The sequence below is a fragment of the Moritella sp. genome (assembly GCF_013215705.1).
GTDB lineage: Bacteria > Pseudomonadota > Gammaproteobacteria > Enterobacterales > Moritellaceae > Moritella.
On the sequence record NZ_JABSQR010000014.1, the window covers coordinates 1 to 57671 of the forward strand.

The window sequence follows — 57671 nt, forward strand, 5'->3', positions numbered from 1 at the left end:
CGTTACCAAAACCAGCATCGATATCGGCAATGATTGGCACTACGTGTGTTTCGTGGTTGTCGATAGCGGCTTGCGCTGCGACTACGTCACCGCCGTTGTTACGGGCATCATCTAGTTCGTTGAATAAGATATCGAGTTCACGTGCATCTGCTTGACGTAGGAACGTATAAATTTCTTCGATTAGTGCCGGTACAGACGTTTTTTCGTGCATTGATTGGTCAGGTAAAGGACCGAACTCTGAACGCAGTGCCGCAACCATCCAACCAGAAAGGTAAACGTAGCTTTTCTTGGTGGTTTTTTCGTGGCGTTTAACAGCCATCATCATTTGTTGCGCAGTGAAACCATGCCAGCAACCTAAAGACTGCGTATATTGTGACGAATCTTGGTCGTATTCAGCCATATCTGCACGCATGATATCAGCAGTAAACTGTGCCACTTCAAGACCTGTTTTGAAACGGTTTTGAGTACGCATACGCGCTGCATATTCAGGGTTAATAGCAGCCCATTTAGAACCTTGTTCAGCTTTTAGTGTAGCAACTGAATCGATATCATTTTTGTATGTTGACATAGCAAATCCTTTACAGTGATCAAGTGATGATTAATTGAATTGAAACGCAGCGACTAAAGCCTTTTATTCGTTTGCGTTTTGATGAACTAATATTAAACGCTCAATTAATATTTAGTTAGTTTATAATTTTTATAGTCACCATTCACATCGTGAATAATTCAGACTGTTAATTTCACTTATTTATGGTGTATTCTGGTGGCAGCTGTTATTTACGAACAAACTTAATTTAATGTAAGTGGCTAAATCATTGGGTTAATGTTGCTTTATTAATTTTTTATTGTAGGTATTTATTTTATGAATATATCAGGGATTGATCTTAATTTATTGATTTACTTCGATGTTTTATTACGTGAAAAAAACGTAACACGTGCTGCAAGTATGCTTAACATTACTCAACCGGCAATGAGTAATGGTTTGCGTCGATTACGTACCTTGCTTAATGATCCTGTTTTAGTACGTACCTCTAATGGTATGACCCCGACTGAAAAATCACGTAAATTAGCCCCTGTGATCAGAAAGTTACTACTGGAACTCGAAGAAGCGTTACAAGAAGAAAAAGAATTTGATCAAAGTAGCGAACGTGTTTTTCGTATTATGGCCAGTGATTATGCCGAGTCGACATTGATCCCGCGTTTACTGAGTAAGTTACGTAAAGTGGCACCAAACATGACGGTGGATATTATGACGCCTTCTGATGTGACCTTCCACGATGTAGAGGAAGGCAAGATTGATATGGCGATTAATCGGTTTGATGAATTACCACAATCGTTTTATCAAAAAACGCTATGGCATGATTCGTTTACTTGCATGATGAATGCAGATAACCCGATCGTAAATAAGTTTAATTTGAATCATTATTTAGCCTCGAAACATGTGTGGGTATCGAAGACTGGTTTTGGTGTAGGTGTCGGCATGAACCCAAATGATGTACAAAAATTAGGTTGGGTTGATGAAGCACTCAATCGCTTAGGTAAAAAACGTGATATTACGGTATTTACCCGTAATTATAATGTCGCGATGCAACTGGCGCTACAAGATGAGCTAATAGCGACACTACCGACTCAGGCTGCACTCATTCATAAAAACAACAGTCACTATACCTTGCTGGATCCGCCATTCCCGATCCCTAATATTGAATTGAAAATGATCTGGAGTCCGTTGCTGCATCATGACGCTAGCCATATTTGGTTCCGTCAGTTGGTACTTGAAGCTGCCACGGAACTATGGGCTGATAATAAATAGGTGCAAAAATAATTAGTTGTATGTTGTTTGATAAATTAGGAGCTAGTACTCTTGGATCTCCAAGCTACTGATCACGTGATGGCCACTTGTTATTTGCTGGCTCAGTTGATACATAGCATTAGCAAGTTGCTCGATGGCTATCGGTTTTTGCTGCTTTAATAGCGTAAAAGGTAACAGAGATATTATCGCCAGAGGGTAATAAGCTACGGCTTCTATTAATCTAAACTCATCACGTTTTCCGTGTAATAGGGTTGGTTGATAAAGGTATAGTGCGGATAGCGGTAACTGGCGTAATAATTGCTCTGTTTCGCCTTTAGTTTGTAAGTAACTACTTGCAGACTTAGCGTTGGCGCCAACAGCGCTAATGACATGTAATTGTGCTGTAGTATGGTTTACTACCCAAGTGCCAAAGTTAACAATGTAGTCTTTATCCACTTGTCTAAATGCCGCTAATGATCCTGCTTTTTTACGTGTTGTACCAAGGCAGCAATAAGCGCAGTCAATATCAGCGTCACTATCTACGGATTTTTCCAAATCATTAAAATTGGCTAAATCGATAATGATCTCCGTTACTTTATCTTGATGCTCAAACGGTGTAGGTCGATAATGGACGACATAGATATTCTCAATAGTCACATCATTGAGTAACTGCTGCATGAGTTGCTTACCTGTTGCCCCTGTAGCGCCGACGATAATGACGTTTTTCATAGTGATCCCTTATTTATCATTCCATTATTTTGTTAAATAGATTTTTTAGTTTGGGTATGTTTGTGGTAAAAAATCAGTGAGAGTAGTTTTAAACTGAATAGCCAAAGTAGATTTAAGGTTATGCCGCCAGTTAATCCCGTCACTATTGCAGCTTGGCTTAATGGTATGCCAGGTGTGAACAGTGATAAGGTCTTTTCAGCTAATGTAGTGTTTATGCGAGTAACCAAATAAGTGAGCTTATTGATATAATTACCTTCTGTTAGGATCGCCAAATCATTCGCTAATACAGGCAGTGCTTGCTGTAATGTGAGTACCTGCTTACCCACTTGCTGCACGGCGGGAGCTGGACTGGCATTAAAATCGGCAATGAGAGTGTCGAGCTGACCATTAAAGTTGGTATCGGCAATTAATTGGAATTGTTGTAGCTGGTTTTGTTGGGCGAGGTAATAACCGGAAAGTTGCTGGCTGTAATGATCAATAAATTGCGGTAGTTGCATAAATAGCATGACGCCAAAAGTAAATAATAAGCGTTGTAGTAATCCATTAATAAACGTCATGCTGTGCGCGTCCTGCTATAGCTCTGCACCGTATTGTGCTTCCATCCAACTTTCTAAGATCACCATTGCGGAAGCACTATCAATTGCGCCTTTTTGCAGGGCTTTAAAACCACCTTCTTCAAACAAACGTGCTTTGGCATCTTTGGTTGTTAAGCGTTCGTCATGCATTTCGGTTTTGACATTAAAGCGACCCGTTAAACGATTAGCAAACTTAGTCGCACGTTTGGTGATCTCTTGCTCGGTACCGTCCATGTTTAATGGTTTACCGACGATAACAAGATCCGGTTGCCATTCTTTAATTTGTTTTTCGATTAAATCCCAATCTGGAATACCATCATTGGCTTTAAAAGCCACAAGCGGGCGTGCTGTACCTGTGATCTCTTGACCAACTGCGATACCAATACTTTTTGTTCCGAAATCAAAACCAAGTAGTGTTCTTTGTCCGTTTTCTGCATTACTCATATTTCTCTCCGTAGGACTCTATATACCCAAGTTACTTTAAGATGCTTGGGTATATATTAAGAGTGACCTACCTGACTCGATAATTGGCTGACGTCGATACCTATTTTCTGCACGGCCTGTTCCCAGCGCTGGTGTACGGGCACGTTAAATAAAATATTTTCGTCTGCATTAATGGTTAGCCAACTGTTGTCAGCTATTTCTTGTTCTAACTGGCCTTTCGTCCAACCGGAATAACCTAACGCGACAATATAATTGTCAGGTTGTTTGTTGGTGCCGAGTGTTGCTAATACATCAAGTGATGAGGTGATCATCAATTCATTATTGATTTGTAAACTCGAGCTAAACCCTGGATAGGCAGTATGCAATACAAAGCCACGATCTTCAGATACAGGACCACCTTTAAATACCGGTTCATCGATGGTTATTTTCGGTTCTGCTGGTGCCGCGGTCTCATCGTCGAGGTCTGCTATGACTGTTTGTGATAATAACTCGTCGATAGAGATGTTGACGGGAAGGTTGATGATAATACCCATTGCACCGTCGGCGTTATGCTCACAAATATAGATAACAGCGCGTTCGAAAATGCCATCTTTCATGCTCGGCATTGCGATAAGGAAGTGATCTTGTAAAGAGTCCATAGGCCTATCCTCTGTTGTTAGCTGTGAGTTTTATTATGGCAGAAAATCATAGCTTAAGCGGTGAAATTTGCTATAAGCTATGATTTATTTAAGAGCGGCGGGTAAATTAATCTTTGTTTAAACGCGCTTCGATCGCATCCATCAACATACCTGTGATGCTTACATCATAGGCCGCTTCGATTTCGCGGATACACGTTGGGCTCGTTACATTAATTTCAGTAAGTTTGTCACCAATCACGTCTAGACCAACAAAAATTAAGCCCTTTTCTTTTAATTTAGGCCCTAATGCTTTGGCAATCTTCCAATCACTTTCTGATAATGGGCGTGCGACACCACGACCGCCAGCCGCGATATTACCGCGCGTTTCACCACTTGCTGGGATACGTGCTAGGCAATATGGTACTGGTTCGCCATCAATCACTAAGATACGTTTGTCGCCATCTTTAATTTCTGGAATGAATTTTTGTGCCATGCAGTATCGCGTTCCGTGTTCTGTCAGTGTTTCGATTATCACGCTGACGTTTTTATCTTGCTCGTTAAGACGGAAAATTGATGCGCCGCCCATACCATCAAGAGGTTTTAAGATCACATCTTTGTGCTCTTTGTGGAATGCGCGTAATTTGTCTTTACGACGTGTTACTAGTGTTGTTGGCGTGAATTCATTAAACCATGCTGTGTATAGCTTTTCATTGGCATCACGTAGACTTTGCGGCTTGTTCACGATTAATGTGCCTTCGTCTTCAGCACGCTCAAGCATGTAAGTTGCGTAAATAAACTCAGTATCGAACGGTGGATCTTTACGCATTAATATCACGTCAAGATCGGATAGAAGATGGTTAGTTTCTTCACCTAGTTCGTACCAGCTTGCTGGATCTTGTTGTACTGTTAATGAACGAGACGAAGCATATGCACGGCCTTCAAGCATAGATAGATCTTGCATTTCCATGTAGAAAAGTTCGTAACCACGGTTTTGCGCTTCCATTAACATTGCAAAGCTAGAATCTTTTTTAATGTTGATGTCTGCAATGGGATCCATCACGATGCCAAGTTTAATTGTCATATTCTTTATCCTATCCTAAATCGCCAAAGCGGCATTGTAGTGCGGTGATCGCTGTTAATGCTGCTGTTTCTGTTCGTAATACTCGAGGGCCTAATAACGTTTCTTCAAAGTTAAATTGCTCTGTCATGTTGATTTCATCCGCAGATAAACCGCCTTCAGGACCAATTAATAAACGCACGCCATGTTTAGGCTCGGGTAAGGTATTAATGCTGTATTTTGCGCGTGGGTGCAGGTTAAGTTTTAATTCAGTCGTTTCTTCTGCGGCCCAGTCTTTTAACTGTTTTGGTGCTAATACTTGTGGCACGAAATTACGACCACTTTGTTCACACGCAGCAATGACAATTTTTTGCCATTGCTGTATTTTTTTCTCTAAACGTTCACCAGAGAGTTTAACACCACAACGTTCACTAAACAGTGGGGTGATGGCTGTTACACCCAGCTCGACCGATTTTTGGATAGTGAAATCCATTTTATCACCGCGCGAGATCGCTTGACCAAGGTGGATTTTGAGTGGTGATTCACTGTTAATATCTTGGAATTCGTCAATGTGAACGGTCACTGATTTCTTCGTGGTTTGTTCAATTGTGGCTTGGTATTGGCCACCTTTACCGTTAAATAAAGTTAGCGTATCACCTGTAGTCATACGTAAAACACGACCAACGTGGCCTGCGCCGTCTGGTGATAATTCAAAGCTAGAACCCACGATTAGTTCGCCGGATTCGAAGATGCGAGGATGACGCATGCTATTTACCTTTATTTAAATATGTAGTTAATAAAATGATTATACCCACTTTTTTAATTTGCTGATGAAATTTATCTGTTAACAAATAAAAAAATTGTTTGGGGCCGTAATAAGCCAGGGTGATGTTAGTCTCATTACTGGCATCGTCAGATTCATCCTAAGGTTAAAAATTGATCCTTTGTTCGTTTAAGCGGGGTCGATGCATACTCGTTATATTGAAAAGAATAAGTTATTGAAGCGTGCAAGTGACAACCTTAAGTGTCCTATATTGGCACTGTGATGGACGGTGTTTACTGTCTATTTTATTGTTTATTTACTGTTTATTTTTAATCGTTTAGTTAAGGCATATGATGAATCAGACTCGGAACATACAATTAATAAATGAATTTCCATTGTTGGAATCACTGATAGATCTTAAACCTCTGAGTTGGTTTAATCCTAAAGTGACGAGTTATGCCGAAGCCTTACCGTATGTTGGTTTAACTGCCCTTGATGTGCAGGAGGCGAGTGAACGTTTGCTGCGTTTCGCCCCTTTTTTTTGTCAGGCATTTCCTGAAACACAGCAAAGTCACGGTATTATTGAATCACCGCTACAGACGATCCCGGCTATGCAAGCGGCACTGAGTGATTACTATCAGACGTCATTACCAGGTCGCATGATGATCAAGTTAGACTCTCAATTACCGATATCGGGGTCAATTAAAGCGCGGGGTGGCATTTATGAAGTTCTGCAGCATGCCGAAAAACTGGCAATTTCAGCCGGTCTACTTAGTTTAGATGATGATTATAGTAAGATTAATTCAGCACAATTCAGGGCATTTTTCAGCCAGTATAAAATTGCAGTTGGCTCAACCGGAAACTTAGGTTTATCTATTGGAATTATAGGGGCCAGTTTAGGGTTTCAGGTTAGTGTGCATATGTCTGCGGATGCGCGCCAATGGAAAAAAGATCGCCTGCGAAGTCATGGCGTAAATGTGATTGAATATGAATCTGACTATAGTATTGCGGTCGAACACGGTCGTGAAGAAGCCCTGCAAGATCCATTCTGTCATTTTGTGGATGATGAAAACTCGACATCGTTGTTCTTGGGTTATGCGGTTGCTGGAGAGCGATTAAAGCAGCAGTTTATTGAGCAAGATATCATTGTTGATGCCGAGCATCCGCTCTTTGTTTATCTGCCTTGTGGTGTGGGCGGTGGTCCGGGCGGCGTTGCTTTTGGCCTTAAGTTGGCTTTTGGCGACAATGTGCATTGCATCTTTGCCGAACCGACGCATTCGCCGTGTATGTTATTAGGCGTTTATACTGGCCTGCATGATCAGATCTCGGTTCAGGATCTCGGTATTGATAATATCACGGCAGCTGACGGCCTTGCTGTTGGCCGAGCTTCGGGTTTTATCGGTAAAGCAATGGAGCGGATGCTGGATGGCTATATTACGTTAACGGATGCTGACATGTATCAGTTATTAGGGATGATTCATGATACTGAGCAACTTAAGCTCGAACCTTCTGCACTGGCTGGCATGCCGGGTATTATGCATGTGGTCACCAATTCAGAGTACCTTGAGCGGATGCAACTTAGTGATAGTTTGGCGGATGCAACGCATTTGGTGTGGGCTACTGGCGGCGGAATGGTGCCAGAACGAGAAATGACTGAATATTTACAGCAAGCTAAAAATTGAGCCTTCCTTCGCTTACCCTATGGGAGGCTCGCTCGAATAACAGTACTGCGTTACAATATTTGAAAATGATATTTTAAAATGGAATACCATTATCTGCATATTGTGCCTTGTTCTGATATCCCAGCGAGTCTCTGATATAGCATCTTGAAGGAGTTTGGGTATTAAGTTATGGAATTAACATTCGGCAGTCATAAAAAATTTAACGGTAGCCAATTAGCGAACCTGGATACCTTTGTCAAAGCGGCGCAGTACGGTTCATTCACGCAAGCGGCAGAGGTGCTTTTTCTCACCCCTAGCGCAGTCAGTCATCGTATTGCTAAATTAGAACAAGAGTTAGGTTTTAAGCTGTTTCATCGTTTGCATAAACAGCTGAAATTGACGGGTGAGGGCGCGAGGTTATGTCGTAGTTGTGAGCGGTTGTTTAACTCACTGGATGAAGAGTTAAATGATATTCGCAGTAATGAATTATCAGGTCGTCTGACAATTTATGCCCGACCTTCTATTTCACTGTGTTGGCTGGTGCCTCGAATACATGATTTTCATCGTCAATATCCGGCTATTCAGTTGGATATTCTTACCGGTAATGACGATATTAATTTTCATACCCAGTTTATTGATGTCGCACTCTATTATACATCAGGTCCCTTTCCTGGATTATCGAACATCGAATTGATGTCAGAGGAGGTTACACCTGTCTGCTCTCCTGCTTATGCTGAGCTACATGACCTTGTTGATAACCCCGAAAATATTCGCAACTGCAGCTTATTGCATGATTGTAAGGCGTGGCCACAAGCTGCTTATAATGCGGAATGGTTAGAATGGACAGAGCGTCATCAGATACCTGAGGTGAATTATAATCGAGGTTTGAGTTTTGACCGTTCTGATCTGGCGATGGTCGCCGCGATTAATCATGCTGGATTGGCAATAGGACGTAAACGACTGGTCGATAAACATTTACGCAGTGGTGAGTTAATTGCGCCCTTTCCGGCACTCATTAGCCCTGCATCATATCAATATCATGCTGTGTATAGCGCAGACATTACACCCAATCCAAGAGTGAAGGTGTTATTAGATTGGTTACAGCAGCAAGCTGAACAATAGTCGCGTTCTTAGCTATGACAAATAGGCAGACGTGGTATCACCTTTATTAACAGGTGATACCAGTATCTAGGTTGGCGTATCAGTGCTGTTGTTAGCGCAGAATAACCCTTTTATTTAAGTCGATAAGTTTACTCAATACCTTATCGCCGTCCATGCGAATACCGTTGTGTTCGAACTCTGAGGTTAACCAATATTTAATGTTGTTCACACGTGCGACTGTTTCCAGACTGTATTGCATGTCGACATACATATCTTCGCTATAGATAGCTGCAGCCACGGGTACTTGGTTGTTTTTAAGTACATCAAGATCGTAAAGATCTGACCAATCCTTTTTTTCAGCTAACTGTTGCGCCGCTGCTTGCAATGGTTTCAAGTTATTAAATTGCTCGAACATCCACGGATAAATCATTTCACCAGTGAATAAAAAGGGCTGGCCTGCTTGATAATTAAATTCAGCATAGTCTGCACGAACGCGATGTGCAGCCCAGTTTGATGCTTGCTGCTGGCAGTAGATAGATTCGTGCAGCAGGGCAAAAATTGGGTTGGTATTGTAATCAAGGAACTGACAGAACAGCGCTAAAAACAAAGGATTAACTTGGGTGCCTTTTTGCGTAGTGATAAGCGCTTGTTCAAGTAGGTAATAAACCGCTTCAGGGCCTTCTTCCATGCCTAAGTTAACGCCAAGCAGTTGTAGCATTTCAACCGTTAGTTTTTCACCTGTAGCCAGGTAAGTATCGTGTTCGGTAATGTGTGTTGCTAATGCAGTGACAAGATATTGAGCATCGCTAAAACGAGTAAAGAAGTCGTTATTCTTTGTTTGAACGCGTTTATAGGTTGCTTGATACACCTCATCGGCAGGGCGTGTCAGTGATGGTAATCCACCAGTGATGAAAGCTTGTGTTAAGCCTTCTGGCGCCGCGGTTAAATAACGTAAGACACAGAAACCACCAAAACTTTGCCCGATGATGCTCCAGGTATTAAACGGTGATAGCTGTGCGCGGATCGCTTCGGCATCACGGACAATATTATCCGCGCGGAAATGGGTGAGGTAGTCAGCTTGTTCACTGGCTGTTAAGTGGGCCAGACTCACCGCGCTGATTGGTGAAGATAAACCGGTGCCGCGCTGATCGAGCAGCAATACCCGATATTCTTGTAATGCGCGTTTGATCCAACCGCCATTCGCCATCGGACGCACCGCGCCAAACCCTGGACCACCTTGAAAATAAACCAAATACGGCAGGTCTTGATCTTGTTTATCTGCGGCAACAAGCTCACGTACAAATACGTCAATCGTGTCACCGTCAGGTTTGTTGTAATCAAGTGGCAAGGTAAATGTGTGCTTCTGTGCAACTAAGCCGCTTAATGTGAGATCAATTTTCATGGCAATCCTTTGTTAGCAATGAGGTAATGATGTAGGGTATTGTAACCTTAAATGAGTGCTAAGTATTAATGCCTGTTATCAATTTAACAAATAAGGGAAGGTTAGAAGCATGGATGAAGCTTATAAAATCAGTGCTAATTTTGAAGATATGGATTTAGCAGTAATACACGAATTTATTTCGGGTACATATTGGGCAAAAGGAATTCCGATGAGTACTTTAAAGCGGTCGCTTGAAAACTCGTTATGTTTTGGTGTGTTTACCCAAGCGGGTGAGCAAGTGGGTTTTGCGCGAATGATCACAGATAAAGCCACCTTTGCTTATTTAGCTGATGTGTTTGTACTCGAACCACATCAAGGCAAAGGATTAAGTAAATTACTCATGGCAGCTATATTAGATCATCCTGATTTACAGGGACTTAGACGCATGATGTTAGCCACCCGTGATGCCCATGGATTGTATCAAAAATTTGGTTTCACAGCGCTGGCAGCGCCAGAGGTTTATATGGAACTGCATACGCCGTATTTGTATGAATAAAAATTGTTAGCTCTGAAATAAAATAGCCTCAGTCCTGTCGTCGAGGCTAATATCTATTTGCTATGATTTCAGTGCGAGCAATGCGCCAAAACTCACCAGCCCAACGCCACATACTTGATTCAAGCGTTTTCTAATACGTAATAATCGCGTTTGTAATGTCGCAGAGGTAAATAATATCGCGACGATCGCAAACCATATGCCATGTAGGGCAATCATATAAGCACCGTAGATGAAGGCCTGCGTATTGTCATTTGAGTCTGGTGAGATAACTTGGCTGAATATGCTCAAGAAAAACAGCATTGTTTTAGGGTTTAATACATTACACAGAAAACCTTGTGCCAGATATTGCCAGTTTTTATTTTTACGTTGTGCTGTCGATGTGGTATTTAATTGGCTATCAGCAGAGTAGATACCTTTAATACCAAGGTAGATCAAATAGCCTGCCCCAGCGTAGCGGATCATGTTATACAGAAATTCATTCTGTGAGATTAAATAACTGATGCCGAACATTGAATAACTGATGTGCACGCAGATTGCGAGGCTCAGACCTAGCGCGGTAAAAATCCCCGCTTTACGTCCATCGTTAATACTGGTTTTTAACACGAGAACAAAGTCAGCACCCGGACTGATAACGATTAAAAGGCCTAATATAGCCAGACTAAACACTTCCATAACGACTTCCATAACGACTTCCTATATGATTCATAATTATTGATAGGCGTTCATTGTAGGTTAATTGTGAGTTAGCTATAATCGAATAGATTTCAATTAATATGTGAGAAAAAGTCACCAATGAGGCATTTAAAAGCATTCCATGTTTTTCATGTAGCAGCGGCGCTAGAAAGCTATAGCAAAGCAGCAAACAAGCTGTGTATTACCCATGGTGCGGTGAGTAAGCAGATTAAAACATTAGAAACCCATTTAGCGGTGAACCTGTTTTATCGTGAAGGGCGACATGTGAAATTAACGCCTGCTGGTAAATTGCTATCTGGTTATACCGAACAAGCATTTAATGCCTTGGAAGCGGGTGTTCAGCATGTTACTCAGGTTACACATACACACTTAGAAGTATCGTGTGAGCCAACATTAACAATGCGTTGGTTAATGCCAAGATTGAGTGATTTTTATCAAGATAATGTCGATGCGGATGTGCGATTATCAACGGCAGGTGGCCCTGTGATACTCGGTAGTAATGGTTTGTCGTTGGCGATACGACGAGATGACTTTCCGCTATTACATGATTACCAACAGACTCCCTTAGTTGAAGAGTGGGTTGGGCCGGTATTTTCGCCTGAGTATTGGCAGCAGGTGCAAAATGACGCGGGTAAGATTAAGCTATTACACAGTCAAACACGCCCACAGGCTTGGGATAATTGGTTACAAGGTAACGCTGTATCATGCCTTAAAGTACAAAGTCTGAAGGTGCAAAGCGAACAGACATTTGCACATTTTTATTTTTGCTTACAAGCGGTGGTTGATGACTTAGGGGCGGCGATAGGCTCATACCCCTTAGTCATGGATGACTTGCAACGTGGTAATTTAGTTGCCCCGTTTGGCTTTAAACGCTCAGGGCACAACTATATGTTATTAAGCCAAGATGACGTTTTATTAGCGCAAGGCAATACTTTGTTAGGTAAAGACTGTGAATCTGATACTTTACAGCGAAACTTCATTAATTGGCTGCAACTGAATCTCGCTATGTGTGTACCGAGTCAGTAACAATGACCATATTTTAAGTTTTGGCTGGCTAAGTTAGCTATTTACCATAATGAAATCGAGTGCTAACGATCGTAACAACATCATCGCCCGCTTTATATACCAGGCGATGTTCATCATTAATACGTCGAGACCAATAGCCTGTTAAATTCTCTTTCAGGGGTTCAGGCTTACCAATCCCTTCAAATGGCATACGTTGTACCGCTTCTATGAGTTTATTAATGCGTTTCAGCGTTCGCTTATCTTGCGTCTGCCAATATGTATAATCTTCCCAAGCATGTGGGGTAAAAAGTATATTCCGCATTAATCTAACAATTCTTTATGCAGTACTTCTCCGCGCTCTGCTTGGGCAATTGATTCAAGTAGACGTTTTGAATTATTAGGATTCGCCATCAAGTACATTGTTTCTTTCCAGGCGTTGAATTCAGATGCAGATAATAAGACTACATCTTCGCCACCACGCCTGTGTATATGCACTGGTTCACAATCATCAACGGCTGAATCACAGATTGATTTAAAGTTATTGCGAGCTTCTGAAAATGTTACGACGCTCATAATTAAATACCTTATTTACAACTATCAGTTAATAAAACAATATTAGCTCATACATATAACATGTACAAGCTATGGTACAACTTTGGTTTGTTATTTACCAAAACCCACGATCTAAACAGGCAGACTTAACCACGTTATTTTCATTGCCTTGCAAGTTCTCAATAAGTTGCGTGCGTCGACATTCAGTGCGGGTTACTGGATATTGTTTATTCCACGCTTGCAGTTCACGTTTTTGTCTACCTATCTTGTACATAGGGTAGGCGGATTCCATATATAGATAAGCACGGGCAATTTGGCCTTTGGCATAATTTGGTGGTTGCACCGTTTTATTTTTTATTTTTATTGGGCAGCTGCCGAATTGATTTTTTACAGCCGTTACTTTTGAAGCAAAATTATAGTTACTGCGTAGCGCATTTACAGCGCCAATGGAAGGATAGAGATTGTACATATCCGCTTGCATGTAACGATAAGGAATATTGATTTTTTCCGCGCAGCGACGACCTTTAAAGTGTTTGCCTTTGCTGTTCACACAAGCACTATTACCTTCACGCCATTCACTGAAATTACGGCCAAAGTTTTCGGCTGGCACAACGTGTTCCCATTCAACTTTGGCTTGGCGCTTAACATGTTTGGTTGAGGTAAAACCATTGCGATCGGTGATCTTCTTTTTACTATTGAAACCGGCTAGGCAATAGATTGTCAGCTTCGGCACATTATTGTATACCTTTCTCTCTAGCATCTTTTTAGCTTTACTAAAGGATTGATTAGTTTGATTGCCATTGTTAGAAGCATTAGAAAAAGAAGGGAATAATATTGTGGTTGATATAACTATAATACAAAGTTGTTTTAACATTACAGGCTGCTCAAGTGTAATAATGCAGCATTGTAGCACAGCTAAAAAGAGACGGTAGAATAGTGAAAGTAGGCTTAACTAGCGATGTGTCGGTGTGGGGTTATCAATTGAGTCGTTCAAAGTGAATGCTATAACATGAAGGTAGCTAATATAGGTGAAGCTGAAATCAGGCATAAAAAAAGAGCAGATGATAGACAACTGCTCTCAAGATATCGGAGTGATTAGTTTGCGCGAGAAGCGGCGTAACGCACTGCGATATCTGAATCTAATAACATTGTTTCTTTTAACACACCTGATTTAGCCATGAAAATACGTTGAGAGATAGATAAAGCACTAAGATCAAGAGTACGAGCAATTTGCTCAGCTTGATTGGTGTTACGCTTTAAAACTGCAGTTATCAGTTTTTCCATTTCATAATCGGTTGATCTTGCAGTATCTAACGTTTGAGTCATAACCTAGTTCCCTATCATAATGGTATGTATCAAGTCATTTTATCGTATGAATTTAGATAAATACACCTATATACGCTAATTTTTCAGATAATTATCTAACAAGTCGTCACCTTTTTGTTTTAAGTTAATTGATTGTTATTAAATACAATTTAATATTTTATGGTTAAACTATGTTTGCATAAACGACAGATATATTTGATATTGTCCCGTACAATTTTATTGTGACGACGAATAGTTAGTTGATGTTCTGCGCACTGACAAGCATAGGTAAACGTTTTACCTTTTACATTCGAGACATCGTATTGATGTGTTGTTTTGGCTGTGAGGTCAAATATTTGATTCATGATTTGTTGCCACTCTTTACCGTGCGGCTTAGTACGACCATAAAGTTGATAAACTAATAAATGTGCAACTTCATGAGGGACAGTATGCGTTATAAAATGCTGCTGGTTTTCTTGCAATAAAACAGGGTTAAAGCGTAATTCATTGATTTGTAATCGCGCACTGCCAGCTGCTCTACCACGTTGCTTGAAATTAATATGAGGACGAGGAAAGGTTCTATTTAAGCGACATTCAGCGTGTTGATAGCAGGTTTCTATCTTAATTAAAACTAACTGTTCAATGGTTTGTGAACTGTCATTTTGTTGCAGGGATACATCATCAAGCATAGTTTTGTCTAATGGCAGGCTAAAGGTTATCTAAACATTATTTATAAAAAAGGCGCTTTGGTTATATCACCAAAAGCGCCTCTACTACTAACTAACAACTCTTAACTAGCAATAGCTAACTAAAAAGCTAATGTTAATTAAATACCTGCTGCATCACGTAGGATTTCAGCTTTGTCAGTCGCTTCCCAAGGGAATTCGCTACGACCAAAGTGACCATAAGCCGCTGTACTTAGGTAAATAGGGCGCATAAGATCGAGCATTTCGATTAGACCGTGTGGACGTAATTCGAAATGTTCACGTACCAATTTAATCAGTAGTTCTTCGCTTACTTTACCCGTACCGAACGTTTCAATACTGATCGACGTTGGCTCGGCAACACCAATTGCGTAAGACAGCTGTAATTCACAACGGTCAGCTAGGCCAGCTGCAACGATGTTTTTAGCAACATAACGTGCTGCGTATGCTGCACTGCGATCCACTTTTGATGGATCTTTACCAGAGAACGCACCGCCACCGTGACGTGCCATGCCGCCATAAGTATCGACGATGATTTTACGACCCGTTAGACCACAATCACCCATTGGGCCACCGATAACGAAACGACCCGTTGGGTTAATGAAGAATTTAGTGTCTTTCGTTAACCATTGCTCAGGTAATACCGGCTTGATGATTGTTTCCATCACCGCTTCGACTAGATCTGCTTGTTTGATATCTTCAGAGTGTTGAGTTGAAAGTACTACTGCATCGATACCCACAATTTTGCCGTCATCATAAGCAAAGGTGATTTGGCTTTTTGCATCTGGGCGTAACCAAGGAAGCGTACCGTTTTTACGTACTTCAGCTTGGCGTTTAACCAATCTGTGTGAGTAAGTAATCGGAGCAGGCATTAACTCTTCAGTTTCATTGTTTGCATAACCGAACATTAAACCTTGGTCACCCGCGCCTTGCTCTAGTGGATCGTCACGGTCAACACCTTGGTTGATGTCTGGAGATTGCTTACCTATGGTATTTAATACTGCACAAGAGTCAGCGTCAAAACCCATTTCTGAGTTGATGTAACCGATTTCACGTATTGTTTTACGAGTGATTTCTTCGATATCAACCCAAGCGTCAGTCGTTACTTCACCGCCAACCATAACCATACCGGTTTTAACATAAGTCTCACAGGCTACGCGTGCTTTTGGGTCTTGAGCGATGATTGCATCAAGTACAGCATCGGAGATTTGGTCTGCAATTTTATCAGGATGACCTTCTGATACTGACTCAGAGGTAAACAAGTGTTTAGCCATGGTTTTAATTCTCTCTTAATTTAAACACAATAGACGTGATATACGTTCACATGTGCAGAAGTTTTAACATCTAGACGGCTATTCTAAACTATTTTGTCAGTATTAAGATAGACCTTAAGTCATATTAATTTTGTATATGGTTTAAAAGCATTCTTTTTAACGGATATTATTTATGTATATATGTTATAAACGGGCAATATGCAGTAGCATAGTAAGAAAGTATTAAAAGTATTAGGTGACGAGTTTTTTTTAGCTGAAAAGCAATAACCGTACACTATCATTAAATATATACCCAAGCTACTTCAAGATGCACAATCAGCAAACCGAATGAAGAGTATATTCAAGGCATGAAGTCGAGGATTTAGTTATTCTAAATCAAGACGTCATAACGCCGAAGATGCCTTCGTTCGGCTTGCCCTGCGGGAGGCGAGCAGGAATAGCAGCACTGCGTTGCAATATTTGAAAATGGAATAACCATTAGCTACATATTGCGCCTTGTTCTGATATCCCTGCTCGTCTCTGATATAGCATCTTGAAGTAACTTGGGTATGACAACACTCATTTGCCATTGGGAATTATAAAGTGTCATTGAAAAAATCATTAGTTATCACTGCCGCATTACTTGCTAGCTTTAGCAGTGCTGCATCAAATCTCTCACTCGCTTTCAATAACGACAATATTATTTTGGGTTATGATATTGAAATGCAAGAAGCACTTAAGCTAAAAGGTGACTACCTACAGACTATCGACAATGGTTATACCTTAGATACCGGTCTTTATGCGTTTCAAGATGCGGGTGCTACATTCTTTGAACTTGGCGCTAAAGCAATGAGAATGGATAACGACAATGGTGATGGCTATGCATTGGCATTTGGTGGCTTAGGTGGTTTACGCTTAACTGAAGAATTTAGCTTGGAGGCTGAATTCCATTTTAGCCCTGAAATCTTGGCATTTGGTGATACAGAGAACTACACGCAATGGATCGTTCGTGCTGAGTATGCTGTTATGCCTACGGCACATTTCTTTGTTGAATATAATCACACCACCGTTGAATATAAAAAGATGCCAGATGAACGTTTATCAAGCGACATATTATTTGGCTTGAAATGGGTTTTCTAGTTATCATTTGAAACAGTAAGAATATAAAAAAAGCATCGATATCGATGCTTTTTTTTATCTGTAAATGAGCCCACTGTTAGTGGGCTATAGTTTATCTATTGCTTTATTATCGCGTAAGGATAATTTCAGTAATTCAGAATATAGTGGTTTTCCCCCCAACGCTTGAGCGATAAATGTTGCACCTAAGCAAGTCATCAGTAAAGGTAAAATAAGTGCATAGTTATCGGTCATTTCCACCACTAAAATAATACCGGTTACAGGAGCTCGCACCGTAGCAGCGAATAATGCTCCCATACCGGCAACAGCATAAACTGCGGGTTCGGCAACAAATCCGGGAAATAAATCAGCAGCTATCACACCGTATGCCAAACCAAACAAAGTGCCTAATGTCAGCATTGGGGTGAATACGCCGCCTGGGGCTCCGGAAGCAAAACAAGCGACTGTTCCCAGTAACCGCACCATGAACAACCCAACCAAGAGCAGCCAGGTCAAGGGATCCTGAATTATGCTGGTAATTAGTTCGATACCACTGCCCGCTGCATCAGGCAGCAAGATTTGTAATAAAGTAAAGACACTGCCAAACAAGACCCCTGTCATGACAATGCGGCTGAGTTTATTATCTTGGTGATGTTTTAAGTGTTTCGTTGCACTTAATATCCAATGGTTAAAACCCACGCCAATAAAGCCAAAAAGAGTACCCAGAAGCAGAAATAACCACAGAGAGGTTAAAGGCGGCACGGTAAAATGGGGAATGTGCATCACGGCTTGTTGGCCATGAAATGAGCGCATTACAATAGTACCAATCGCTGCAGCAAGGGTAACGCATTTTATTGACGTGATGTTGTAACGAAACTGCGGACGCATCTCTTCAATGACAAAAAGGATGCCTGCTAAAGGTGCGTTAAAGGCTGCTGCAAGGCCGGCCGCAGCACCTGCTGCGGTGAGAATATGAGTCGCATGTGCATAGCGTTTGGCTGTATCTGACAACATGCGGCCAATTGCCCCACCAATCTGAATTGAAGGTCCCTCTCGACCCAATACCATTCCAGACCCTATCGCCAGAGTACCAGCAATAAACTTCACTGGCAGCACGCGGCGCCAGCGAATATCGTAAATACCATCAAGCGCCCCTTCAATATGAGGGATGCCACTGCCTGACGCTTCGGGTGCAAAACGCCGTGTTAACCAAAATGCAAAGCCAGTCATGATCCCTCCGAGCAGCATCAGCAGTAATACCTTCACAAGCAGCGGCCCTGATAACTGATCAAATAAAAGCATTCGATGCTCATTGACCCATAATATTGCAGCCTCAAAGAGGGCGATAATCAACCCTGTTAAAGCGCCGACACCAGCAGAAAGTGCCAGTAATACGATGTAGTCATGTTTTGTCGAAAGTAGTTTCGGGGTCGTACGATGTTTAAGAAGACCACCTTGAAAAAATCTGAAATTGGGGGATTTAGGCATGTGTGTGTAGAACCTGAGCGAATCAAATGGTAGAAAAATAAATAACAAATTATTATAGTCAATAATGAGTAGGTTGCATAGCAGATACTGGCCTGTTGCTAGCTAATGATGGTAAAAAAGCTAATTATGGACTAAAAAGTGTTAATACGTGTCATGCTCACATAATTACCAATAAAATAATGAGTTTTATTCATTTGAGCGTTAATATGATTTCATTTGAAACCATCATTGGTTGGTTTGAAGTCTGTATGTATAATACAGGCTTGGTTTAATTTAAATTAATTAATCGAAAATTCAAGAAACATAAATAAACTAAAGAAACTTGTTATACATAAGATAATTTTATGACAATATAACAGCTTAAAAGTATTTTAAATTAATCTCTGCAGGAGCAAACTATGCCATCTCGTCAAGAGCTAGCGAACGCGATCCGTGCCCTAAGTATGGACGCGGTTCAACAAGCAAATTCAGGCCATCCCGGCGCACCAATGGGCATGGCAGATATTGCCGAAGTATTATGGCGTAAGAACCTAAACCATAATCCAGCAAATCCAAACTGGGTTGATCGTGACCGCTTTATTCTGTCTAACGGTCATGGTTCAATGCTTATTTACTCACTGCTACACCTAACCGGTTACGCACTACCAATTGAAGAATTGAAGAACTTCCGTCAATTGCATTCAAAAACCCCTGGTCACCCAGAGTACGGTTATGCACCTGGTATTGAAACCACGACTGGTCCACTCGGTCAAGGTATCACTAATGCTATCGGCATGGCGATTGCTGAAAAAACATTAGCAGCACAGTTCAATAAACCAGAACATGAAGTTGTTGATCATTTTACTTACTCTTTCTTAGGCGATGGCTGTCTAATGGAAGGTATTTCTCACGAAGCATGTTCACTTGCTGGCACATTAGGCTTAGGTAAACTAGTTGCATTCTGGGATGACAACGGCATTTCAATTGATGGCGAAGTTGATGGTTGGTTCACTGACGATACAGTAAAACGTTTTGAAGCTTACGGCTGGCATGTAATCTCTGTAGATGGTCATAACCCGGCAGAAATCCAAGCGGCAATCGACGCATCTAAAGCTGAAACATCACGTCCAAGTCTTATCTGTTGTAAAACAGTGATCGGTTTTGGTTCACCAAACAAAGAAGGTACACATGGCTGTCATGGTGCTCCTCTGGGTGAATCTGAAATCATAGCTACACGTGAAAAACTTGGTTGGAAACACGCTGCATTTGAAATTCCTGCAGATATCTATGCTGAGTGGGATGCCAATGAAGCTGGCGCACAAGCGGAAGCGGCATGGAATGAAAAATTTGCGGCTTATCAAGCGGCATATCCAGAACTAGCTGCAGAATACGTACGTCGTACTTCTGGTGAACTACCTGCAGATTGGGAAACAAAAACAACTGATTACATCAAACAGTTACAAGTTGATTCTGCAAAAATAGCGACACGTAAAGCATCGCAAAACTGTATCGAAGAGTTTGGTGCAATGTTACCAGAACTACTTGGTGGCTCAGCTGATTTAGCACCATCTAACTTAACTATGTGGTCTGGTACTAAAGCGATTACTGCTGATGACGCATCAGGTAACTACTTGCATTATGGTGTACGTGAGTTTGCTATGACGGCAATCATCAATGGTATGTCTTTACACGGTGGTTTAATGCCTTACGGTGCGACATTCCTGATGTTCATGGAGTATGCGCGTAATGCAATGCGTATGGCTGCATTAATGAAAATTCAGAACATCCAAGTCTATACTCATGACTCAATCGGTCTAGGTGAAGATGGTCCAACTCACCAGCCAGTAGAGCAAGTTGCAAGTCTACGTCTAACACCAAACATGAGCGCATGGCGTCCATGTGATTCTGTTGAATCTGCGGTAGCATGGAAATATGCAATCGAACGTAAAGACGGTCCAACGGCACTAATCTTCAGTCGTCAAGGTCTAGCACCTATGCCGCGTACTGATGCACAGTTAGCTAACGTTGCTAAAGGTGGTTACACGCTCGTTGATTGTGATGGCAAACCAGAGCTTATCCTTATATCTACCGGTTCTGAAGTTGAACTTTGTACGAAAGCAGCGACAGAACTAACAGCGAAAGGCCGTAAGGTTCGTGTTGTATCTATGCCTGCTACAGACGTATTTGACAAGCAAGACGCTGCATACCGTGAATCAGTTCTACCGTCTGACGTTGTTAAACGTGTTGCGGTGGAAGCGGGTATCGCGGACTTCTGGCACAAATACACTGGCTTTAACGGTAAGATCATCGGCATGACCACATTCGGCGAATCAGCACCTGCTGACCAGCTGTTTGAAATGTTCGGTTTCACTGTTGCCAATGTTGTTGCAACGGCTGAATCACTGTAATTTAAGTACTGTGTGTTGATAACATAGCACACAGATTTAATGTGTTACGGTAACGAAAAAAGAGCGCATCGCGCTCTTTTTTATTGTCTGTCATTTAGTAATGACAGACACAAAAAAAACCAGCATGACGCTGGTTTTTCATTATTCCGTATCAGTTTGCTAACTAGGCAACTTGCACAGGAATATCGTTACTTGTACGAACGATGTCATTAACTTGATTAAGATAAACAAGCGAAGGTTTGTGTTGCTTCGCTTCTTCATTGTCCATACGTACGTAAGCACAGATAATGATACGATCGCCGACTGCTGCTTTACGCGCTGCAGCGCCGTTCACTGAAATGATTTTTGAACCGCGTTCGCCAGCGATAGCATAAGTTGAAAAGCGCTCCCCATTATCAATGTTATAGATATCGATTGCTTCATACTCTAGGATCCCTGACGCATCAAGCATATCTTGATCGATTGCGCATGAACCTTCATAGTTTAATTCTGCATGTGTTACACGCGCTTGGTGTAATTTACCTTTTAGCATTGTGGTTTGCATTGTTCTAAAACCCATTTCATTAATAGTTTATGAATATACCCAAGTTGCTGATTGTTCATCTTAGAGTCACTTGGGGATATATATATACCGTACAAAATCTGTACCGGCGTCCATAGTAGCGTATTTGTTTAATTAGCGCAATTGTACTATTTGCTCAGGTAAATAGTCATAGTTATCAGTACTATTGCGTTTATGATTAACTTAATTTAACCACTTTATTATCGATTAAACGTGCTTTCCCTAAAAATGCAGCCATTAAAACAACGGCTGTTGTAGTGTTTTTAGTGATAAGCGCTAAAGTATCGGCATCGACGATATCAATCGCGTCGGTATTAAAACCGGCGGCATTGAGTTGTGCTGTGGCTTGCGTGACTAATGCTGTATTTGCTTGCTCATCAACAGAAACTTGATCTGCAATGGTCTGCATTACATCGGCTAATAGAGGCGCTAGAGTACGTTCTTCAGCGGTTAACAGACCATTACGAGAGCTCATTGCTAGGCCTGATTCTTCACGTACAGTCGGTACACCAACAATTTGAATTGGCATTGCTAGGTCGTCGACCATGTGACGAATTAACGCTAATTGTTGGAAATCTTTTTCACCAAATAAAGCCACGTCAGGCTGCACTAAGTTAAATAACTTGGCCACGATCGTCGATACACCGTTAAAGTGACCCGGGCGATGCGCGCCTTCTAGCACCTCTGAAATACCAGGTACTTGAATGAACGTTTGTGATGCTAGACCGTGTGGATAAATCAGTTCTGGTGCTGGGGTAAAGACTAAATCGGTATCAACACTTTGTAATGCACGGCAATCTGCGTCTAAGGTACGCGGGTACGCGGCTAAATCAGCAGCTTGATTAAACTGCATCGGATTAACAAAGATACTGACGACAACACGATCTGCGTATTTTTGCGCTTCTTTTACCAGTGCCAAATGACCATCATGTAAATTACCCATGGTCGGCACAAATGCGGTAGATAGACCAAGACGACGCCAAGCTATCACTTGCTCTCTAAGCACATCAATATTTGCAATAATATCCATATATGAATTACCTAATAAAATTGGTCGGGTATGTTATGAGAACATGTGCTCATCGGCTGGGAAGGTGAGTGCAGCAACTTCATCGATATAAGCGTTAATTGCTTTGCGCATATCACCGGTTTCGGCTAAGAAATTCTTTGAAAATTTCGGTACAAAGCCTTTTGAAATACCAAACGCATCATGCATCACTAAGATTTGACCATCAGTATCACGGCCAGCACCAATACCAATCACTGGGATCGTTAAGGCTTCGGTGATACGTTTTGCCAGTGGTGCTGGGATACATTCTACCACTAACAGTTGGATACCAGCGGCCTGTAATAACAGCGCATGCTCGACCATTTCATCGGCTTTATCTTGTGCGCGGCCTTGTATTTTAAAACCGCCAAAGACGTGTACCGACTGCGGTGTTAAACCAAGGTGACCACATACTGGAATGCCACGTTCAGTTAATGCTGCCACACTTTCTACTAACCATTCGCCACCTTCAACTTTAACCATATTGGCACCGGCTTGCATCAGGGTTGTCGCATTAGTTAAGGTCTGCTCTTTAGTGGCATAACTCATGAAGGGCATATCCGCGATAACCAGTGAATTTGTCGCCCCTGCACGCACACAACGGGTATGATAAGCAATATCTGTTACTGTGACAGGTAACGTATCATTATGGCCTTGTAATACCATGCCCATCGAGTCGCCGACTAATAATACAGGCATGCCAACTTCATCAAATAATGCGGCAAAACTCGCATCATACGCGGTAATACTGGCAAATTTTTGTCCTGCTTCTTTCATCTTAAGCAGTTTAGATACGGTAACTTTGCTCATTGGAAATCCTTCTTCACATTACTCTGTGTTTTGATAAATAGCTAAGTCATTACGAGGACAGTCCTTAAGTAATGCTGACAATGCTTGACCACAAGGTAACTGCAATTGTGGTGCTATTTCTGCTAATGGATAAAGTACAAATTCACGCTCTTTCATGCCGTAATGTGGCACGGTTAAGCGTGGTGTACTCATTATTTCATTACCGACCAGTAAGATATCTAAATCGAGGGTTCTTGCCCCCCAATGTTCTTTACGCACACGGCCTTGTTCATTTTCAATCTGCTGTAGCGCATCGAGTAATTCAATGGGTGCTAAACGGGTATCGACACAGGCAACCGCATTAATATAATCAGGTTGCTCTTGTGGCCCCATTGGCTTACTTGCATACAGGGATGAAACGCCAATAAAACGACTTGCCGTTAATGTCTCTAGCGCTGTAATGGCTGCTTTGGCTTGCGCTACCGGATCGGTAAGATTACTGCCGATCGCGATATAACAACGGGTATAACCTTGTTCGTTAATAGCATGTTCTTTTAGAGATGACATACTATTAAGCATCGCTGTCGCTTGCTGGCTTTTTCTTTTTAGCGCGGCGTGGACGTGTTTTTTTACCCGCTGGTGCATTCAATTCTTTAATTAAATTCTGACGGCCAGTCGCATTTTCAGTTTGGTAATCGCGCCACCATTGCGTTACTTCGACTAAGTCACCACCTTGGATCTCTGCGCGCATTTCTAAGAAATCAAAACCGGCACGGAATTTTAAGTGTTCGAAGGCTTTTTCTGCGCGTTTACCTTGGCGACGTGGTAAGCGGCCTTGTAAATGCCAGATATCACGGATTGTTGAGGTAAAGCGGCGTGGGATCGCAATGCTCTTAGTTTGTGAGTCTAGCGCGTCATTCATTGCTAATAACAAGGCATCACTGTAGTTAAGACCGCTGTCTATTACACGTTCTTCAGCGAGCGCTTCTAGTGGATACCATAACATTGCAGCATACAAATAAGCGGGCGTCACACGCTTACCGGCATTAATACGGCTGTCGGTATTCTCTAGTGCAATTTCGATGAATTTATCACAGTTACTTGAACCGTCTTCATTTTGATATTTGCTAACTAGTGGGAACAATGGCTGGAATAAACCATGCTCTTTCATCAGTTTGTATGTCGCTAAACCGTGACCATTTAAGAATAGTTTTAATGTTTCTTCAAATAAGCGGGCGGCAGGAATACTTTGGAGCAAGCTGGCTAACTGTTTGATGGGTGCTTTTGCATCGGGGCTGATTTGCATGTCTAATTTAGCGGAAAAACGCACTGCACGTAACATACGTACCGGATCTTCACGGTAACGTGTCTCTGGATCACCAATTAAACGTAGTTGTTTACTTTGTAAATCGGCAAGGCCGCCAGCAAAGTCATAAACAGCACGGTCGGCAATGTTGTAGTAAAGTGCATTAACGGTAAAGTCACGACGTTCTGCATCTTCACTGATGGTGCCGTAGACGTTATCACGTAACAACATGCCACCATCAGACTGCTTTGATGTTTGTTGATTTTGTTCTTTTTCTTCAACGTGATGACCACGGAAGGTGGCAACTTCGATCATGTCACGGCCAAATAGGATGTGAGCAAGACGGAAACGGCGGCCAACTAAGCGACAGTTGTGGAATAGTTTTTTGATTTGCTCTGGTTCAGCATTGGTCGCAATATCAAAATCTTTTGGCTCTTGACCAATAAAGATATCACGTACACCACCACCAACAAGATAAGCCTGATAGCCTGATTTATGTAAACGGTAGAGTACTTTTAGGGCGTTTTCACTAATTAGATTATGGTTGACCGGGTGTTGACCCTTTTCCAATTTCAGTTCATTTAATCCTAAATTCTGTGTGTTTTGTAGCTCAACTGACGCAGGTACTGCAACCGAAGTTTTATTCGAACCGGTCTCGTGTAGTGCTTTTTTACTCGCAGCATCACGATCTTTGCGTGTCTTTGACGCTGTCTCAGAAGTAGTTTCTTGCCCATCTGGTGCTTGATCTATCTGCTTTCTGCTCAGTATATTTTTACAGAATCTAGTGATTTGAGTGAAAATGGTACACCTCGAATTAATATTAAAATAGGTTGAATTATTTATGCCGCCATATAATAGCGCTGCGTTGATAAAATGACAAAGATTGTTGACGAAATTTAGTATTAATCTTGCCTTATTGGCCTAATACGATTGATTTCTGTCTGGGTAGGTTTTTGACGGACCAATGTTCTGTTCCCCATTCTACTAGCTGAGGGATAGAGAGATCTTGAAGTTCGTTATCAGCTGGTAAGGCTAAAAATCTAAACGCATCAATTAATCCCATCTTAGCCTGACTTCGATTTAAAGCGGGTGCGTGATTCTGTTTACTTAATTTTGAGCCATCGGCATTGCAGGCCAAAGGTAAATGCAAATATGACGGTGCGGACTGTGCAAATTGAGTAAACAAGTATAATTGTCTACCCGTCGGTTCAATGAGGTCTGCGCCTCTCACAACCTGGGTGATCCCTTGGTAAATATCATCAACCACGACGGCAAGATTATAAGCAAATAGGCCATCTTTACGATGAATGATAAAGTCTTCGGCGGCCAGTTCTTTATTAATATCAATTTTACCGTGCAGTTCGTCGATAAAATAATTAACCGGTGCTGTTGTCGTTACCCGTAACGCGGCGTTATCAGCGGTTAGATGTTTGTGCTTACATTGGCCTTGATAAAAAGCGCCCTGAGCGTGGATCTGTTTACGGGTGCAGTTGCAGAAATAGGTAAGATGTTGTTGGCTAAGTTGAGCAATGGCGTCGTTATAAGCGGCGCTGCGTTGGCTTTGATAGATAACCTCACCATCCCAATGTAAGCCAAAGGCTTCGAGAGTGGTTAAAATATTGGCTGCCGCACCAGCGACTTCGCGTGGAGGGTCAAGATCTTCAATACGCACTAACCAAGTACCTTGGTTGGCTTTTGCTTGTAAGTAGCTGCCAACAGCAGCAATCAGGGAGCCAAAATGTAATGGTCCTGAAGGTGAGGGCGCAAAGCGTCCTACATAGCTATTGGACATAATATAGAGTTCTTTAAATAAAAAAAGGCTACAAATAGAAAGAGGGCTAATAAGCCCTCAATAAAATCATGTCAGTAGAAACTGATTAGCCAACCATTTGCTTTTCTTTAATTTCAGAAAGCGTTTTACAGTCAATACATTGTTCTGCAGTCGGTCGTGCTTCTAGACGGCGGATACCTATTTCGATACCGCATGTGTTGCAAAAACCGAAGTCATCATTTTCAATTGCTTGAAGTGTTTTTTCGATTTTCTTGATCAGTTTTCTTTCACGATCACGAGCGCGAAGTTCTAAGCTAAATTCTTCTTCCTGGGCTGCTCGATCCACTGGATCTGGGAAGTTTGACGCTTCATCCTTCATATGAACCACTGTGCGATCAACTTCTTCACGTAGTTCATTACGCCAAGCACTTAAAATCTTTTTGAAGTGATTGCGTTGCTTCTCGCCCATGTATTCTTCACCAGATTGTTCTTGGTAAGCTTCTACACCTGCGATGGCTAAAACACCGAGTAATTTTTTCGCTTCAGGCATGCTATCTCTCCTAGTCCGCATTACGCCACAATATTACTGAGCACTGCTAAGCAATATTTATGGGCGGTATAAATACCAGAAACACACAAACTGCGCAAACTAAACTGGTAAATTGTTCAATTACACCCTCTTTCGGGTTACTTTTGATGTGACTTTAGTCACAATTGAATGAAATTTGTTCTACCAGTGAAATTTTGTCTGTTTCTATTGTACTCGCGTATGCGAATACTTCAACTCCTTGGTTAATGGCCTGCTTAACAAGATCACTATAGTCTCTATCTAAGTGTTTCGCAGGTTTTAGGGTCTTAATTCCGGTGTGTTGAACGACAAATAATAATACCGCTCGGTGTCCGCTTTTCTTTACAGCCATCAGCTCTCTAAGATGCTTTTGCCCGCGAACACTGACAGTATCAGGAAAATAACCACAGTCATTTTCTAATAAACTGGCACTCTTTACTTCGATATAACATTTACCGAGTTTTGGATCATCGAGCAAAATATCAATCCGGCTATTTTCATCGCCGTACTTTACTTCGGTGGTTAGATGTTCATAACCAGTGAGTTGTGCTATTGCCGCTGATGTTATGGCTTCTTTAGCCAGTTGATTGGCCCTCATGGTATTAATACAGATCATATCACCATTGGCTTTTTCGGTGAGTTCCCAAGAGCGTGAATATTTCCGCTTGGGGTTATCCGATGTCGAGTACCAAATGGTATCACCAGGATCGCCACAGCCGGTCATTGCCCCGGTATTGGCACAATGGATTGTTACTTTTTCACCATTCTCAAGAATGACATCGGTTAAAAATCGTTTGTAGCGTTTTATTAACGTGGCGGGCTGTAATGGACTCGGATACTGCATAATAATGCTCAATAATAGAAAACCAGCGTAGAGCATAATAATTTTTTGCAGATAAAGCTATACGCAAGCACGATGTTACAACACCATAATTACGTTTGTAGTAGTAAGGAAATTAATTGAATTGAGACAGATCCCGTCGCCATTGTTTATCTTCTTCAACATCCGCTTTTTGCCATATTTGTTTTACGTTAACGCTAAGCTGACCATCAATCTCATTAGCATTAAGGGTGAACGTGAGTGGGTTGGCGATATTGGGTTGCGACAAAATCTGTTGGTCGTTAAATACTTGCTCGACGATACATACTGAGGTTTTATCTGGGCTGGCGGCATCCCGCGCCAGTGGGTTATTACAATTATTCATTATATCGCCACCGTTTGGATATAACACGCCTAATTGTTGATGTTGGCTACCGATAGAAATATCGAAGTATATTTTTTGGCTAGCAAGGTAATGATAGATATTGGCAGATAATGCCGATGGGGCGCGTTCTTTCTCGTTATAAAAACGCGATAGTTTTAAGTAGGTAGAACTGCCCCCAGGTGCGGTTACATCTGCTGAACGGGTATATTTATGTAATATCTGCATATGATGTAGTGGCAGTTTCCAGCCCACTTGTACTTGCACTTTGACATTACCATTACTGAGTTCTTCAACCGCGGTAATACGGGTTTGTACTTTGGTATTGAGGATGGGTTCGATGACTTCGGTATCAATGCTGTCGCGTACTTTTAATAACTGCGCTAGGTTGAACTTCGGACTGCGGGCATGCGCTGAAAATAACCGTTTTACATCATCCAGCACCGACGTCAGCCGCATAACTTCATGATCTTGTTGGCGTATTAATCTGGCGCTTTGCTGAGTTGTGATCTGTTGTTCGGCAATGGCTAATTTTATCTCGCCTAAATTTTTTAAATGATTATCGAATTCGTTATCCAGTGTGATCAGACTTTTTTCTATGCTGACGTTGTTACGTAATATCGCCATACTCCTGCCAATGTAATGTTCATCAAATGTTGCCCGTATTTGCTGCACCACAAATACCTGACCTTTATATACGTCCTTATCTTTGACTATCTGTGGTTTGTTTTGTGGGGTGATATTAATGTAAGCGGCTTGAATAATCGGCACATAGTGTTTGTAGTTGGTGAGATCAACTGGTTTGTTCATTAATTTATAATTACGCACATCAAAGCTGGCTTTGATATGGGCTTTTTCTTGCATAATTTGTTTGGCACTAACAATGCTTTCACCATTAGTAAGTTGGTGGGTAATCGTGTAGGTTTTTGACCAAAAGCCCACGTGAGCAATAGCACTACCGCTATAACTGAGTATCACTAATAAAGGTAAAAAAATAGACAGAGATAAACGCATAGTAAGTTCCTTTTGCTATTCCTTATAAATAATAGACTTAAATTTAATGATTGGTGTTTTTAGGGTAAAATCATCCTATTACTGATTAATTCATTCTATCCTGAGAGGCCTTTGTGGCAGCGTTACCGATCACTTCCGTATTACCAACTCTATTTACGGCCTTAAAATCATCGAATCAAGTTATTCTGCAAGCGCCTCCGGGTGCCGGTAAGTCAACGTTATTACCGTTAAAACTACTGCAAGAGAAGATCTTTAGTGGCCGTATTCTGATGTTAGAACCGCGCCGTCTTGCCGCGCGGAATATTGCCACGTTTATGGCGTCGCAGTTACAACAAAAGGTCGGGGAGGACGTGGGTTATCGTATGCGTGGCGATACCAAAGTATCGACATCTACGCGATTGGAAGTGGTAACGGAAGGGATCTTAACGCGGATGATCCAGCAAGATCCGGAACTAAGCGATTATGATTTGATTATCTTTGATGAGTTTCATGAACGTTCATTAAATGCGGATATCGGCTTGGCGTTTGCGTTGGAAGTGCAACAAGGCTTACGTGATGATTTAAAATTATTAGTGATGTCAGCAACACTCGACAGCGAAGGGCTACAGAAAATGTTGCCTGATGCACAATTAATTACCGCGGAAGGACGCTGTTTCCCTGTTTCTTATAGTTACCACCCGATGAATTTACAGCGCAGTACCATCAAGCAAGCGTTATCCGGATCAATCGTCGCAACGGTTAAATTAGCATTGCAGCAGCAGGGCGGTAATATTCTGGTATTTTTGCCAGGGGTGAGTGAAATTAAACGTTGTCAGCAACAGTTGCAGGAATTGGTGAATGAGCGTCTGCATGTTTTACCTTTATATGGGCAACTGACTCAGCAGCAACAACAGGCGGCGATTAACCCTATCGCCGCAGGGCAACGCAAGATTGTATTGGCGACCAATATAGCCGAAACCTCATTAACCATTGAAGGTATTTCGGTGGTGATTGATTCTGGTCTTGAGCGCAAAGTCAGCTTCTCGCCACGTTCTGGTGTCAGCCGCTTACAAACAAAGCGTATTAGCCAAGCATCGGCAACACAGAGAGCCGGACGAGCAGGGCGATTACAAATCGGGCATTGTTATCGTTTATGGCGCGAAGAAGATCACAGCCGCTTAGAGCCACAAATAGAACCAGAAATTCTCGCCGCGGATTTAACTTCAACTTGTTTGGAGCTAAAGGTGTGGGGGGTTAACAGCTTTGCTGAATTGGCGTTATTGGATCAACCTTCAGTGGCAAATGTTGATTACGCCGAAGGCTTGTTAACTGATTTAGGGGCGTTAGAGTCAGGGAATTGCAGTAAGCATGGCCAAGCATTGGCTGCATTTGGTATGTCCCCACGGTTAGCGCATATGTTATTAACGGCGCAAGCATGGGAAGATGAATTGCCGGGTATTAGTTGGTTAGCCTGTCGATTAATCGCATTGCTTGAAGGTAGTGAACGCTTACCGCTTGATTTGGACTTTGCATTGCAACAAATGGCATCGGGGCAATTTAATCAAGCCAAACGTCAAGCACAGCAATGGGCGCAGCGCTTTAGCTTCGTTAAAAAAAGCAGCCACCACAGAGATACTAACGCCTATACCGGGTTGTTATTAGCGTTAGCGTATCCAGACCGCATCGCCCAACGTCGAGACAATACTGGGCGGGGGCAAGCTGGCCACGGCCAAGATGTGTTGTATATGTTAAGCAATGGACTTGGGGTTAAATTGATGAACGACGCCAGTTTAACCAGTGCCGAGTTATTGGTTGTTGCTGATTTATCCTTAACCGAACAAGGTGCCGATGCCATGGTGTATAACGCCTGTGCCCTCGATCTCGTGGAATTACAAACTTGGTTACCGCAACTGTTTAGCCAGCAGGCATTTGTACAATGGGATTTAAAAGCCCAGAAATTGATTGCTGAGCAGCGCCAATGTTTAGGCAAGTTAGTATTATCACGTAAAGTATTAACCGATATCACGCCTGCGCAAAAGCAAACTGCTGTACTGGCCGGTATTCGCAAAGCGGGTTTGTCGGTATTGCCGTGGAATGAGCAAAATAAAGCCTTACTCACACGTTTACGTTGCGCGCATCAATGGCTACCTGAATTGGGCTTTGTTGATTATAGTGATGATGCTTTGATTGGTGATTTAGAAAATTGGCTATTACCCTACTTAACGGGGGTAACAGGGCCTGTACAGATGAAAAAGATCCCGTTAACAGAGGCGTTATTATCGCGATTAGCGTGGTCGCTGCAGCAACGTTTGGATAAAGAATTACCCACCCATTTTACCGTGCCAACAGGCTCAAAAATTAAATTACGCTATAACGATAACAGCGCGCCAAGTTTACCTGTGCGTATTCAAGAGATGTTTGGTCAAGCCAATAAACCCGCGGTTGCCAATGGTCGCGTGCCGATTGTGATTGAACTACTGTCGCCGGCTCAACGTCCGCTACAGATAACCCAAGATTTATTGGGTTTTTGGAATGGCAGTTATGCCGAGGTTAAAAAAGAAATGAAAGGTCGCTATCCAAAGCATTATTGGCCAGATAATCCACTTGAGGCGATGCCCACTCGACGGGTTAAAAAACATATGTAGGAAAGCAGCCATAATTAATCGGAATCTGCTATTATCCCGCAGAGTTCGTTTCAGACACATAAAAGAAGATTTATCATGACTAAAAAAATCGCTACATTGCATCCCCGTAATCCACATCAGGGACGTTATGATTTAACTGCCTTAGTTAAAACATACCCAGCGTTAAAAGCGTTTATAACGCAAAATCCTAGTGGAGAAGAAACGGTCGATTTTAGTGATGATAAAGCCGTCATTTGCTTGAATAGTGCATTATTAGCCCATTTTTACCAAGTACCAAATTGGCAGATCCCGACCGGTTATTTATGTCCACCAATCCCAGGACGTGCTGATTACATTCATTATATTGCCGACTTATTGGCAGAAATGAATAATGGCGAAGTACCAACTGGTAAGCGTGTTAAAGCGTTAGACATTGGTACCGGTGCCAACTGTATTTATCCTATTCTTGGTCATCGCAGCTATGGCTGGGGTTTTGTGGGTACCGATGTAGATAAAGTTGCTGCAAAAACAGCGAATGTGATCGTGCAAGCAAACCCGAGCTTAAGCAAAGCGATTAAGATTGTATTGAAAAAAACGCCAGGCAGTACCTTTAAAGGTGTAATTAAATATAACGACAAATATGCGGTGACGATTTGTAATCCTCCGTTCCATGCATCGATGGCGGATGCCGCAGCAGGCACTGAGCGTAAGATTAAAAATTTACACAAAGGTAAAGCAGCGCCAACCGATACCACTAAGTTGAACTTTGGTGGACAGCATTCTGAACTTTGGTGTGAAGGTGGCGAACTACGCTTTGTCAAAGACATGGCGAAAGAAAGTAAAGATTTCACTGCGCAAGTATGTTGGTTCACTAGTCTTATCTCAAAGGGTGAGCATATCGAAGAGCTTGAACAGTATTTACAAGGACTTGGCGTAAAACAAATCCGTGTGATCCCGATGTCACAAGGTCAGAAAGTCAGTCGTATATTAGCGTGGAGCTTTATGGATACTGACGAGCAACAACAATGGGCTGTCGATAATTGGTCGAAACATGGGTAAGGGTACTGGTAAAACAGACTGGTAGTCGGCGTTATATTTAGGTAAATTAAAACGGCAAGCATCGCGCTTGCCATTTTTATATCTGGGATGCTTTAAATTCAGAGGAAGATCGTATGTTGGTATGGTTAGGTTACAGTTATTTAGTATTGAGCATTATTACATTGCTGGTATATGGAAAAGATAAATGGGCGGCTAAACGACAGGCATGGCGTACACCAGAGCGTACATTGCACTTGTTGGCGCTGTTAGGTGGTTGGCCTGGTGCGCTCATCGGACAAAAACTCTTTTCTCATAAAAAAAGTAAAATCAGCTTCAAACGTATTTTTTGGTTAACGGTTGTTGGTAATGTATTAATTGTATTCGGAATTTTTCAAATTGATCCGAGTTATGTGGTTGTTGGCTAGTTTTAGATATTAAAATTTTCGCCTGATTTACACATATTTACGTTATCTATACTATGCCTTTGTTTTGTTGTGTTATACCATTTCGGCCTTATTATGCTAATTACTGCTATTTTAAACGAAGACTGGGTATTCATTAAATGTCGTCAATTAAGAACAATAAATTACAATTAGTGCTGGTGTGGGTGCTATTAACCAGCGTATTGCTTGGTATTGTCGCGCTATTACCGCTGAGCGATAAAGTCGAGACCAGTTCTGTGATAAAGGCTGCGCCGATTACGACAATAGCGCTTATCGATGAACCAGTATCGCCTGATGAAGCAAGTGCGACGAACTCGATGGTTACCGAATCAGCAGTGGCATCAATCGCTGTCGAATTGGCCAAGTCTTATCCCAAAATAATTAACTATGTGATCCAAAAGGGTGACACCTTAGGGGCTATTTTTGAGCAATTGGATCTAAGCCAAAAGAGTCTATATCAAATTTTGGAAGTGGATTTAAACGTGCTGGCATTAGACAGTATTAAACCGGGACAAATGTTAATCTTCACTGAGTTTGAAGGAGAATTAACGCGTTTGGAATTACAAATAAGCTTAGCGCAGCAAGTAATTTATAAACGCCAAGGTGATAGTGGTTTTGAATTTGAACAGGTAAATGTTGATGGTGAATGGCGCGAGCACAGCTACATTGGCCAGATTGAGTACAGTTTTTCAGGGTCTGCAAAAAAAGCGGGATTATCGTTATTTGAAGCGCAATTTATTGCCAGTTTATTAAAAGATAAAATTAATTTTAGCCGTGATTTCCGTATTGGTGATACGTTTAAAGTATTGGTATCTCGTCAATATATAGGTGACCAACTGACGGGCGAAAACCGTATTGATGCGGTGAGTATTAATAATCGTAGCCGTAATATTAGTGCCTATTTGTATGAAGGTGCTTATTATGACGAAGCTGGTTTAAGCATTGAACGTGCTTTTGTGCGTCGTCCAGTTAGCAGTAAATACCGTATATCATCAAGCTTCAATCCAAAGCGTTTACACCCAGTTACCGGGTTGTTACGCCCGCATAATGGCACCGATTTTGCGACGCCGATTGGTACACCTGTTTTCGCTACCGGCGATGGTGTGGTATCTCGTGTGCTTAATCATAAGTATGCTGGTTTATATATCGAGATCTCAAACGGTCAAACCTACCGTACTCGTTTCTTGCACCTGAGCAAGGCGTTAGTGAGAAAAGGCCAGCGGGTTAAACGCGGACAAAAAATTGCATTATCGGGAAATAGTGGTCGTATTACCGGACCACATCTGCATTACGAACTACATATGCGCGGTCGTGCGGTGAATGCCATGACGGCAGATATTCCTATTGCGTCAGCAATTGATAAGCGCCAGCAAGCGGCATTTAAACTGGCGTTAAATAATTACCATGCGGCTTGGGAACAAGTTAAAAGCTAACTTTACCACGCATATTTTTGGTTTTACCACGCTGAGTTTTGGTGTCCATACGTTTCTTTTTGGCATTACGACTCGGCTTGGTAGCACGACGTGCCTTTTGGATCACTGTCGCCTGCTTAATCAGTTCAATTAAGCGTTCAAACGCCACCTGCTTGTTAAAATCTTGACTACGCGACTCCTGACTTTTAATGATAATGACGCCATCTTTGGTGATGCGATGATCATTTAACGCCAACAACCTTTCTTTATAAAACTCAGGTAATGACGAGGCTTTTATATCAAAACGCAGATGGATCGCGGTTGATACTTTATTGACGTTTTGACCACCGGCACCTTGTGCGCGGATAGCCTGGATATCAATTTCTGAATCGGGAATTGATACATTGCTAGAGATGAAAACCATTATGAACCTTGGTGTTATATTACTGTGCGATATTAAGCAGACCGACGTTGTGTTAGTTGTGCGTAACCTAGCGTCTGGTTTGCGATGCGCCTATGGTACTCTTGTTTGATGCGATTGTTAATTTTCAATTGTCAGGGGGTGTTATCTTTTATGCGATTAGAGAATATTGATAGTGATAATTAGGCCAGTCAAAGAAGCGGATGCTAAAGCCTTATCTGCGTTACTTTCCCAACTCGATAACGAAACGCCGTTTATGGCCATGGGGGATAACAACAGTGCGACTGAACTCAGTGAGCATCTGGCCTTATTTATCAATTCAGCAACCCAGGTGCTGTATGTGATAGAGCAGGACGGCCATAAGCTGCTTGGTTTTGCGATTGGTATAGCAGGTTATATCAGTGGTGATAGTCATACTGCGTCTTTGGTTATTGGTATTGTGCAAGCGAGTATCGGTAAGGGGCTTGGTCAGCAATTATTGTTACACGTTGAAGCGTGGGCTCGGCTGCATAAATTACAACAGCTAGAATTAACCGTCATGATAGACAATGAAAACGCGATAGTCTTTTATAAACACGCTGGATTTAAGCAACAAATTGCAAAGCCAGCAGGGATGATTGGCGAGCTGACGGAAAATGAATTATATATGGTAAAGGTCGTTTAAATCACCTTGCACTAGTTGAGTTGTGGGGTGTGAACAGGGTAAACTAGGCATTCTTTATTACGTCGTTTTATGAGATCGTACTTGATCATATTTGACCGTATTTGCTGCAATTTCTAGGACCCTTTCCTTTGGCTAAACGTCCCGTAAGTGATGACACAAAAAAGACTGTCACGAAACGAAAATCCGCTGCAAGAACAGCAGCAAAGAAAACCACAACAAAATCCCCAGTCAGAAAAACAGCCAAGAAAAAGACTAAAAAAGCAAAAGATCGTACTTGGACTCGCAGTATCATCATTTTCCTCCTTAAATTTAGTCTGGCTTTTTCGGCTATCTTTATTCTTTACGGCATGTATTTAGACAGTAAAATTCAAGCACGATTCTCTGGTCCTATTTGGAAAACACCAGCGCAGATTTATGCGCGTAGTTTAGCGTTAACACCTGGTATGTTTTTACCCCATGAAAAGTTGGTCGAAGAGCTGGTATTACTCAATTATTTAAAAGTAGCAAAACCGCGTAGCGCCGGGCAATTTTCTGTCTCTAAGACCAAAGTGGAATTATTTCGCCGCAGCTTTACCTATCTTGATGGCACCGAGCCTAATCAAGCGCTATTTTTAACCTTCGCCGATAACCGCTTAGTCAGCATTCGTGATCAGCAAACCGGTAAATACCTTCATTCTGTTAACCTCGATCCTATGCTAATTGATACCTTACAAGCACCCAATCAAGAAGACCGTATCTTGGTTGAATTACAAAATTACCCACAACTGTTAATTGATACCTTATTGCTGGTGGAAGATCGTAATTTCTATCATCATAGCGGGGTATCACCGGTTGCTATTATTCGCGCTGCATTCGCTAATATGAATGCCGGGCGTACTGTACAAGGTGGTAGTACCTTAACCCAGCAATTAGTGAAAAACTTCTTCTTAACCCGTCAGCGCAGTTATTGGCGTAAGTTTAACGAAGCCTACATGGCGATATTGATTAACTACCGTTTAAGTAAAGACGCGGTTTTAAGTGGTTATCTTAATGAAGTGTATTTAGGTCAAAATTACAGTGACGGTGTTTATGGTTTTGGGCTCGCGAGTTACTTTTATTTTGGTCGCCCAGTACCAGAGGTAACCATAGATCAGATGGCCTTTTTGGTTGCTGTAGTCAAAGGACCGTCGTTTTATGATCCTTGGCGTTATCCTGAACGTGCGCTTGAACGTCGTGATATGATCATTCGTTTATTGTCTAAAAATGGCAAGATCAGCACCCCTGAATATCGCGCGGCTATCTCGAGACCGTTAGGTATTATTCCACGTGGACACATGAGTATCTCTAAAGTACCCGCGTTTTTATCCTTGTTACGTCGTGAGTTAAAAACCACGTTTGGTGATGTCTTGTATGATCAATCGGGATTAAAAATATTTACCAGTTTAGATCCGCTTGCCCAGCGTGCCGCTGAAACTGCCATTACACAAAGTCTGCCACGGTTAGAGAAAGCCCGTAACATCTCGGGATTAGAAACTGCAATGGTGGTAACCGACCGCCATTATGGTCGTGTGATTGCGATTGTGGGTGGACGTAATACCCAGTATGCCGGCTTTAACCGGGCGCTTGATGCTTCACGTCCGATTGGCTCTGTGGTGAAACCAGCGATTTATTTAACGGCGTTTGAACAAGGTTATGACCTTAACTCACCATTAGAAGATAAACCGCTACGGTTAAATAATCAGTACGGTAATAATTGGCAACCGAAAAATTATGATCGTAAATACCGTGGTGAGGTGCCGTTATATCAAGCCTTGATGCAGTCGCTCAACGTGCCAACGGTTAATTTAGGCATGGCACTTGGCATTGATAATGTCATTGATAGTTTAAAACGACTGGGCGTTGAAAAGGTCGATAATCACTATCCATCGATGTTATTGGGGGCACTAAATATGTCACCATTTCAAGTTTCACAAATGTATCAAACGATTGCGACAGCAGGGGAGTACCATAAGTTAACGGCGTTGGTGGCCGTGGTTGATGCAGAAGGTGATCTGGTTTATCAACAAAATTTAAAAGGTAGTCGCCGATTCTCGCGTGAAGATACTGATTTGACGATTTATAATATGACATTGGTGGCCAAGCAAGGCACTGCGCGGCGTTTAAGTTGGCAATTTCCGGGTATTAACTTTGCCGGTAAAACCGGTTCGACCGATAACCTACGCGACAGTTGGTTTGTTGGCTTAGATAATCGTGATGTAGTGACCGTCTGGGTGGGACGTGATGATAATAAAACCTCGACATTAACCGGTTCGAGCGGGGCATTGACGGTATTTGGTGATTACATGAAATTGCGTAGTGCCGATAGTTTGGCGATAAATTAGCTGAACTGAATTCCGTCGGTGACATCAACAACTAAAAACGGCGAGCTTGAGAGCTCGCCGTTTATCTATCGATTTAATTCATCAGACAATAAATACCGTCATGTAATGATATTTTCTATTTAGAAGTGACCTTCTAAACCAACGAATACACCGTCAATGGTTGCATCTGCTTTCACGTCATCAACTTTAAAATCAAGTTGTTGAATACGGTAACCTGCGCGGAGAGACCAATCTAGTACATAACCAGGGTTGAGCATGAACGCAAGGCCGATTTCAGCATCGCCGTATACATCACCTGTAATACCTATGGCATTGACCATCGCAAAGGCTTTAAGTGGGAACATAGGTAAGCCAACTTCACCATAAGCATAACCCATAGGTAGCGGGCCTTTGAATGACACATCAGTACTGCCGTCTTGGAAGGTACCGTTTAGCTGACTCCACGTTATACCTGCATCTAGTGATACCAGGTCATTGTCTAAGAATTCATAATACAGCGTGAAATCGACTGTTTTCAGACTAATGTTTTGGTTCGTGCCTTTGCCTTCCACATCTATATTTGAAAAGCTAAGTGCAGCATTGGGAATTAGTGGAATTGGGTGTTCAAATTTAGCGTAGATACGGTAGTTATAAGTATCTTCGTAGCTAGTAACAGCAGAGTGGCTATCGATTTGCATCGAGCCATCAACACCTGATTGCCATACATCAGCACCAAAGTAGGTGCCAAGCATATCAGCCGTTACGTTGTTTGAAAGACCAGTCAGAAGAGTTAGTGCAAGTAGTTGTTTTTTCATAATGAGTCCATGTTCATTTATATAATTTAATCGCGCAACAGTAACAGCAAGCGTCCTTAGTTAATAAGTATTAGACATTTATCCATCAAATCCTAATGCTATTAACTCACGGTTAATGCTTTCGGCCGGAGTGGAAAAAAGTTTAGCGCTAATGTTAACTTTTATAAAACCGTTCGCATACGGTTAATTTTGCTGGTCATTATACATTTTGCAGTTAAATAATCATGCTAAATGGGTTATTTATGTCATTTTAACTAAAGTAGTTAAGCTTATTTTAGACTGGTACTTTTACGAGGTAAAAAAAAGACCCAAAAAAGCCCTAATAATAGGGCTTAACAAAATGATAAAAATGGTACTTCTATCATACTTTTAGGGTTTAAATTGTTACGCTAATTTAGCAAAGCAACGTTCAGCGGCTGCAATTGTCGCTTCAATATCGGCACTGGTATGTGCAGTTGATAAGAAACCGGCTTCAAATGCAGACGGTGCAAGATAAACACCTTCAGCTAACATAAGGTGGAAGAATTTCTTGAAACGTTCGGTATCACACTTACAGACATCAGCAAAACCAGTTACTTCAGCTTGGTCGGTAAAGAAGAAACCAAACATTCCGCCGACATAGTTTACTGCTAGTGCAATATTTTGGCGTGCAGCAGCTGCTTTAAGGCCTTCTGCTAATTGCTTGGTGCTGGCACTTAATTGTGCAGCCACTTCTGGTTTGTCAATTTCGGTTAATGCCGCTAGGCCTGCCGCCATGGCAATTGGGTTACCTGACAATGTACCTGCTTGGTATACCGGACCTGTTGGGGCAATGTGTTGCATGATCTCTAGTTTACCGCCAAACGCGCCAACTGGCATACCGCCACCGATCACTTTACCTAATGTTGTTAGGTCTGGTTTTACTTGATAGAGCGCTTGTGCACAACCCGTTGCCACACGGAAACCTGTCATTACTTCATCAAAGATAAGTACCGCATTGTATTTATCACAGATGCTACGTAAACCTTGTAGGAAACCGTCTTGTGGTGGAATGCAGTTCATGTTGCCAGCCACTGGTTCGACAATGATACAAGAGATATCTTCTGGGTATTCAGCAAATAGTGTTTCAACTGATGCTAAATCATTGAACGTCGCTGTCAGTGTAAGCTTAGCAAAATCAGCCGGGATACCGGGAGAGCTTGGCTGACCTAATGTTAATGCACCAGAACCCGCTTTAACCAGTAGTGAGTCAGCATGGCCGTGGTAGCAACCTTCAAATTTTAAGATCTTGTCACGATTGGTGTAACCACGCGCCAGACGGATCGCACTCATGGTTGCTTCTGTACCAGAGCTAACCATGCGGATCTGGTCCATTGATGGCACCATGGCTTGTACTTTTTGCGCCATGATCACTTCGATTTCAGTCGGTGCACCAAAACTTAAACCATTTTCAACGGCAGCAAGTACTGCAGATTTGATTGCGGGGTGGTTATGACCCAAGATCATTGGCCCCCATGAACCAACATAATCAATATAGGCATTGTCATCTACATCATAGATACGCGCGCCTTCGGCACGTTGAATAAAGAGTGGGCTACCACCCACGCCATTGAATGCGCGCACTGGTGAGTTAACGCCACCAGGAATAATTGCTTGAGCTTGCGTGAAAAGTTGGCTTGATTTAGACATCTGCAATCCTTTTATCTACTGTCAGAGACGACATATATAAGAAATAGTAAAAAATAGTAAGAAATATTTTAGGGCGTTATTATACCTGTTAAGTGGTGTAAACGTAGTTTTTTTACATTTTTAGCGGCTCGCAGCTAACTTGTCTTTGTTTTCATCGGCAGAATCGTTAAAATAGCGCTTTATTTTTATGCTTCTTCACGACACAAGGCCGACATGTTTAAGATTATTAAACCACGTTACATCGTATTATTAGCGCTCGCTATATTATTGGGTTATGGTTTTTATTACCTGAAAAGCATGGAGTCAGTAGCAAAAATAGTCATGAAAGATGATGAAATTGCACGGTTAAATACTGGTTTAGCAGAAACGACTAAAATGAAAGCCCAGATCGAAGCTGAACTGCAAACCAGCGAAATAGTGGTGGAACAGTTAACTGAGCAGCAGCGTATTTTATTTAATGAAAATGCCGAACTAAAACGCCAGTTGGTTTTTTATCAACGTATCATTGCGCCAGAAGACGTCATTAATGGTGTTAAATTAGAAAGCCTGACATTCATTCCGGAAGTGAGTGAAAACTATTATTTTATGCAGTTAGTATTAATGCAGGTGCAAAAGAACAAACGTCATATTAAAGCCACTGCGGATTTAGTTTTCTATGGTAGCCTAGCAGGAGAACCTGCAGAGTATACTTGGAATGAGTTAGTTGATGACACACAGCAACAACTCAAGTTTTCATTCCGCTATTTCCAAACGATAGAAGCATCGATAAAATTCCCACTGGGTTTTGTGCCGGAACGGGTGCTCTTCATTGGTAAGATAAAGGGTAATCGTTGGAATTCGGGCATCAACTTAAAACAGAATTTTGACTGGAGTGCAGTATTGCAAAACAGTGACTCGATCTTTGGGTAATTTCCTGCCCTTAGTGCTACTAACGTTGAATGCTGATAAACGATAGTTGACTGAATTAGTCAGGTATTAGATAATTGAATGTATAAAACGAGATTAAGTGAGATCAGATATGGAACTATTTACAGACGTTGGTGCAACTCAGACTAACAATAACGAAGTTGTTGAACAAGCTGTTACATCTGTTGCTGTGGAAGCAAGTGCAGATGATATGGTATTACCCATTCATTTTAGTGATGCGGCGGCAGCAAGAGTGAAAGAATTGATCACTGAAGAAGAAAACCTGGCGCTGAAATTACGCGTGTATGTGACTGGTGGCGGTTGTTCTGGTTTCTCTTATGGTTTTACTTTTGATGAAAAAATTAATTTTGGTGATACTGTTATCGAAAAAAACGGCGTGACTATGGTTGTTGATTCAATGAGTTTACAATATTTAGTTGATGGCACGGTTGATTACATTGATGGCTTAGAAGGTTCACGCTTCTTGGTAAACAACCCGAACGCAACAACAACATGTGGTTGTGGTTCAAGCTTCTCAATCTAAGCGCTGGCTTAGTTAAACATTACGATGATCCGTACTTAACCGTCGTTAAGTACGGCATTTTATATTATTTTTGTAAACAGCCGTTATTCCCCTCATATTTTGTTATCCCGCCTTAGATTATAAAACTCAGATTATAAAAAAGTTAGTGCTTATAGCTTATTTTTCAATGTTTGTGACTGGTCGTCTTATTTTTTTATTGTGAGCATTTATCTCTGGTTAAATATATTGCATTATAGATATTCAATTGTGTTCAAAGGAATGATAATGAATAACTTTACAGCGCAGGTTATTGTTAAGAAGCCATTATTTCAAGCATCAGTGCTCGCCGCCGCATTTGTATTATGGATGGCAAGTGGCACCGGTGGCGAGCGTGCTGAACAGGCTGATGGCACGACCAGCAATACAGCCAATGTCATTGTCGAAAAACCCATTCCACAAGTGCGAACCGAACTATTTGAGGCGCAGTTAGTTGCTCGTTCAATTTCTCTTTATGGCCGCACGGCAGCCGATCGTGAAACCAACCTCGGTGCTGAGATAGCAGGCCGAGTTTCGGAAGTGCTCGCCAAGCGCGGCAGTTTTGTTAATAAAGGTGACATCATAGTGCGCATGGAAAAAAACGACCTGCCGCAGTTATTGTTACGTGCTAAGACCTTATATAAACAACGTGAAATTGAATATGAAGGCGCGAAAAAGCTAGCTGCACAAGGTTTTCAAGGTAAAGCCCGGTTAGCTGAAGCGGCAACCGCATTAACGGATGCATCAACTAATGTCTTCACCATTAAACTACAGTTAGACAAAACCGTCATCATTGCGCCTATTTCCGGTATTTTGAATGAACGCCATGTGGAAGTTGGCGACTATTTAGCGAAAGGTAATCCGATTGCCACGATCGCGGATATTAATCCATTGATCATCAAAGCGGATGTGACTGAGCGGGATGTTAGTAAAGTGAAATTGCAACAAGTCGCCAAAGTACGCTTAGTCAGTGGCGAAGAAATTGAAGGTAAAGTACGCTATATTTCTCGGGTCGCTAACGCGGCAACCAATACTTTCCGTATTGAAGTTGCGATTGATAATGCCGATTTAAGTTTGTCGGCTGGTGGCAGTGCCGAGCTGTCATTACCATTACGTCAAGAGTGGGCGGTGAAGTTATCACCATCAACACTCGCCTTGGATGAAAAGGGCGTTATTGGAGTGAAAACTGTCGTTGATAAACATGTGGTATTTATTCCCATTGATATTCTTAAAGCGGATGCCCAGGGTTCTTGGTTAACGGGGTTAGGTAAGCATCCTGAAGTGATCACTGTCGGCCAAGGTTTTGTTCGCGCGGGTGACAGAGTCGATACCGTATTAACGAGGACGAAATAATGAACGGTATTATTTCTGCTGCGTTAAGTCATCGCCGCACCGTTATCATGCTGCTTCTGCTTATTTTAATTTCGGGCAGTGTGACTTATCTTAATATTCCCAAAGAAGCGGAACCGGATGTGCCGATCCCGTTTATTTATGTGTCGGTTAATCACCATGGAATTTCCCCAGAAGATGGTGAACGGGCGTTATTACGGCCGTTAGAGCAAGAGCTTCGCGGTATTGATGGTCTCAAAGAAATGGTCTCGACAGCCAGTGAAGGTCATGCGTCAATCCAGCTGGAATTTCATGCCGGTATTGACAGTAATATTGCCTTAGCCAGTGTCCGCGAAAAAGTCAGCCTAGCTAAAGCCCAATTACCGGATGATTCGGAAGAGCCGGTGGTCAAAGAGATCAGCATGGCAACGCAGAAACCCGCGCTGACGGTTATTTTGTCGGGTGATGTTTCAGAACGCGCATTAATCACGGTATCACGCGACTTAAAACAAAAAATCGAAGCACTGACTGAAGTACTGGAAGTCAGCGTGGGTGGCGATCGTGAAGACATGATTGAGATCTTAGTCGACCCATTATTAATGGAAAGCTATAACCTCGATCAGAGTGATATTTATAATCTTATTTCGCGTAATAACTTGTTGGTTGCAGCGGGTACGCTAGACAGTGGTCAAGGCCGTTTTCCAGTGAAAGTACCGTCGGTATTTGAATCGTTAAAAGACGTACTTGATTTACCGGTCAAAGTCGACGGCACGCGTGTTATTACCTTTGGTGATGTGGCTGAAGTACGTCGCTCCTACAAAGATCCCGTGTCGTTTGCCCGTATTGATGGTCAAGCCGCGGTATCACTGGAAGTGAAAAAACGACCGGGTGAAAACATCATCGAAACGGTTGATAAGGTTAAAGCCTTAGTCAATCAAGAAAGTGCCTATTGGCAGGGGGTGATTAAAGTTGATTTTACTGCCGATAGTTCTGAAGATGTGAAAGATATGCTCAACGATCTGCAAAACAACGTCATGTCAGCGGTAATACTGGTGGTTATCGTGATTATCGGTAGTCTCGGCGCTCGTAGCGCATTTCTGGTGGGTATTGCTATCCCAGGTTCATTCTTAGCCGGTATTTTGATGCTGGCTTTATGGGGTTATACTATTAACACGGTTGTGCTATTTGCTTTGATTATGGCGGTTGGCATGCTGGTGGATGGTGCGATTGTGGTGACCGAGTTTGCTGATCGTGAAATGAACGAAGGCCGCAGTAATAAAGAAGCTTATGAACGTGCGGCGAAACGTATGGCTTGGCCGATTATTGCCTCTACGGCCACCACATTAGCGGCGTTTGCACCGTTATTGTTCTGGCCAGGCATGATGGGTGAGTTCATGAAATTCTTACCGTTAACCTTAATTACTACACTGAGCGCCTCTTTGGTCATGGCATTAATTTTCGTGCCAACCTTAGGTGGACTTATCGGGCGTCGCCGTAACCTATCCGCATTAGAGCAGAAACAAACAGAACTGGCAGAAAATGGCGATGTCACTCAAATGCCGGGCCTGACGGGTTGGTATATTAAAGTGCTTAACGGCGCGATTAAAAAACCCTGGTGGTGTTTAGGGGCTGCGCTGTTATTTTCTTTTGCCGTGATCAAAGCATACGGCGTTTATGGCCAAGGTTCGGAGTTTTTTCCTAATGTAGAACCGCCCGGTTTTAATATTATTGTGCGCTCGCAAGGTGATTTATCTATCTACGAGCAAGACACGTTAATGCAGCAAGTCGAAGCCAAATTACTGGGCATGCCAGAGATTGAAACCTTGTATGCACGGACTGGTAAGAATAATAAAAATGGCGAACAGATAGGTACATTGCGAGTTAACTTAGTGGATTGGCAGCAACGCCGTAAAGCCGACGAGATCATTACTGATATTTTAGTGAGAACATCGACATTAGCTGGCATCGAAATCGAAGCCCGGAAAGATGAGAGTGGTCCACCGCAAGGCAAAGATTTACAGCTGGAATTAAGCTCGCGATATCCGGAGTTATTAGAGCCAGCACTGGCCACTATTCGAGACTTTGTGGCGACGCAGGGCATCTTTACCAATGTCAGTGATAATGGCGCAAAACCGGGTATTGAATGGCAGATTAAAGTTGATCGCGGTATTGCCGCTCGTTACGGTGCTGATGCCTTGTTAGTGGGTAATAATGTCCAGTTTGTGACTACCGGTTTACGTCTTGGTGGTTATCGCGCTGATGATGTTGATGACGAGATGGATATTCGCGTACGTTTCTCTGAGCAATACCGTCATATCAGCCGGCTAGAAGACTTGCGTTTAAAAACGACAGCAGGGCAAGTTCCATTAAGTGTTTTTTCAACCCTGACCGCAGAGCATAAAAAAGACTCGGTGCGTAAAGTTGATGGTCGCCAAGCGTTAAAAATTGAAGCAGATCTATTACCGGGTTATAACTTAAATGAACAACTGCCTAAGTTAATGGCATTAATGAAAGGTTTAGAGCTGGATCCGCGTGTGACAATACGCTTACGTGGTCAAGATGAAAACCAGAAAGAATCGGCTGAGTTTTTGAAAAATGCGCTATTAATTGCATTAGCGGTAATGGCGATCATTTTGGTGACGCAGTTTAACTCTTTCTATCAAGCATTTTTGATTTTAACGGCGGTGATCTTCTCTACGGTCGGGGTATTCCTCGGTTTGATGATAGTACAAGAACCGTTTGGTATCGTCATGTCAGGCATTGGCGTGATCTCGTTAGCCGGTATTGTGGTGAATAATAATATCGTGTTAATTGATACTTACAATGTCCTTAAGCAAGAAGGACTGACTGCGGTGGAAGCGGTATTACGCACCGGGGCGCAACGTTTACGGCCGGTGATGCTGACGACTGTGACGACCATCTTAGGCTTGATGCCAATGGTATTGCAGATGAATATCGATATTGTTGAGCGCACCACCACATTTGGCGCACCATCAACACAGTGGTGGTCACAATTGGCCACCGCGGTGGCGGGTGGATTAACCTTTGCGACGGTACTGACCTTAGTATTAACGCCCTGTATGTTGGTATTGGGCGATCGAATCAGTCAACGTTGGAATAAAGGCAAAGCCGTGGTAAAGGTGAACGCTGTTGACTGTGATGCAATGATGTACTTTGATGATGAGCAGCATGTCGCTTATTCTTCAGAAAAACAGCGTTCTGAAACTATTAGCTTGGGTATAGACCTCGATTAACGACTGAATTCCCAGTTCAGTCTGGTTATTCGCAAATGATAAAACACCGGTACTCAGTGAGTACCGGTGTTTTTTATAACATCGAAAAGTGTAATTTAAACGCTAGTATTATTTAATCTTGCAAGCACGCCAAACTAATAATAACCACGACAACATCAGACCGCTGCCACCGAAGGGCGTGATGTTGCTTAACCATTTTTCACCAGTTAATGCATAAAGTATCAAAGAGCCACTGAAAGTAATAATACTCACCAATTGTAGACCTGCGACCCAGTTAAAACGTCCTTCAGCAAATTTATTATCTAATAAAGCCAAAAACAACACACTTAACGTATGAATAAATAAGTAGTCTCGCGCCGTCGCAAAGTTAGCAACCCCGTTATGTAATACCAGCTGGGAATGCCATAAATGTGCACCTAACGTGCCCACGAGAATATTGGTAAACATTAAAATGGAACAGATGATCAGGAAATACTTGAGTTTGTTGTGCTGCATGGTGTGGTTACCTTACCTTTAATAACTAGAAATAAATCAGTCGAAAGACTTAGTTTGTTGTAATACTTCATAAAGTTGTCATTTATCTTACATTTTTTGTTCATATTTATCACACATCTTTGTCATATTTCACCTTTAGTATTGATTCCAATTAAAGCAACTACTCAACTACTTAACTACTTATTTTTTATATTTGTTAACACAATGGAATCTAAAATGAAAAAATCACTACTTGCACTGGTATTACCAAGTCTATTCGCCTCAACGGTTGGCGCGGTTGAAGTTTATAATGATGATAACCAATCTGTTAACGTATATGGCCGTGCTTATGCAGGACATGACTTTAGCGGTGAAGATAAAAATGCTAACTATGGTAATGATACTTACATTCGTATTGGCGCCAAATTAAAATCAGACATCTCTGAGTCACTATCGGTATTTGCTCGTTATGAACTACAGTGGGATCTCGCTGACGGTGAGAAACAAGACAAAACCAAAACCCGTTTAGCGTATGTTGGTCTTGACAGTGATGTTGGCGCATTCAGCTTTGGCCGTCAATATGGTGCGGTTTCTTTAGTGTCAGACATTACTGATACAGCTTATACCAATGCATACGGTGGCAATCTTGGGGTAGGTAAAGACCACGATGGCACTGGTCGTGATAACAGCTTATTAAAATACAGCAACAAATTTGGCGCTTTGCAGCTCGATGCTTCATACCGTCTTGACGATGCCCAAAGTGATGCAGAAAGTGATGCAGCTTATGGTTTAGCAGCGGCATATGAGCTTGATTTTTGTTTAACACTAGCGGCTGGTTTTAATGGCAGTTCACCGACTGATGACTATGATGCATCAATTTTCTTACTTGGTGCGAGTTACAAAACAGGTCCGGTGAAAGTGGCGGCAACATTTGCACAAGGTTCAGAGTTTGCAGCTCAAAATACCGACCACACGGCCTATGAATTAACAGTAGAATACAAGATCAGCAAGCAACTACGTGCACAAGTATTGTATAGCGCCCAAGAACTTGAAGACAACACAACATCAGTAACAACAGACAAAGTTGATGAGTTAGTATTTGGTGTGCGTTATGACTTTAACAAGAGCCTACGGTCGGTTGCAGAATACCGCATCAACGGTGTTGACGGTATGGATGACGATTTCCACCTCGCGGCACGTTACAGCTTTTAATTGTTAGATTAGTTATCGCGGCGTTAAATTAGCGTCGAAAAATGAATATAATTGAATGTGTAAAAGTGGTTAATCTTCGGGTTAACCGCTTTTTTGTATGCAGTTATCTATCTACTTCATATTCAAACCGTAACCTAGTTGTGTATCGCTTGAAAACAGTTGATAATGACTCGAAATTTCTCGTCGGGCATTTGATTTAGCCTCTTAGCTTAACAAGTCGGATAAATACAATGCAGCAATTAGACCTTAGAACCTTCATTTGTCCTTTACCATTGATAAAAGTAAAACTATGGTTAAAGCAAGTTGAGCTCGGCACCGACACTATCGTATTACTGACCGATCCTGGTTCTCGTCAAGATATACCTAAATTTTTAATCAGTCTTGGTCAAGCAGTTGTTGAATTAGAAAATAGTCCATTAATGTTACGTATTAAGGTCACTAAGCTAACGCAGCACTTATCTCTCACCCAGCTAAAAACTCAATCTTAAGGCAATCACAATTTATGATCTCTGTCGTATCTCGTTGGTATCAGGAACGTTTTTCTGACCCACATGCAGTCACTTTATTCTTACTATTAGTATTCGGCTTTTCGGTTATTTATTTCGCTGGTAGCCTAATTACACCGTTCTTAGTGGCTATCGTATTGGCTTATTTACTGGATTGGCCATTAATACGACTAATGCGTTTAGGGTTGTCTAGAACCTGGGCAACAGTGATTATTTTACTGCTGTTTGTCACCATGATGGTGATGCTGACGTTAGGGTTAATACCGACCGTCTGGCATCAAGGGGTAACACTGGTTAAAGCAATGCCTACTATGCTTAAGCAAGGTCAAGAATTCTTGCTGATGTTACCACAAGAAAACCCGGATATTTTTAATGCCGAGTTGATTAAAACAGCCTCGCTGGCAGTGCAAGATCATGTGGTTAAGTCTGGTGAGATGATATTAAGTGCTTCTTTTTCGTCTTTATTTGATATTGCTGCGATCCTGATTTATTCAATTTTAGTGCCGTTATTAGTGTTTTTTATGCTGAAAGACAAGACTATTCTGGTCAAAGCCTTAGTGAGTATTTTGCCGCAGAATCGTCGTCTGGCGATGGAAGTATGGACCGAAATGAATGGTCAAATTGCCAATTATATTCGCGGTAAAGTATTTGAAATTATCATTGTTGGTTTTTGTACTTGGTTAGTGTTCTTCTTTACTGATTTACAATATGCAGCACTGCTGGCGGTATTGGTGGGTTTCTCGGTATTAATTCCTTACATTGGCGCGGCGGCAGTGACTGTCCCTGTGATGGTTGTAGGTTTATTCCAGTGGGGACTAACGCCAGAATTCACTTATATGATGGTGGCTTACGGTATCGTACAAGCACTCGATGGTAATTTATTAGTACCGCTATTATTCTCGGAAGCGGTAAACTTACACCCCGTTGCGATCATTATGTCGGTATTAGTGTTTGGTGGCCTGTGGGGTTTCTGGGGCGTGTTCTTCGCTATCCCATTAGCAACTTTAGTGAAAGCTGTATTGAATGCTTGGCCTAAACGCGGAGATACACCAGTTGACGTTTAATTAAACTGTAATTTCTGTGTTGATTTTTGATTTCATAAAACAGCCTGTGTTTCCTCGTTATTAACGTTCGGTAACTGGGCTGTTTTTTAATTTTTTGCCACTAGCACTCACACCTTAATATATTCTACTCTTAGTATTTACCTCACAATATCGTGGCTTAATACGCGCGTAATCCCACAGATTCCCAACGATTACCTTGCTGGATTGTAACCTAAGTTTGCGCGGCTTCACAAATGAGTGACGTTTGCGTAATTAATGTTTTTGTATTACTGTAACAACGTGTCACATACTTGAGATTTTCTTAAGTAGAAAACTAATAGAAAGGAATTTAACAGTATGCGTTTGTCCATTATAGCAACGGCTATTACTATTTCTACCGCCCTCACCTTAGTGGGCTGTGATAGTGATTCTGATTTTAATAAGATCGAAGCAAGAACGGCCAAAATTAGCTATAACCCACTAGTGGGTAATGTTTCAACGCCGAATAATTTATTGTTTAGTGGCAGCCTTGATGGCACGATTAACTTACCTGACGAAGCCGGTATTACTGAAGTTAAAGACTATCAAAATATTAGCTTAGTGCAGGGCGCATTGGACGGCTGGCAGTTATCTGTACCGTTTAGTATTCCACTTGTATATGGCGACAAAAATGCCAGTTATCATGCGATTAATGATATTAAATTAGACGTGAACAGCATGGCTGAAGGCGTGCTGATATATAAAGTTAACGCGAGTGGATTCGCCGGTAATTGTGGTGGTGTTCCCGCTGGAGTAACCTGCAATATTGAAGGGAAATTACTCTTTGATACCGACTATACCGCGACATTTTCAAACGGAGCTATCGTAGTCACACCACTAAAACCGTTCTCGCCAGCAACATCTTATATGGTAGTGGTTACCGATCAACTTAAAGATGTGCAAGGGCGCACAGTAGCGACCAGTGCTGGCTATCAGCTATTAAGTTCTCCAATCACTGTTGATGATAGTGCTACAGTGATTGGCTTAAAAACACTGACTAAAATTAATCATGACTTGCTTGTTGGCGAAGGCATGACTGATACGCCGATTTACTCTGCGGTGTTTACCACGCAATCGGTTGGTAACGTGTTGACTAAGTTGAAGGAAATTTATGATGAATTGGCGACTGTCGATGGCACACTAAAAATGGAAGCATTGTTCGATACTGGCGCTACCGCGGAAAATATTGCTGACGTTTACTTAGGTGACAGTACCGACAGTTTTAAAGCTGCGAAGTATTATAAGACAACCATCAATGCACCTTATTATCTGTCTGATCTTGCTCCCTTAGTCCAGACTGCGGCAGATATGAATCGCTGGGCACAAGCGAAATCCGATAGTCCAATTGCAATATTACAGTTACTCAAATCAAACGCAGACTTTGCTAGTCAAGTTAGTCCAACCAGCTTCTGGGCTCAAGCGGGACAAGCGATAGCAACGGACCCTGATATAAATCCAGACTTTGATTTAGTCGATTTTGTTGCTGCTCTTGCTGCTGCTGCAGCTCCTGGTGGCGATCCTGATTTGGCCCTTGGAATGCTAGAAAAGTCCGGTTTAACGGGTTTAACTTATCAGGATGGTGGTGAAAAAAAGGTGGATCTAGCGCGACATCTCACGGCGTATAACGCGATTCCCGCAGCCTTAAGTACAGCAACCTTAGAGGTAGATGTGTATTTACCTGATGAAGGCTTAACAGGCTTAACTATGCCTGCAGATGGCTGGCCTGTGGTAATTTTCCAACATGGTATTACGACATTAAAAGAAACTGCAGCTGCAATAGCGCCGAGTTACGCTGCGGCAGGTTTTGCAGTAGTGGCGATTGATTTACCTTATCATGGCAGTCGTGGTTTATTAAAGAATGGTGATGGTGTCTATGGACTGAGTGCCAGTGACAGCTTTAAATCCGCAGCACCTTATGCAAATGCGGACGCACAAGTGTTTGCTAACTTGGGCAGCTTCTTGAGTATCCGTGAAAACTTACGTCAAGCCACTGCAGATTTATTTGCTTTACGGGCAACGTTACAAGCAGCTACTGCACCTAGCCAGCTTGATGGTTCTAAGGTTCACTTTGCTGGTCAGTCGTTAGGTTCGATTGTGGGTGTTCCGTTCACTGCATTAGCAGGTGTTAATGGTACTTATGCCTTAAAAAGTTCAGCGTTAAACGTACCAGGTGCGGGTTTAGCGGGAATATTCCAATATTCACCAAGCTTTGGTCCTTTGGTAGAAGCAGGGTTGAAAACTAATGCAGGTTATGTTGGACTCATCGCTGCAGGGTTAGGTTTTAAAGATACAGACAGTAGTACAGCATTAGAAAAATTTGCCGCTTATGAAATTGCTGAGCCAGTGGCTGCAAAGCAGGCGATCGATGTGAACTACCCGGCTTTTGCTGAGGTTTTTGGTTCGATAGCACAGACTGTTGTTGATGGTACTGACCCGTTAAGTTATGCCACACTTGGTGCTTTTACTGTTCCAACCATATTACATGAAGTAGTGGGTGACGGCAGTGAAGGTTCGGGCGATCAAACCATTCCAAATACCGTCGCTAATAAACCGTTAGTGGGGACTGAGGCATTAATCGCCACACTTGGATTAGAAGGTACAGATACCACTGCAGTGGGCAGTTATGCAGTACGCTTTAATCAAGGTAGTCATGGCTCTTTGATTAGTCCTGCAGCAAGCATGGATGTGACGGTGGAGATGCAAACTCAGTTAGTCAGTTATGCCGTTACAGCCTCTGCTGGTCCCGCAACTGTAGTTATTGGTAATAACACCGTGATTGCACCTGTGATGTAATCTTATTGGTGAGGCGGTATTTAAGATATGACAAAAATGCCAGCTGTCACTTTTAAGATTATGGATAAATGAATAGGCTGTTTATCCGCGAGTCACGTAGGCGCTAATTATGACTGTGAGGTCATGATTAGCGCCTTTTTTTTATTCAACCAGTAATGTGTCGGTTTTAGCCGCGCACACAAAATCATTCTTATGTAAGCCTTTAATACTGTGCGACCACCAGGTGATCGTTACTTTGCCCCATTCTGTTAATAGTGCAGGGTGATGGCCTTCAACTTCTGCCATATCCGCCACTCGATTGGTAAATGCGATCGCTTGTTTAAAGTTTTTAAACTTAAACTCGCGTTCTAATTGCATGATGTGGTCACGTACTTCCACCGTCCAATCTGGGATTTGATTCACTAATACGGCTAATTCAGCATCGCTGACTTGTGGGGCATCGGCGCGACATGCTTGGCAACTTTGTAAATTTAATTCTGTCATGATGATTACTCTTTTCTATTATTATTAAAATAAAAGGGTTAAATACAGGTTCTGTCTAACAAGCTGCATCTTCTTTTGGTGCATAAGCCGATGGTTTCATGCCTAATTTTTTGGCTTCTTTAATTAAGCTAATTAAATCTAGCTTAATTAACTGTTGTAAGTCGGATAGCTGGTTAATTACAAAGTAATTCTTTTGTAACTCATCAATACGGTAATGAGTGCGAAATGCTTCTATCACTTGCAGTGGCTGGCGATTGGGAATATCGCTGTCTAAGCTGTAGCAGGTTTCTTGTTTCGACGACAGAATACCACCACCAAAGATCTTCAAACCTTGCTGACTTTGCATTAAACCAAACTCAATAGTGAACCAGTATAAACGTGCCAGCATAGGACGATCGGCTTTGTCGGCCTTTAACCCCAATACACCGTAATGCTGAGAAAAATCTGCGTAAGCCTGATTGGTCAGCAGTGGGCAGTGACCAAACAATTCATGAAAAATATCCGGCTCTTGAATGTAGTCTATGTCTGCTTTGGTGCGAATGAAAGTAGCTGCCGGAAAACGTTTGGTCGCCAGCAATTCAAAAAATCGTTCAAAACCAATTAAAGCAGGCACGTTCTCGACTTGCCAACCGGTTAATTTTTTTAATTTACGATTGATATCCGGCAGCTGCGGAATACGGTCGGCGCCCATTTGTAGCAGTTCGATACCGGCAATAAATTCATCACAAGCACGGCCTTTAATAATCTCGGTTTGACGGTTGTAGAGTGTCGCCCAAGTATTGTGTTCCTCATCGCTATAATTGATGTACCCGTGTTGGTCTGGCTGGTGTGAAACATATTTTGGTGTCGGGTCAATTGCTAAAGATGAGTTCATTATTATTTCCTACCGCTGTGTTATTCAATTGATATTTAGATTAACCTTAATTCGATGTACATTACAGATTCAGGAAAATGATAAATAAACCAGTACAGTTATAGGAATCTGTTACTGTACTGGTGAGTAATTGTATAAACTGTACTGGTTTATGCCGTATCAACTATGTAATGCGTCAAAATAACGTTTCAACATGAAATTATAAAAGTAGCCAACATCAATGACGAGAGTAATGACTAAAGTATTGTTATATCAGCAAATAGCTGACGATCTACGCGACCTTATAACTCAGGGGGTGTATTTACCGGGTGATAAATTACCCTCGCTTAGAACCTTGTCGGTAAAGCGCAAAGTAAGCATTGCCACAATTCAAAGAGCGGTTGAAGAACTTGAGATCGTCGGCCTTATTGAAGCACGACCAAAATCGGGTTTTTACGTGTGTTTTAATACCCGTACTGACGTGGCGATTGAGCTGCCGAGTATCGCCATGAAACCCAAGTCGGTGAAGATCCACGAATTGGCCAGTCAGATATTTCATCAGTGCGGTGAGCCGGATATTGTTAATATGGGTACCTCGTATCCGTCGAGTGATTTTATGCCGACGCCGGCATTACAAAAAATAGCCAATCAAGTGATTAAACATCACATGGCGGATATTGTCGAAGTGCAGTTTTCTGCCGGTAATGCGGTATTACGTGATGCATTAGCTAAGCGTATGAATGAATCGGGTTGTCAGGTGTCATCAGATGATGTCATTGTTACCAATGGTTGTTTAGAGGCACTGTCGGTGTGTTTACGTGCGGTAGCAAAACCAGGCGCGACCATTGCTTTGGAGTCGCCGGGATTTGTTGGTTCATTGCAATTAATTGAATCATTAGGCTATAAAGCGCTGGAGATACCTTGCCATCCGGTCACTGGCATGAGCCTCGAAGCTTTGGAGTTAGCGTTAGAGCAGTGGCAGATATCGGCGGTATTAGTGGTACCGAGTTACAGCAATCCATTGGGCTCGTGTATGCCGGAAGTAAACCGTAAACAGCTGGTGGCGTTATTATCGGCTAACGATATCCCGTTAATCGAAGATGACTTGTTAGGTGATTTATCGTTTGATGGCTCACGTTTAAAACCCTGCAAGGCATTCGATAAAAAAGGCATGGTGCTGTATTGCTCGTCGGTATCGAAAACCATCGCCTCTGGATTACGGGTCGGCTGGATCGCGCCCGGTGCGTACTACAAAGAAGTTTCTTATTTTAAAACCTTTACCAATATCAGCGCACCGCAATTTTCGCAGATTGTCGTGGCGCAGTTTTATAACAGTGGTAAGTATGAGCGCCATGTTCGCCAATTGACGGCGAAAATCGCCAAACAGCTATATCAAATCCAATCCTTTATTCACCAATATTTCCCCGAAGGCACGCAGGTATCTAATCCGCAAGGCGGCTGTATTCTGTGGGTAGTATTACCTAAGGGGATAGATGGACACCAACTGCACCTTAAAGCGATTGAGATGGGCATTGGGATTATTCCGGGGCAACTCAGCAGTGCCACGAATAAGTTTGACCACTGTATCCGTATTAACTGTGCTTGCGACCCTAAGATTGATATGCAGGGCAGTATTAAAACACTGGCAGATATCGCCCATGCAATTTTGGGTAAATAGCTGTAGATATCTTAGGTAAATAGCGGCGGCTAAATTTCTCACCTCGCCATGACTAATATCAATTTTTATTGGCGGGTAGGGCGGTATAATCCCGCCTCCAGATCTATCCCATTCTTAAGTGATGCTTTTCTTGTCGTGTTTAGATGGTCTCTTTATGAGTGAAAATTATGAGTCAAAAACCTAATCTATCTACTGCTATGACTAATTTAATTACAGAAGTGCGCGGCGTGTTTCCGTTCTACGCACCGGAATCGAGTATTTGTGGTGATTCGTGTGAAGGTTGTCCGAAGAAGTTATTAGAATTAGTTGATTCTGAACTTTGTTATTGGGAAGACCAAGTTAAGCAGGGTACTGCGCCGACTTTTGATGAATTAAACCGCGTTGGTAAATTGTGTAAAAATGTTCGACGTGGTTTAAAGCGTAATGGCTTGGTTAATTAGACCTTTTTAATAATATATATAGTGGAAAATTGATGTTTACATTGAGATCCAGACGATAATTTATTATATTAATTCTTATTCGCATTTGTGGTTTTTTATAATGACGCCATACGTTTCGCTTGTACGCATAAAAATTTTAACTCATGAATAATATTATTTTATTGAGTTTATTTATCATTCATTATTTTGCGTTACGTAAAATATCGCCGAACGGTTTAGATCGTCATTCACTCATGTTTAGATTATTTTTATCTTACCTTCTTGTCGTGATTATTTTAAACGTAACATACACTTACTCTCTAATATTCGGCGTGATAGTTATATTTGATATATTGGCGATAGCGGTATTTTATTTTGGTTCGCTGAATTTAGAAAAATACAAAAAAGATGTATTTTATAGCTTGAAAATAGCGCCATTAATGGCATTGTTTCATCCTATCCAGGTATACGTATTTAATTGGGCTGGGGTCTAGAACCCCCCTTGTCTTAGCTTTTAATCTTATCTGTATTTTATATCTCGGTATCTCGAAATTAAAATAAAGCATTGAAATCTAATGAGGTATACAGCATTATTCCAATAATTCTCATTCGCGTTGTTTGCGGGTGACATAGTGAGGTTAAAAATGGTAAAGGCCATCAAGTTGATGCTTTGTGATTTTGAAAATAAATTAGCAGAATCTGAAAATGGGCAACAAGAAATTGAACAGCTGGTGATCCAAATGGAAATGTATATTAAGAAGGCCAAAGAACTGCAGTGGCAGAGCTAATTGGGCTACACATTAAGACGTGAAGCACCACTGCGTGTTACGAATTTTATGTAAGAAGTTCATCATCTGCTAACGGGGGTCTAGAACCCCTTTGCCCCCAGTGGGGAAAGAGGCTAATAATCAGCAATCTAGGCTACATCAAAAGAAAAATAATGGCGGCAGAATGGCGACATGTTAACGCCGTTTTAAGCGAAAAATAATGGTTGTCTATAATCGCGAAGCGATGGCCAACTGTTATTTTGCCGACTTGAAAACACTTGTTAGCTTTATTCTTTAACGGTCGAATCAAAATCAGATTTTCCATTCATTGCATCGGAGAAAGTTACTGAAATTCGATCTTTGTTTGATTTTCGATCTAATGCACTCATTCTAGAGTCATATACGGTTTTACATTTAGAGTCTCTTTGTAGCTCTCTATTGGACATCTCTTCAACCGAGTACCAAAGCCACTGAGAATTACCTTTAAATACATAATCAGCTAATCGCTGACATAGCT

56 protein-coding genes and 1 pseudogene (1 of these 57 running past the window's edge) are annotated in these 57671 nt (G+C 41.9%); 25 read left to right on the top strand and 32 right to left on the bottom strand.

Going from position 1 to position 57671, the window contains the following annotated elements:
* Positions 1–568: pseudogene (locus HRT96_RS10745) on the bottom strand (isocitrate lyase); the annotation flags it as partial.
* 294 nt (positions 569–862) lie between these two features.
* Between HRT96_RS10745 and HRT96_RS10750 the strand changes: the two are divergent.
* Positions 863–1810 carry a LysR family transcriptional regulator gene (locus HRT96_RS10750; protein WP_293156159.1) on the top strand — a complete coding sequence of 316 codons (948 nt, stop codon included), beginning with the start codon at positions 863–865 and terminating at the stop codon, positions 1808–1810.
* 42 nt (positions 1811–1852) lie between these two features.
* On the opposite strand, the gene HRT96_RS10755 is transcribed toward HRT96_RS10750, so the two are convergent.
* From HRT96_RS10755 to rsmE, 6 genes are all read right to left on the bottom strand, one after another.
* Complete coding sequence (locus HRT96_RS10755; RefSeq protein WP_293156162.1) at positions 1853–2518, bottom strand: NAD(P)H-binding protein; 666 nt, start codon at positions 2516–2518, stop codon at positions 1853–1855.
* A 32-nt stretch (positions 2519–2550) separates the two neighbouring features.
* The gene (locus HRT96_RS10760) at positions 2551–3075 is read right to left on the bottom strand and encodes a DUF2937 family protein (RefSeq protein WP_293156163.1); all 525 of its coding nucleotides are present in this window, start codon (positions 3073–3075) and stop codon (positions 2551–2553) included.
* A gap of 15 nt (positions 3076–3090) precedes the next feature.
* Complete coding sequence (gene ruvX / locus HRT96_RS10765) at positions 3091–3537, bottom strand: Holliday junction resolvase RuvX (protein WP_006033876.1); 447 nt, start codon at positions 3535–3537, stop codon at positions 3091–3093.
* A 56-nt stretch (positions 3538–3593) separates the two neighbouring features.
* Complete coding sequence (locus HRT96_RS10770) at positions 3594–4175, bottom strand: YqgE/AlgH family protein (RefSeq protein ID WP_293156165.1); 582 nt, start codon at positions 4173–4175, stop codon at positions 3594–3596.
* A gap of 106 nt (positions 4176–4281) precedes the next feature.
* Positions 4282–5235 (bottom strand): glutathione synthase, encoded by a 954-nt coding sequence (gene gshB, locus HRT96_RS10775; protein WP_293130768.1) that lies wholly within the window; start codon positions 5233–5235, stop codon positions 4282–4284.
* Between the two features lie 10 nt (positions 5236–5245).
* A complete protein-coding gene (rsmE, locus tag HRT96_RS10780) occupies positions 5246–5977 on the bottom strand; it encodes a 16S rRNA (uracil(1498)-N(3))-methyltransferase (RefSeq protein ID WP_293141202.1) in 732 nt (243 codons plus the stop codon).
* Between the two features lie 350 nt (positions 5978–6327).
* On the opposite strand from rsmE, the gene HRT96_RS10785 reads away from it, so the two are divergent.
* Positions 6328–7656, top strand: a complete 1329-nt coding sequence (locus tag HRT96_RS10785; RefSeq protein WP_293156166.1) for a D-serine ammonia-lyase — start codon at positions 6328–6330, stop codon at positions 7654–7656.
* Positions 7657–7824: 168 nt separating this feature from the next.
* Positions 7825–8757 carry a DNA-binding transcriptional regulator DsdC gene (gene dsdC, locus HRT96_RS10790; RefSeq protein ID WP_293156168.1) on the top strand — a complete coding sequence of 311 codons (933 nt, stop codon included), beginning with the start codon at positions 7825–7827 and terminating at the stop codon, positions 8755–8757.
* A 91-nt stretch (positions 8758–8848) separates the two neighbouring features.
* Here dsdC and HRT96_RS10795 read toward each other — a convergent pair whose 3' ends face one another.
* Complete coding sequence (locus HRT96_RS10795) at positions 8849–10138, bottom strand: alpha/beta fold hydrolase (protein ID WP_293156170.1); 1290 nt, start codon at positions 10136–10138, stop codon at positions 8849–8851.
* A 109-nt stretch (positions 10139–10247) separates the two neighbouring features.
* Between HRT96_RS10795 and HRT96_RS10800 the strand changes: the two genes are divergently transcribed.
* Positions 10248–10673, top strand: coding sequence for a GNAT family N-acetyltransferase (locus HRT96_RS10800; RefSeq protein ID WP_293156172.1), 426 nt, complete (start codon positions 10248–10250; stop codon positions 10671–10673).
* Positions 10674–10733: 60 nt separating this feature from the next.
* Here HRT96_RS10800 and HRT96_RS10805 read toward each other — a convergent pair whose 3' ends face one another.
* Positions 10734–11357: a LysE family translocator gene (locus HRT96_RS10805; RefSeq protein ID WP_366050880.1), complete on the bottom strand. Its 624-nt coding sequence runs from the start codon at positions 11355–11357 to the stop codon at positions 10734–10736.
* A gap of 108 nt (positions 11358–11465) precedes the next feature.
* On the opposite strand from HRT96_RS10805, the gene HRT96_RS10810 reads away from it, so the two are divergent.
* The gene (locus HRT96_RS10810) at positions 11466–12392 is read left to right on the top strand and encodes a LysR family transcriptional regulator (protein WP_293156174.1); all 927 of its coding nucleotides are present in this window, start codon (positions 11466–11468) and stop codon (positions 12390–12392) included.
* 37 nt (positions 12393–12429) lie between these two features.
* On the opposite strand, the gene HRT96_RS10815 is transcribed toward HRT96_RS10810, so the two are convergent.
* From HRT96_RS10815 to metK, 6 genes are all read right to left on the bottom strand, one after another.
* Positions 12430–12693 carry a Txe/YoeB family addiction module toxin gene (locus HRT96_RS10815; protein ID WP_006033866.1) on the bottom strand — a complete coding sequence of 88 codons (264 nt, stop codon included), beginning with the start codon at positions 12691–12693 and terminating at the stop codon, positions 12430–12432.
* On the bottom strand, positions 12693–12944 hold the full coding sequence (locus HRT96_RS10820) for a type II toxin-antitoxin system Phd/YefM family antitoxin (protein WP_006033865.1): 252 nt from the start codon (positions 12942–12944) through the stop codon (positions 12693–12695). The genes HRT96_RS10815 and HRT96_RS10820 overlap by 1 nt, the downstream gene beginning before the upstream one ends.
* A gap of 94 nt (positions 12945–13038) precedes the next feature.
* A complete protein-coding gene (locus HRT96_RS10825) occupies positions 13039–13797 on the bottom strand; it encodes an endonuclease (RefSeq protein ID WP_293156178.1) in 759 nt (252 codons plus the stop codon).
* Positions 13798–14018: 221 nt separating this feature from the next.
* On the bottom strand, positions 14019–14249 hold the full coding sequence (locus tag HRT96_RS10830; protein ID WP_293130744.1) for a hypothetical protein: 231 nt from the start codon (positions 14247–14249) through the stop codon (positions 14019–14021).
* 149 nt (positions 14250–14398) lie between these two features.
* Complete coding sequence (locus HRT96_RS10835) at positions 14399–14917, bottom strand: SprT family zinc-dependent metalloprotease (RefSeq protein ID WP_293156181.1); 519 nt, start codon at positions 14915–14917, stop codon at positions 14399–14401.
* Between the two features lie 137 nt (positions 14918–15054).
* On the bottom strand, positions 15055–16206 hold the full coding sequence (metK, locus tag HRT96_RS10840) for a methionine adenosyltransferase (RefSeq protein WP_293156184.1): 1152 nt from the start codon (positions 16204–16206) through the stop codon (positions 15055–15057).
* Between the two features lie 582 nt (positions 16207–16788).
* Between metK and HRT96_RS10845 the strand changes: the two genes are divergently transcribed.
* A complete protein-coding gene (locus tag HRT96_RS10845) occupies positions 16789–17325 on the top strand; it encodes a YfaZ family outer membrane protein (RefSeq protein WP_293156187.1) in 537 nt (178 codons plus the stop codon).
* Positions 17326–17409: 84 nt separating this feature from the next.
* On the opposite strand, the gene clcA is transcribed toward HRT96_RS10845, so the two are convergent.
* Positions 17410–18789 (bottom strand): H(+)/Cl(-) exchange transporter ClcA, encoded by a 1380-nt coding sequence (clcA, locus tag HRT96_RS10850; RefSeq protein WP_293156190.1) that lies wholly within the window; start codon positions 18787–18789, stop codon positions 17410–17412.
* 398 nt (positions 18790–19187) lie between these two features.
* Between clcA and tkt the strand changes: the two genes are divergently transcribed.
* Positions 19188–21176: a transketolase gene (gene tkt / locus HRT96_RS10855; RefSeq protein WP_293156193.1), complete on the top strand. Its 1989-nt coding sequence runs from the start codon at positions 19188–19190 to the stop codon at positions 21174–21176.
* A gap of 163 nt (positions 21177–21339) precedes the next feature.
* On the opposite strand, the gene panD is transcribed toward tkt, so the two are convergent.
* From panD to HRT96_RS10900, 9 genes are all read right to left on the bottom strand, one after another.
* Positions 21340–21720 carry an aspartate 1-decarboxylase gene (gene panD, locus HRT96_RS10860; protein ID WP_006032843.1) on the bottom strand — a complete coding sequence of 127 codons (381 nt, stop codon included), beginning with the start codon at positions 21718–21720 and terminating at the stop codon, positions 21340–21342.
* Positions 21721–21916: 196 nt separating this feature from the next.
* Positions 21917–22768 carry a pantoate--beta-alanine ligase gene (gene panC, locus HRT96_RS10865; RefSeq protein ID WP_293156196.1) on the bottom strand — a complete coding sequence of 284 codons (852 nt, stop codon included), beginning with the start codon at positions 22766–22768 and terminating at the stop codon, positions 21917–21919.
* 33 nt (positions 22769–22801) lie between these two features.
* Entirely contained in the window at positions 22802–23596 is a 795-nt protein-coding gene (gene panB / locus HRT96_RS10870; RefSeq protein ID WP_293156199.1) for a 3-methyl-2-oxobutanoate hydroxymethyltransferase, read from the bottom strand.
* An 18-nt stretch (positions 23597–23614) separates the two neighbouring features.
* Positions 23615–24154, bottom strand: coding sequence for a 2-amino-4-hydroxy-6-hydroxymethyldihydropteridine diphosphokinase (gene folK / locus HRT96_RS10875; RefSeq protein WP_293156202.1), 540 nt, complete (start codon positions 24152–24154; stop codon positions 23615–23617).
* Positions 24147–25451 (bottom strand): polynucleotide adenylyltransferase PcnB, encoded by a 1305-nt coding sequence (gene pcnB / locus HRT96_RS10880; RefSeq protein WP_293156205.1) that lies wholly within the window; start codon positions 25449–25451, stop codon positions 24147–24149. Before pcnB ends, folK begins: the two co-directional genes overlap by 8 nt.
* 343 nt (positions 25452–25794) lie before the next feature.
* On the bottom strand, positions 25795–26673 hold the full coding sequence (gene gluQRS / locus HRT96_RS10885; protein WP_293156208.1) for a tRNA glutamyl-Q(34) synthetase GluQRS: 879 nt from the start codon (positions 26671–26673) through the stop codon (positions 25795–25797).
* Between the two features lie 85 nt (positions 26674–26758).
* Positions 26759–27202 (bottom strand): RNA polymerase-binding protein DksA, encoded by a 444-nt coding sequence (gene dksA, locus HRT96_RS10890; RefSeq protein ID WP_293141949.1) that lies wholly within the window; start codon positions 27200–27202, stop codon positions 26759–26761.
* A gap of 154 nt (positions 27203–27356) precedes the next feature.
* A complete protein-coding gene (gene sfsA, locus HRT96_RS10895; RefSeq protein ID WP_293156211.1) occupies positions 27357–28064 on the bottom strand; it encodes a DNA/RNA nuclease SfsA in 708 nt (235 codons plus the stop codon).
* 112 nt (positions 28065–28176) lie between these two features.
* Positions 28177–29436: a sugar fermentation stimulation protein gene (locus HRT96_RS10900; protein WP_293156214.1), complete on the bottom strand. Its 1260-nt coding sequence runs from the start codon at positions 29434–29436 to the stop codon at positions 28177–28179.
* A 113-nt stretch (positions 29437–29549) separates the two neighbouring features.
* Here HRT96_RS10900 and hrpB point away from each other — a divergent pair, with 113 nt between their 5' ends.
* From hrpB to HRT96_RS10920, 4 genes are all read left to right on the top strand, one after another.
* The gene (gene hrpB, locus HRT96_RS10905; protein WP_293156217.1) at positions 29550–32060 is read left to right on the top strand and encodes an ATP-dependent helicase HrpB; all 2511 of its coding nucleotides are present in this window, start codon (positions 29550–29552) and stop codon (positions 32058–32060) included.
* Between the two features lie 75 nt (positions 32061–32135).
* Positions 32136–33098: a 23S rRNA (adenine(1618)-N(6))-methyltransferase RlmF gene (gene rlmF / locus HRT96_RS10910; RefSeq protein ID WP_293156220.1), complete on the top strand. Its 963-nt coding sequence runs from the start codon at positions 32136–32138 to the stop codon at positions 33096–33098.
* Between the two features lie 113 nt (positions 33099–33211).
* Positions 33212–33502: a DUF1294 domain-containing protein gene (locus HRT96_RS10915; protein ID WP_293156223.1), complete on the top strand. Its 291-nt coding sequence runs from the start codon at positions 33212–33214 to the stop codon at positions 33500–33502.
* 137 nt (positions 33503–33639) lie between these two features.
* Entirely contained in the window at positions 33640–34953 is a 1314-nt protein-coding gene (locus HRT96_RS10920; RefSeq protein WP_293156226.1) for a peptidoglycan DD-metalloendopeptidase family protein, read from the top strand.
* On the opposite strand, the gene arfB is transcribed toward HRT96_RS10920, so the two are convergent.
* Complete coding sequence (gene arfB / locus HRT96_RS10925) at positions 34943–35356, bottom strand: alternative ribosome rescue aminoacyl-tRNA hydrolase ArfB (protein WP_006032830.1); 414 nt, start codon at positions 35354–35356, stop codon at positions 34943–34945. The genes HRT96_RS10920 and arfB overlap by 11 nt on opposite strands.
* 172 nt (positions 35357–35528) lie before the next feature.
* On the opposite strand from arfB, the gene HRT96_RS10930 reads away from it, so the two are divergent.
* Together HRT96_RS10930 and mrcB are read left to right on the top strand one after the other, a co-directional pair.
* Positions 35529–36017 carry a GNAT family N-acetyltransferase gene (locus tag HRT96_RS10930; protein ID WP_293156229.1) on the top strand — a complete coding sequence of 163 codons (489 nt, stop codon included), beginning with the start codon at positions 35529–35531 and terminating at the stop codon, positions 36015–36017.
* A 128-nt stretch (positions 36018–36145) separates the two neighbouring features.
* Entirely contained in the window at positions 36146–38377 is a 2232-nt protein-coding gene (mrcB, locus tag HRT96_RS10935; protein WP_293156232.1) for a penicillin-binding protein 1B, read from the top strand.
* A gap of 119 nt (positions 38378–38496) precedes the next feature.
* Here mrcB and HRT96_RS10940 read toward each other — a convergent pair whose 3' ends face one another.
* Together HRT96_RS10940 and hemL are read right to left on the bottom strand one after the other, a co-directional pair.
* On the bottom strand, positions 38497–39171 hold the full coding sequence (locus HRT96_RS10940) for a TIGR04219 family outer membrane beta-barrel protein (protein ID WP_293156234.1): 675 nt from the start codon (positions 39169–39171) through the stop codon (positions 38497–38499).
* Between the two features lie 384 nt (positions 39172–39555).
* A complete protein-coding gene (gene hemL, locus HRT96_RS10945; protein WP_293156237.1) occupies positions 39556–40839 on the bottom strand; it encodes a glutamate-1-semialdehyde 2,1-aminomutase in 1284 nt (427 codons plus the stop codon).
* Between the two features lie 213 nt (positions 40840–41052).
* Here hemL and HRT96_RS10950 point away from each other — a divergent pair, with 213 nt between their 5' ends.
* From HRT96_RS10950 to HRT96_RS10965, 4 genes are all read left to right on the top strand, one after another.
* Positions 41053–41748: a DUF6776 family protein gene (locus HRT96_RS10950; protein WP_293156240.1), complete on the top strand. Its 696-nt coding sequence runs from the start codon at positions 41053–41055 to the stop codon at positions 41746–41748.
* Between the two features lie 208 nt (positions 41749–41956).
* Positions 41957–42289 carry an iron-sulfur cluster insertion protein ErpA gene (gene erpA / locus HRT96_RS10955; protein WP_085983555.1) on the top strand — a complete coding sequence of 111 codons (333 nt, stop codon included), beginning with the start codon at positions 41957–41959 and terminating at the stop codon, positions 42287–42289.
* 264 nt (positions 42290–42553) lie between these two features.
* Positions 42554–43657: an efflux RND transporter periplasmic adaptor subunit gene (locus HRT96_RS10960; protein ID WP_293156243.1), complete on the top strand. Its 1104-nt coding sequence runs from the start codon at positions 42554–42556 to the stop codon at positions 43655–43657.
* A complete protein-coding gene (locus tag HRT96_RS10965) occupies positions 43657–46887 on the top strand; it encodes an efflux RND transporter permease subunit (protein ID WP_293156245.1) in 3231 nt (1076 codons plus the stop codon). The genes HRT96_RS10960 and HRT96_RS10965 overlap by 1 nt, the downstream gene beginning before the upstream one ends.
* Before the next feature lie 108 nt (positions 46888–46995).
* On the opposite strand, the gene HRT96_RS10970 is transcribed toward HRT96_RS10965, so the two are convergent.
* Positions 46996–47382, bottom strand: coding sequence for a DUF423 domain-containing protein (locus HRT96_RS10970; RefSeq protein WP_293156248.1), 387 nt, complete (start codon positions 47380–47382; stop codon positions 46996–46998).
* A 216-nt stretch (positions 47383–47598) separates the two neighbouring features.
* Here HRT96_RS10970 and HRT96_RS10975 point away from each other — a divergent pair, with 216 nt between their 5' ends.
* From HRT96_RS10975 to HRT96_RS10990, 4 genes are all read left to right on the top strand, one after another.
* On the top strand, positions 47599–48573 hold the full coding sequence (locus tag HRT96_RS10975) for a porin (RefSeq protein ID WP_293156251.1): 975 nt from the start codon (positions 47599–47601) through the stop codon (positions 48571–48573).
* A 230-nt stretch (positions 48574–48803) separates the two neighbouring features.
* Positions 48804–49061 (top strand): sulfurtransferase TusA family protein, encoded by a 258-nt coding sequence (locus tag HRT96_RS10980; RefSeq protein ID WP_293156253.1) that lies wholly within the window; start codon positions 48804–48806, stop codon positions 49059–49061.
* A 14-nt stretch (positions 49062–49075) separates the two neighbouring features.
* Positions 49076–50143, top strand: coding sequence for an AI-2E family transporter (locus HRT96_RS10985; protein ID WP_293156256.1), 1068 nt, complete (start codon positions 49076–49078; stop codon positions 50141–50143).
* Between the two features lie 336 nt (positions 50144–50479).
* Entirely contained in the window at positions 50480–52954 is a 2475-nt protein-coding gene (locus HRT96_RS10990; RefSeq protein WP_293156259.1) for a VolA/Pla-1 family phospholipase, read from the top strand.
* Positions 52955–53095: 141 nt separating this feature from the next.
* Here HRT96_RS10990 and HRT96_RS10995 read toward each other — a convergent pair whose 3' ends face one another.
* Together HRT96_RS10995 and phhA are read right to left on the bottom strand one after the other, a co-directional pair.
* Positions 53096–53437 carry a 4a-hydroxytetrahydrobiopterin dehydratase gene (locus HRT96_RS10995; RefSeq protein ID WP_293156263.1) on the bottom strand — a complete coding sequence of 114 codons (342 nt, stop codon included), beginning with the start codon at positions 53435–53437 and terminating at the stop codon, positions 53096–53098.
* Between the two features lie 55 nt (positions 53438–53492).
* Positions 53493–54311, bottom strand: coding sequence for a phenylalanine 4-monooxygenase (gene phhA / locus HRT96_RS11000; protein WP_293156266.1), 819 nt, complete (start codon positions 54309–54311; stop codon positions 53493–53495).
* Positions 54312–54531: 220 nt separating this feature from the next.
* Here phhA and HRT96_RS11005 point away from each other — a divergent pair, with 220 nt between their 5' ends.
* The 4 genes from HRT96_RS11005 (at position 54532) to HRT96_RS11020 (ending at position 57175) form a co-directional block, all read left to right on the top strand.
* Positions 54532–55968 carry a PLP-dependent aminotransferase family protein gene (locus HRT96_RS11005; protein ID WP_293156269.1) on the top strand — a complete coding sequence of 479 codons (1437 nt, stop codon included), beginning with the start codon at positions 54532–54534 and terminating at the stop codon, positions 55966–55968.
* Positions 55969–56135: 167 nt separating this feature from the next.
* Positions 56136–56408 carry a hypothetical protein gene (locus HRT96_RS11010; protein WP_293156271.1) on the top strand — a complete coding sequence of 91 codons (273 nt, stop codon included), beginning with the start codon at positions 56136–56138 and terminating at the stop codon, positions 56406–56408.
* A gap of 143 nt (positions 56409–56551) precedes the next feature.
* On the top strand, positions 56552–56881 hold the full coding sequence (locus HRT96_RS11015) for a hypothetical protein (RefSeq protein WP_293156274.1): 330 nt from the start codon (positions 56552–56554) through the stop codon (positions 56879–56881).
* Positions 56882–57031: 150 nt separating this feature from the next.
* Positions 57032–57175: a hypothetical protein gene (locus HRT96_RS11020; RefSeq protein WP_293156277.1), complete on the top strand. Its 144-nt coding sequence runs from the start codon at positions 57032–57034 to the stop codon at positions 57173–57175.
* A gap of 266 nt (positions 57176–57441) precedes the next feature.
* On the opposite strand, the gene HRT96_RS11025 is transcribed toward HRT96_RS11020, so the two are convergent.
* Positions 57442–57671 carry the 3' portion of a hypothetical protein gene (locus tag HRT96_RS11025; protein ID WP_293156280.1) on the bottom strand. 97 nt of this gene lie beyond the right edge of the window, so only the last 230 of its 327 coding nucleotides appear in the window; its start codon lies beyond the right edge, outside the window — the gene reads right to left on this strand; it ends in the stop codon at positions 57442–57444.

Coding starts and splice junctions, on each gene's coding strand:
- HRT96_RS10970 (WP_293156248.1), bottom strand. CDS start 47,382: ATGCAGCACAACAAACTCAAGTATTTCCTGATCATCTGTTCCATTTTA.
- HRT96_RS10900 (WP_293156214.1), bottom strand. CDS start 29,436: ATGCGTTTATCTCTGTCTATTTTTTTACCTTTATTAGTGATACTCAGT.
- HRT96_RS10755 (WP_293156162.1), bottom strand. CDS start 2,518: ATGAAAAACGTCATTATCGTCGGCGCTACAGGGGCAACAGGTAAGCAA.
- panB (WP_293156199.1), bottom strand. CDS start 23,596: ATGAGCAAAGTTACCGTATCTAAACTGCTTAAGATGAAAGAAGCAGGA.
- hemL (WP_293156237.1), bottom strand. CDS start 40,839: ATGTCTAAATCAAGCCAACTTTTCACGCAAGCTCAAGCAATTATTCCT.
- HRT96_RS10985 (WP_293156256.1), top strand. CDS start 49,076: ATGATCTCTGTCGTATCTCGTTGGTATCAGGAACGTTTTTCTGACCCA.
- HRT96_RS10825 (WP_293156178.1), bottom strand. CDS start 13,797: ATGTTAAAACAACTTTGTATTATAGTTATATCAACCACAATATTATTC.
- HRT96_RS11020 (WP_293156277.1), top strand. CDS start 57,032: ATGGTAAAGGCCATCAAGTTGATGCTTTGTGATTTTGAAAATAAATTA.
- ruvX (WP_006033876.1), bottom strand. CDS start 3,537: ATGAGTAATGCAGAAAACGGACAAAGAACACTACTTGGTTTTGATTTC.
- erpA (WP_085983555.1), top strand. CDS start 41,957: ATGGTATTACCCATTCATTTTAGTGATGCGGCGGCAGCAAGAGTGAAA.
- sfsA (WP_293156211.1), bottom strand. CDS start 28,064: ATGCAGTATCCGAGTCCATTACAGCCCGCCACGTTAATAAAACGCTAC.
- dksA (WP_293141949.1), bottom strand. CDS start 27,202: ATGCCTGAAGCGAAAAAATTACTCGGTGTTTTAGCCATCGCAGGTGTA.
- HRT96_RS10960 (WP_293156243.1), top strand. CDS start 42,554: ATGAATAACTTTACAGCGCAGGTTATTGTTAAGAAGCCATTATTTCAA.
- HRT96_RS11015 (WP_293156274.1), top strand. CDS start 56,552: ATGAATAATATTATTTTATTGAGTTTATTTATCATTCATTATTTTGCG.
- folK (WP_293156202.1), bottom strand. CDS start 24,154: ATGCTTAATAGTATGTCATCTCTAAAAGAACATGCTATTAACGAACAA.
- HRT96_RS10920 (WP_293156226.1), top strand. CDS start 33,640: ATGTCGTCAATTAAGAACAATAAATTACAATTAGTGCTGGTGTGGGTG.
- arfB (WP_006032830.1), bottom strand. CDS start 35,356: ATGGTTTTCATCTCTAGCAATGTATCAATTCCCGATTCAGAAATTGAT.
- phhA (WP_293156266.1), bottom strand. CDS start 54,311: ATGAACTCATCTTTAGCAATTGACCCGACACCAAAATATGTTTCACAC.
- HRT96_RS10805 (WP_366050880.1), bottom strand. CDS start 11,357: ATGGAAGTCGTTATGGAAGTGTTTAGTCTGGCTATATTAGGCCTTTTA.
- HRT96_RS11010 (WP_293156271.1), top strand. CDS start 56,136: ATGAGTCAAAAACCTAATCTATCTACTGCTATGACTAATTTAATTACA.
- HRT96_RS10785 (WP_293156166.1), top strand. CDS start 6,328: ATGAATCAGACTCGGAACATACAATTAATAAATGAATTTCCATTGTTG.
- gluQRS (WP_293156208.1), bottom strand. CDS start 26,673: ATGTCCAATAGCTATGTAGGACGCTTTGCGCCCTCACCTTCAGGACCA.
- HRT96_RS10980 (WP_293156253.1), top strand. CDS start 48,804: ATGCAGCAATTAGACCTTAGAACCTTCATTTGTCCTTTACCATTGATA.
- rlmF (WP_293156220.1), top strand. CDS start 32,136: ATGACTAAAAAAATCGCTACATTGCATCCCCGTAATCCACATCAGGGA.
- HRT96_RS10800 (WP_293156172.1), top strand. CDS start 10,248: ATGGATGAAGCTTATAAAATCAGTGCTAATTTTGAAGATATGGATTTA.
- gshB (WP_293130768.1), bottom strand. CDS start 5,235: ATGACAATTAAACTTGGCATCGTGATGGATCCCATTGCAGACATCAAC.
- HRT96_RS10820 (WP_006033865.1), bottom strand. CDS start 12,944: ATGAGCGTCGTAACATTTTCAGAAGCTCGCAATAACTTTAAATCAATC.
- HRT96_RS10795 (WP_293156170.1), bottom strand. CDS start 10,138: ATGAAAATTGATCTCACATTAAGCGGCTTAGTTGCACAGAAGCACACA.
- tkt (WP_293156193.1), top strand. CDS start 19,188: ATGCCATCTCGTCAAGAGCTAGCGAACGCGATCCGTGCCCTAAGTATG.
- rsmE (WP_293141202.1), bottom strand. CDS start 5,977: ATGCGTCATCCTCGCATCTTCGAATCCGGCGAACTAATCGTGGGTTCT.
- HRT96_RS10965 (WP_293156245.1), top strand. CDS start 43,657: ATGAACGGTATTATTTCTGCTGCGTTAAGTCATCGCCGCACCGTTATC.
- HRT96_RS10810 (WP_293156174.1), top strand. CDS start 11,466: ATGAGGCATTTAAAAGCATTCCATGTTTTTCATGTAGCAGCGGCGCTA.
- panC (WP_293156196.1), bottom strand. CDS start 22,768: ATGGATATTATTGCAAATATTGATGTGCTTAGAGAGCAAGTGATAGCT.
- HRT96_RS10750 (WP_293156159.1), top strand. CDS start 863: ATGAATATATCAGGGATTGATCTTAATTTATTGATTTACTTCGATGTT.
- HRT96_RS10995 (WP_293156263.1), bottom strand. CDS start 53,437: ATGACAGAATTAAATTTACAAAGTTGCCAAGCATGTCGCGCCGATGCC.
- metK (WP_293156184.1), bottom strand. CDS start 16,206: ATGGCTAAACACTTGTTTACCTCTGAGTCAGTATCAGAAGGTCATCCT.
- HRT96_RS10760 (WP_293156163.1), bottom strand. CDS start 3,075: ATGACGTTTATTAATGGATTACTACAACGCTTATTATTTACTTTTGGC.
- HRT96_RS10990 (WP_293156259.1), top strand. CDS start 50,480: ATGCGTTTGTCCATTATAGCAACGGCTATTACTATTTCTACCGCCCTC.
- panD (WP_006032843.1), bottom strand. CDS start 21,720: ATGCAAACCACAATGCTAAAAGGTAAATTACACCAAGCGCGTGTAACA.
- HRT96_RS10770 (WP_293156165.1), bottom strand. CDS start 4,175: ATGGACTCTTTACAAGATCACTTCCTTATCGCAATGCCGAGCATGAAA.
- HRT96_RS10950 (WP_293156240.1), top strand. CDS start 41,053: ATGTTTAAGATTATTAAACCACGTTACATCGTATTATTAGCGCTCGCT.
- clcA (WP_293156190.1), bottom strand. CDS start 18,789: ATGCCTAAATCCCCCAATTTCAGATTTTTTCAAGGTGGTCTTCTTAAA.
- HRT96_RS10975 (WP_293156251.1), top strand. CDS start 47,599: ATGAAAAAATCACTACTTGCACTGGTATTACCAAGTCTATTCGCCTCA.
- HRT96_RS10940 (WP_293156234.1), bottom strand. CDS start 39,171: ATGAAAAAACAACTACTTGCACTAACTCTTCTGACTGGTCTTTCAAAC.
- dsdC (WP_293156168.1), top strand. CDS start 7,825: ATGGAATTAACATTCGGCAGTCATAAAAAATTTAACGGTAGCCAATTA.
- HRT96_RS10830 (WP_293130744.1), bottom strand. CDS start 14,249: ATGACTCAAACGTTAGATACTGCAAGATCAACCGATTATGAAATGGAA.
- HRT96_RS10815 (WP_006033866.1), bottom strand. CDS start 12,693: ATGCGGAATATACTTTTTACCCCACATGCTTGGGAAGATTATACATAT.
- HRT96_RS10835 (WP_293156181.1), bottom strand. CDS start 14,917: ATGCTTGATGATGTATCCCTGCAACAAAATGACAGTTCACAAACCATT.
- HRT96_RS10915 (WP_293156223.1), top strand. CDS start 33,212: ATGTTGGTATGGTTAGGTTACAGTTATTTAGTATTGAGCATTATTACA.
- HRT96_RS11005 (WP_293156269.1), top strand. CDS start 54,532: ATGACGAGAGTAATGACTAAAGTATTGTTATATCAGCAAATAGCTGAC.